Raw genomic sequence first — 57671 nt, forward strand, 5'->3', positions numbered from 1 at the left:
ACCACCAACGTATTGATTGTGATTGATTGAGTAAAAAACATGATTAAAAATTCCTCACCATCAAATCGTATACTGTCATTACTCATTTTATAATCATCTACAAGTTTACCATCCAATGACTCTTTGAACTGAATACAGCTATCCGTAGTTTCATAAAAATCTGCTCTTTCACCAATAAATATATATCCCATAGTCACAAGCCGGCAGGTCTATTAGTGAAAAGCAATAATTCCCGTGATATCTAATTCAAACATCTACCAGAACAAACAGAAACCATATTCGTAGAAGAATACTCTCCTTGCCACTTCAGAGATTTTGAACCACTTACTATTGATGCTTGAGTTCCCCCTCACATTTTTGTACATGAACTGTAAATTTCATGCAACTTCTAATACATACTGCAGTGGCAATTTATAGTATCGCACAATGCTCCTTTTACTTCATGTTGAACTGCATCACACAAACACAACCTTTAGTATTTTTATCATGGCTATTCAAAAGTGCATGAATATTTGGCATACTTATGCCAATCGATCTGCCACCGTATATCGTCATCAAATTCCTCATAATGAGCGTTCTTGACCAACCTGGCAAATACGCGGTCATTTATCATGCAACTACATAGCCAGAAAACATAAGCTAATTTCAACGCCCAGTATATCATTCTGGAAACGGCTTCGTCGCAGCATGAGAAAACCACTCTGCCTGGGAAAATAGTCGCCATCAAGCATTAAACTATCCCAAATAAAAACACTGCACTGGGTAGTTCCGGAAAAGTTATAAGCTACAAAGTGGCGTACTTTCAGAACCTGTACAAAAACCACATAGGGAAAGCACCTAAGTCGTCTATATTTTGAGTTGCGAATCAAAGCAGACACGGCCTGCAACCCGTGAGAAAAACATGAATGAAACTACTCGCGCCAAGTATCTTGCCATCGCCCTAGTTACTATAGGCTTGTTATATATCTTTGCCATGTATCCCTTGATGGTTTGGATATGGCCTTCTGGTTGGGGATGGATGCCTCCACAGCCAGAATACGAACAGCTTATTGTGGGTTTTTTTGCAACTCTGGGTATATTTCTGATTCTTGCCGCTAAAAATCTCTCTGCCAACCTCAATCTGATTTGGTTCACTATCTGGCTGAATATGATATATGCGACCATCATGTTATTGATGGTGTTAGCTGATCGAGCCGAGCATGCAAACTTGATCGGCAATATCCCTGTACAGTATTTAATTTCAGGGGTTCTCTGGTATCTACTGCCCAGGCACAAAAACGCCCGCTATTTGACGCGCTGATGATCTTGGTCGACACAGGATTTATAATTAAGCTATTGACCAAGGGACTTCATTCAAATTCCCCTGAGAAACTTGGCGACTTTACCACCTAAATTGGTGTCCGGGTTTAGTAGACCACTACACTGGTGACCATAGGATTTAAGCCACACCCTCTCCTCTAGATACAAACTTAAGGCACTATTTACTAATAACCGTATATGGCTGGAAATCACTACTGTCAAAACAGGCCAAATGGCTTTTCAAGCCATAAATTAAATCTGGCTGAGGCTCATGGTGAATACTGGTGACTATTAACTTAAATTCCTCCGCAGGAGGTCAACCCCCCATCCACCACCACGCACTCGCCGGTAGTATAACTGGAAGCTTCGGACACCAGGTAGAGGACAGTACCTGCCATTTCTTCAGGCTCTGCGTGTCGATGCATCGGGATATGGTCAATGGCCGCCTTATAAACCTCTTCGTGGGAAAAAAGTGCACCAGCAAATTTGGTTTTTGTCAGGCCCGGCAGCAGGGCATTCACCCGGATATTGAACTGTGCACACTCTTTGGCAAAGGCTTTGGTCATATTGACCACCGCAGCCTTGGTAATGGAATAGATACCCTGCCCCACCCCCGGTTGCAGCGCATTAATGGAAGCAATATTGACAATGGCACCACCGCCATGTTGTCGCATCAGCCTGCCTGCTTCCACCGACATAAAAAAGTAACCGCGAATATTCACTTCGATTGTTTTATCAACGGCACTCGGGTCTGTATCCAGAATATGACCGAAATAGGGATTGGTTGCGGCATTATTTACCAGAATATCCAGGCGGCCGAAGCGCTCACGGACACCAGCAAACACGTGCTGAATCTCCTCCAGATTGCCTATATGACAGGGAACAGGGTCTGCGCGACCACCGGCCCGAACAATATGATCAGCCATCGCCCGGCAGCCCTCGATTTTGCGGCTGGAAACCAGCACATGCGCGCCCTGTTGCGCCAGAAGCTTGGCGATAGCTGCACCGATCCCGCGGCTTGCCCCGGTTACCAAAGCGATTTTTCCTGTGAGATCAAAAAGGTTATTTGACATTGTCTATCCTTATTGTTCCTCTACACTCACTGCATTCTCCATCACGTATCTTGTCTCGGATAATATATCCTGAGCAGGCTATTGCTCGGACCAACTAATGACACTGGACTAGCCAGCCTGACTGGTGATATCCATGGCAGTTTGGGCCAGAGGTTCCACCAAGCGACCAAGCTTTGCCGCATCCCTGTTGGAAGCATTACCCTCAAGGGCACGTTTAGCCACGCCCTGTATAATGGCCGCTAAACGAAAAAAGCTGAAGGCCAGGTAAAAGGGCCAGTTTTCAATCCGGTCAATACCCATACGCACACAATATTTCGCCACATAATCTGCCTCGGTGGGGATACCCAAGGTTTCGATATCCAGGCCCAGCAAGCCGGACATCATGTCTCCGCCGGCAGGCATGCGCATTTGCATACACTGATAGGCAAGGTCGGCAAAAGGATGGCCAAGCGTAGACAATTCCCAATCCAGCAGGGCAATAATCCTGGGCGCCTCTGGGTGAAATATCATATTGTCCAAGCGATAATCACCGTGTACTAGCGCCACCCGACCATCGTCCGGGGGAAGTGCGTGGCCCAGCCACTCGATCAGCCGCTCCATCGCAATTATATGACGCGTCTCAGACGCACGGTATTGGTTGGTCCAGCGCTTTAACTGCCGCTCAAAATAGTTGCCCGCTCGGGCGTAGTCGGATAACCCGAGAGCCACGGGATCAAGGCTGTGCAAAGTGGTCAGTACCCGATTCATCTCATCATAAATGGCTGTGCGCTGTGCGGTTTCCACTGTCGGTATTGCCGCTTCCCAGAAAATCCTGCCCTCGCAATACTCCATTACGTAAAACATGGAACCTATCAGTGCCCGATCCTCGCATAGGTGTAAAACTTTGGGGACCGGCACATCAGTATTGGCCAGTACAGACATTACGCGATATTCACGATCCACTGCATGTGCAGACTTGAGCAGTTTACCCGGCGGTTGACGGCGCAACACATAGGTGGCCGAGGGTGTTTTCAGCTTAAAAGTGGGGTTGGATTGCCCACCGGGGAATTTACACACCTCCAGCGGGCCGGCATAACCGTCAATATTTGCACCCAGGTAGTCCTGCAGCTTTTCCAGCGGCAGGTCCTGTACCGCACTGCGCAGCGCCTTTGCGGTTTCAGGCATGTTCATGGGGATGCTCCGCTGCATAGCGGGCAGCGAGATTGCGCCCCAACTGCATCATATGCACCTGATCAGGCCCATCTGCTAAACGAATAGACCGTGCGTAAGCGTAATAGTGTGCAAGACTGTTGTCCTGACTTAAACCCACTGCACCATGAATCTGGATTGCACGGTCTATGACATTGCAGGCCATTCGTGGTGCAACGATTTTGATCATAGCAATCAGGTCCTTGGCCGCTTTATTACCCAGGCGATCCATATGTGCTGCCGCTTTCAGCGTCAACAGGCGGGCCTGCTCAATTTCACAGGCAGACTTGGCAATATCTTCACGCACCGAGCCCTGCTTACTCAAGGGGCGTCCAAATGCAACGCGCTGCTCCGACCGGAGTGCCATCATTTCCAGGGCCCGTTGCGCCTGGCCAATCAGGCGCATGCAGTGGTGAATCCGTCCAGGACCGAGACGGCCCTGGGCAATTTCAAACCCTCGCCCCTGGCCGAGAATCAGATTGGAAACGGGCACGCGCACATTGTCAAGAATCACTTCTGCGTGTCCCTCAGGGGCATCATCATAACCAAACACCTGCAGGGGGCGAAGTATTTTAACGCCCGGCGTATCGGTGGGCACCAGAATTTGCGATTGTTGCTGATGGCGGTCTGGATTGTGCGGGTCCGTCTTGCCCATCACAATCATCACCTTGCAGCGCGTATTCATCAGGCCACTGATATAAAATTTGTGACCGTTGATTACATACTCGTCTCCATCAAGCATAATAGATGTTTCAATATTCGTGGCATCGGAGGAGGCCACCTGCGGCTCAGTCATGGCAAATGCCGAACGTATACTGCCGTTGAGTAATGGCTTCAACCAGGTTTTGCGCTGGGATTCGGAACCGTATTGTGCCAGCACTTCCATATTACCGGTATCCGGCGCACTGCAGTTGAATACTTCCGAAGCGAACAGCACCTTGCCCATCTCTTCTGCCAGAGGGGCATACTCCAGGTTACTCAGGCCAGCACCGTAACGGGAGCCTGGTAAAAACAAATTCCACAATTGTGCTTCGCGGGCTTTGCTTTTCAGCTCCGCCATAACCGGTGGTTCACCCCAGCGATCCTGTTGTAATTGCTGCATATAAGTAGCTTCTGCGGGGTAGACATATTCCCGCATAAAACCTTTAAGCCGCTCCAGCAGGTCCTGTACTTTTTCCGAATATTCAAACTGCATGGTTTCCCACCTGTGGTTCAGCTGTATGTAATAAGTTTACGGCGCCCGTCTCTATCCAGATGCGGCACATGATTAAAACTGTGCAGGCTGATGCCCTGCGCACTAAAAAAAAATCGACTGGTTGCGGTGTTTTGAATCTGCATATTCAGATTGGCCACGGATTCGGGGGGACTGTCCAGAATCTGTCGGATCATCATGGCAATAGTTCCGCCAGAACTGACCACCAGGGTCCTACTGCCTTTAGCACTGTCACAAATCAGACCCAACACTTCACGGATACGGCGCTCGAAACTGCACCAGCTCTCCGCCGGCGTGATCTCCCCTGCCGCCCAGGCCAGCATGCCCTGCTTCAGGAAACGAAAGAAATCAGCACGGCTGGCATTGGGGCCGGGCGCACAACTAGGATTATGTGCTCCGTAGAGGCGCACCACATCGAGAAAATCGAATTCATCCAGCTGCGAAACAATTTCATAACTGCCCCGCCCCACCACTTGCAGGCCCTCGCAAATACCTTCGGTAGTCTGTCGATGTCGGTGCAGGCTGCCACAGAGAATCCGGTCAAACTGGAGGCCGGTTTGCCGCCAATAGTCCCCCAGCCAGCGGGACTGCTGCCAGCCATTCTCTGAAAGCTTGTCATAGTCCTCGCTGCCAAAGGACGCCTGTCCGTGACGCACCACAATACACTCTGCCAACTTGGGTATGCCTCTCTAAATCCATGTCCCTACCCTAACGGTCCCAATTGGATCATTAAAGTTTATTATGAGAATATATTATTATTCACATTGCTTATGATTGGAGAGGGGTTATGCAACTGCAAAAAATGGATACCAATCTGTTTGTGGTACTGGAGGCTATTTACAGTACACGCAACCTTACACGGGCCGCCGAACAGTTGCATATTACCCAACCGGCAGTCAGTAATGCCCTCGCGCGCCTGCGTCGTTCTCTGGATGATCCCCTGTTTATTCGCAGCCCTTCCGGCATGACCCCAACCCCCCTCACAGAGAGCATTATGCCGCGTGTGCAGCAGGCGCTGTCACTGCTCGCCAACAGCCTGAACGAGCACCGCCACTTCAATCCGGCTCAGGCCCACAAAACCCTGCGACTGTCTATGAATGACATGGTGGAAACGGTACTGTTGCCACGCCTGCTGGAGACACTGGAGCACCAGGCGCCCGGAGTGACTGTAGAGTCTTTTTATGTTCCCCGAGACCAGCTGGCCAAGGAGCTGGCTGCCAATACCCTGGATTTTGCCCTGGATATCCCCCTGGCCACAGCGGGCCAACTGAAACAGCAGCGCCTGATGCAAAACCGCTACCTGTGCATGTTGCGCAACGAGCACCCCCTGGCAAATGAGGCCAGCCTGACTCTGGAGCAGTATCTGCAGCTTGAGCATATCCACGTATCCAGCCGCCGCACCGGGCCCGGCCTGGCAGATATTGCCCTGAACAAACTGGGACGGCGGCGGACTATCAAATTGCGCGTGCAGCACTACCGGGTGGCCCCTCTGGTGGTATTGCGCACCGACCTGGCCCTGACGGTGCCAGCCAGTCTGGCGAGCCAGTACACTGCACGACTCTTTGAACTGCCTTTCCAGATACCCCAGATGGACTGGCACCTGCTATGGCATAAAAGCCTGCACGATGATCCTGCCAACCGCTGGTTCCGTCAGCAACTTCTGGAGGTATTGACAGAATAAAACGCTGGCAATAGTCCGGGCAAAACCGGCCCAATAGCCCAATACAGAAAGCTGGTACTGCGCAATCGCATGGAAAATGGCAATCCGGCACATGTTCACCAGCAGCCGGTATTTCCACTATGGCCATTCAGCAGACCATGAAAACCTGTTGGATGGCCGGCTGAGTCTCTGCGGGGAAAGAAAAAAACAGGACAGCACCGGTAAATAATCACCGATTTAGACTGGATAGGTCACTGTTTCTCACCAGCCCTCCTTGGTATGCTGATAGGCACCAATATGCAACTCTTTGCATATTCAACAACAGGCGACCAAAAGAGAGTTTTGCCATGTCCCATGCCTTCCCTAACATGCTGGCCCCTCTGGACCTGGGCTTTACCACCCTCCGCAACCGGGTACTGATGGGCTCCATGCACACCAATCTGGAAGAACACGCCGGGGGCTTTGCCCGGCTCGCGGCATTCTACGCTGAGCGCGCCCGGGGCGGGGTTGGCCTGATTGTAACCGGCGGTATTGCTCCCAATGAAGAGAGCGGTGTATTCAAGGGGGCCGCCAAAATGAACACCCCGCAAGAGGCGCAACAGCATCGGGAAGTGACAGAAGCTGTCCACGCTGAGGGGGGGAAAATCTGCATGCAGATTCTGCACACTGGCCGCTATGCCTACAATGAAAACCTGATCGCTCCTTCTGCCATTCAGGCGCCAATCAATCCGTTCACCCCCCGCGAGTTGACTGTTGAGGAAATTGAACATCAGATTGATGACTATGTGCGCTGTGCCACACTGGCCCGTGAAGCCGGTTACGACGGTGTGGAGATTATGGGCTCCGAGGGTTACTTTATTAACCAGTTCATCACAAAACGTACCAACAAACGCAACGATGAATGGGGTGGCAGCTTCGAAAACCGTATTCGCTTGCCAATCGAAATCGTGCGCCGTGTGCGCGAGGCCCTGGGCATTGAATTTATTATTATCTACCGCTTATCCATGCTTGATCTGGTTGAGGATGGCAGTGACTTTGAAGAGGTTATTGCTCTCGGCCAGGCTGTCGAAAAAGCTGGTGCCACTATTATCAATACCGGTATCGGCTGGCACGAATCCCGTGTGCCCACTATCGCCACCAATGTACCCCGCGCTGCGTTCACCGACATCACCGCAAAAGTAAAAAAGCACCTCACCGTGCCAGTGGTGGCCAGCAATCGGATCAACATGCCGGAGGTCGCCGAAGCGGTGCTCGCTTCCGGACAGGCAGACATGATTTCCATGGCCCGTCCCTTTCTCGCAGATGCGGATTTCGTTGCCAAGGCCGCTGCCGGCCGAGACGATGAAATCAATACCTGTATTGGCTGTAACCAAGCCTGTCTGGACCACACCTTTCAGTTAAAGCTCACTTCCTGCCTGGTCAACCCCCGTGCCTGCCACGAAACAGAATTAAATTATCTGCCCACTGAAACACCGAAAAAAGTGGCGGTGGTCGGCGCCGGTCCCGCTGGTCTCTCATCCGCTACTGTAGCCGCAGAGCGGGGACACAGGGTTACCCTGTTTGAAAGCAGTGACACAATCGGCGGCCAGTTCAATATCGCCAAACAGATTCCCGGCAAGGCCGAATTTCAAGAGACCCTGCGCTATTTCAAACGCCGCCTCGAGGTCACCGGTGTCAAGGTGAAAGTGCGGACCGTCGCGACCCCAGGGGATTTGCAGTCCTTTGACGAAGTGATCCTCGCCAACGGTATTGCGCCGCGCATGCCGGTAATTCCTGGAATCGAAAACCCAAAAGTACTCGGCTACCTGGATGTACTCAGGGACAAGATTACTGTGGGCGAAAAGGTTGCCATTATCGGTGCTGGTGGTATTGGCTTCGACGTAGCGGAATACCTCACACACAGTGATGATTACTCCGGCGAAGAATCACCGGCCACCAGTACCAAAGCAGCATTTTTCGACGAATGGGGAGTGGATATCGAACTGGAAAACCGCTCCGGCCTGAAGCCCCGCAAAGCGGTGAATTCCCCGCGGCAGGTTTTTCTGCTGCAACGCAAAACATCCAAAGTGGGCGCTGATCTCGGCAAGACCACCGGCTGGATTCACCGCAAGAGCCTGCAACATCGCCAAGTGCAAATGATCCCCGGTGCCACCTATGAAAAAATCGACAACCAGGGCTTACATATCCGCATTGGTGGCGAGCGGCAGCTAATAGAAGTAGACAACATCATCGTCTGTGCTGGCCAGGAGCCCGCCCGTGAGTTATACCAGGCACTGCTTGAGCGTGGTATCAAAGCCCACCTGATCGGCGGTGCCGACGAAGCCGCAGAACTGGATGCCAAACGCGCGATTGACCAGGGCGCGCGACTCGCTGCTGAGATCTAAAGCAATCCCCGGCATGTAATTTAGCAAAGGGGTTCCTGGCATTTTCCCACACGGGAATCCCCTTCTTACACCGGCTGGAGGATTCCCGTTTCATTTGTTGTTCCCCCTCAAGCTGCTGTAGTAGGCTTCAAGCATTTTCGCGCTTCAGCTCAACCCCTGCACCCACTTCTGCCCTGCGGGGTGTAACCGGTCAGCCTATCGAAAGGCCAGCGGTTGGCCATAAAACACCTCGCGGTGCCAACAATCAGCCACGGGCAAACCAAATGCATTTCTTACGTTGGCAGGATAATAGACAGGCCATATCACGACCCGCTTAATGTGATGTATCCGCCCCACAACCGATTGCATTGGCATTGTCAAAAAAACCGGCTCAATAAGCTGGCGCGGGCTGGTTTTAGGGTCACGCACCAGCCTTCAACCCAGTGATACCAGCCACCACCGCAAAAGTGCAGACATCTATCCTGTTGTTGGATAAATCATAAAATTTTCACCAAAAATTCACCCAAACGCCATCCACCAACCAGAGCAAACAGTAACGGTACACGGGTCTATACTCCTGCAAGAAAGTCGTTCGGCCGTAATCACAGGAATCATTACTGCCAGTTCTGAGAGTCAGAGTGAACAACAGCGATACCCCCCTATCCAGCCTGCTCACACGAGCCCGCAACAAGGTAGAACAGGCACTTCGCGAACTAAAGCCACCCTATACACTTTTTTTTTCGATCAGCGATGCCACACAGCGTGCGCAAGTAAAACATATCAACGCCCAAAGCTTTTCCCAGGCCTGGAAGAATCTTGCAGACGCCATTCAAATCGTGGCAGCACAAAACGCAATGGAGCCCTGCTGGTTGCGGGTGGATTGGGTCATCCAGAAGAGCATAACAACCTTGTGCGGCCTTCATAAACTGCTTGAGGATACAAAAAGATGCCACTTTCGCTATGGTATTGCCCTGGATATCGATTGCAACATTGCCTTTCTGGAACAGGAGCTCAATGGCAATGCCATGCTCGACGAGGGCGGTCGGATGGACCACGCCATCCTCAATGAAAAAGAATTTCGCTCCTACACAAATAGACGCTTTGGTCCCCAGGTAGATTTGGATTTTTCCGAAGAGAGAACCATTGTTCTGCTTTCCACAAAAGGACTGTTTTGTGAACACCACAGGGAACCGGTCTACCTTTATGGGCCGGGACCTGATGCCGGCCGGCGCACAATCAACACCCTGAATTGTGAAACTGTCACCCAGCTCATTGAGGATGGCAGCCGCTATTTAATCAGCCAGCTTAAACCCAATGGCAGTTTCTACAAAGGATGGTACGCCTGCTTTGACAGGGCAATGTCGCGTTGTACTGCCTTGGAGCACGCCAGTGCTGTCTATACGATGATTGAAACCTGGAAAATAACCAAATGCGCCTCCCAATTATCAGCCATTCAACACTCACTCGACTACATGACAAAAAAATTACTCCGGGTCGCTGTATTGGAATCCGGTAAAACCGGCGCATTTGTGGTGGAGCCCAATGGAGAAATCAGGCTGGGCAGCAATGCGGTATGTCTTCTCGCACTGGTGAATTATTCCCAGGTCCGGCAGACAAGCCAATATGCCGAATGGATGACAAGGCTCGCCAGAGGCATTGAATTGATGCAGGCTCCCACCAGCGGCCGATTTTTTCATGCTGTGGAATACCCCGCACTGACTGTCAAAGACTGCCATCGGGTGATTGATTACGACGGTCAGGCAGTGTTGGGGCTCCTGCGCCTGTATGGCTTTAGTAAGCACTCACGTTGGTTGGCAGTGGCAGACAAAGCATTCAATTATTTACTGACCGCAGGGCATTGGCGGGCACACAATGTTTGGCTGGGCTACTGCGTAAACGAACTGACCGCCTATCGGCCCGATGAGCGGTACTATCAGTTTGGCATTAGAAATTTTGCCGGACACCTCGGTGTAATGGAACAACGCATCATCCCCTCGCCCATCCTGTTACAATCAATGACGGCGGCAGATACGATGATTACGCGGCTGCGGCAGGAGGGACAGTTCCAATATTTGCTGGATCAGGTGGATCTGACCCATTTTTACCAGGCTCTACACAGGCACACCACCCATCTGCTCAATGGGTATTTCTGGCCTGAGTTCGCCCTGTTTTTTAAGAATCCGACAAAGATTCTTGGTAGCTTTTATACCCGGCATCACGCCTTCAGGATTCATATCGACGATGTGGGGCACTATTTGTGTGCCCTTGTCGCTTACCATAAATACCTTCACAGCCACGCAGGAGACCATCTGAAGGCACCCTGCCAACCCCGTACCAGCAACACACACTATCCCCATTGGAACAAGAAGCAAAACCCCTACTCGCCTGGGACGGAGATGTCAGCCAAGAGGTAAAACATGGCCAGAAACCCATGCTTAGAAAGAAAAATCCATGAAAATCCTACACCGATAGTGGAAACGCCTGCCGGTCCGATGATCGGTACCATTGACCAGGAAACGGGGACCTATCAATTCTTGGGCATCCCCTATGCGCAACCACCAGTGGGGGAATTGCGCTGGCTTTCTCCCCAGCCCCTACCCACCTGGGAAACACCACTGCATGCCAGCGCGTTCGGCATGCCTGCAGCCCAGAACCCATCAATACTGATGGAAGTAAGAGGGAGAAACGGTGCGCCGCCCGAGCGGGAGGAATGCCTTTATCTCAATATATTTTCGCCGCCAACTTCGAGCAACAATCGGCTGCCAGTCATGTTCTGGATTCATGGCGGTTCTTTTTATATGGGGTCTGGTTGTCAGGAAGTCTATAATGGGCGCTACCTGGCAGCCAGTGGCAGGGCGATCATTGTAACCTTCAATTACCGGCTGGGAGCATTCGGCTTTTTGCGCCTGAAGGACATTTGTGATATCCCATCCAGTGGCAATGAAGGGCTTATGGACCAGATTGCAGCACTCAAATGGGTAAAAAGAAATATTTCTGCATTTGGTGGCGATCCACAGAATATCACCTTGTTTGGCGAGTCCGCCGGTGCCATGAGTATTGCACTGCTTCAGAAGATCCCCGAATGCCAGGCACTTTTTCGCCGCGCCATAGTACAAAGCGGGCATCCCAAGGCCGTTCACTCCATTTCCCGTGCCAATCACCTGGCAGAAACATTTGTCAAACATCTGGATAGCATTGGTAACGGGAAGCCACCCCGGGACTGCACACCCAAAATGCTGCTTCAAACCCAGACTAAAATTCTGACAGACTGCCGCATGACACAATGCTGGGGACAACTTCCATTCAAACCCGTTATTGACCATGAGCTTTTAAAAGAGACCTCTGTAACCGGGCACACGGAAAGCACCCCCGCTGTAAAACCTCTGCTTCTTGGAAATAATTTAGAGGAATGGAACCTATTCAGTGTCACCAATTCAGAAATTTATACACTGGATTATCACAAAATCTGCAATCATCTCGACTGGTTACTCCCGGAAAAAAAAATAAAGCCATTACTCGGCCATTACTACCAATTGGCCTTATCCATTCAGGAGAGTCCCTGGCCCCAATGGAGCCAAGCCTGGAACTTGTTGTTAACCGATATGGTATTTACCTTACCCGGCTTGAGACATCTGGCAAACCACCAGGGTGAAGGGTTTCACTACCATTTTACCCAGCCCCTGGCAGCCCAACCCCTGCTCGGAGCCTGTCATGCTGTGGAGCTGGGTTATGTGTTTGGTACCCATGGTGAACAATCCCTGCATGCACTCTACGGTGCGGAAACAGGCGCGCATCTCTTGAGTGCCTCCATGCAGGAAGCCTGGCTGAGTTTTGCAGAGACCGGCTGCCCGGGAGAAGGCTGGCCCATCTTTTCAGGGAAACACAGTAAACGTTTTGGCAACCATCCATCCGCACGAACATTTAATACTTCGGAGCTTCTGGCCCTGTGGCAGGATATACCTGATGAAGTTCTATATGGATATCTATAAGCGTAGAGACTTAAGACTAAGGTTACACTTACGTGCCATTAAGATGCAATTTTCTATCGTTTTTTATCTTGATAAAATTGTTTTCGCATATCCAGCAATCACTGTGGAGGTAACGGATCAGTCCTACTGAAGTGGTCTGTTTTTAATGTTAGCGCCTAGTGCTGGTTTCATTTGTACAATAATTTCTGGGATCGGTAGATAGCAATCCAAAATACTGTATTGCCGCTTGGTATTGTGATGCTTCCTGTGCTCTTCACTGAGAACCCCCTCTCCTACAGCAAATAGAGTACTTCAAGGTTGTTGAAAATGTGTCTGCGGTCTTCGTCAGAACGCCCAACTGACAGTCGTCTTTGAGTAGAAAAATATGCCGGCCCAGAATACGATAGGCTCTGCGCTCAGAGCAATGAAACCGGCTTCACATAGGGTCTATACAGTCACGGCGAAGTAAAGGGCTCAGAAGCTTTTCTTGGCGGCCTCCAACTGAACCAACTTGTCCAGTATCAGGTCCAATACTGCCCGGAATGGAAGCAGGCGTGCCAGTTGTTCCCTCTTTGAATCACAGGTTGCAGAATGGCCTCGGGTCCAAGACGTGGTAATCTGCCATTCAAAAGTCCTTATTATTGATAGCCAGAGTGTAGTAGAGATTAGTTTTAGTTCGGAGGTAATTGACGTCAAAACGTTGATCTGACCCCACTCACTTTAATTATTGCTATTTTTCTTATCTGCATCTATAGGAGCCAGCAAAGAAGTAAAAGGAAGATGCCAGCTTGCGTATGCAGTTTGAGGCGTTGAGCGGGTTCAGCGCGGCAGAGAAGAAGGTCGCCAAGGAGCTGCTGGATCTGCTGATTCTCAAACATGCCGCAAACCGACTCTCCGCCGGCGACGCCGCGTAACAAGGTTACAGTAGAGCACGCCACCAAGTTGCTGGCTCAGAAGAGACAAATTCAGCGAAGAGAAAGGTTATCGGTTAAACATACAAGCTCCGGTGCGCGTGCGGGTGATGCCGGGATGCTTGGTGTTGACCGTCGATCAAGCCGAGCAGAAAAGCGACAAAAGCTGAGCAGATCAGAGCGGCAAAACCCCGGCTGGTTATCCCTGCCGGGGTTTTGCTGGTAGGTGCCAGGAAAAAGGAAGCGTCCCCCTTTTCTCCGTTAGCGGATAAGACCCGATTTCAAAACGAAATCCCTGTAAAAACTGTTATGTCAAGACGCGACCCCTACGCCCTTCACTCTTTATCAACAGAGAGTTTTTACTCTGACCCCAAATATCTTGGACTCCAAGACACAGACAAGTCGGAAAATTCTATGAGCCAACGATCACCGCTTCTCCACTCAATTTCATGGATAGCTTTACCGTAATCCTCCTCTGAGGCCCTAATTTCACCCCTATAGTAATCCCCATGGCCAGAGTGACACCCCATGTGTGAAAAACTATACCGAGTAACACCTAGATAGCTGACAACAATATAACCATCATGGTAGGCACCCAACATTTTTAGAGTTACATTCACACATCTCTCGTCCTTATTGATTCCCCTCTCTTCTATCGTGAAATCTTCTAACCAAGAATCATGAAGAGCCTTGTGGTCATTCGGGTCATTAGCCCAATGCTCCATTGCGAACTGATAAGCTGCATCTGAAAATCTAGACTTATTTTCTTCTAAGTATTTCCGATAGTTCTCATATGCTACCGATAGGCTACGTATATCCATCGGATCAGATTGAGTGAAGTCACCTGAAAGTACAAACAATTTTTATCCTCATTTATTAAAACTGTGGACCGTCAGGTTGAGGGTACAATGCACCATCCCCCATTGATGTTACACCAATTGACTCCGTAAATATCATATGGGCATTGTCCGGGCTCTGGTACATCTCATAACCAACTAGGGGTAAGCCTAGAAGGCCCATTGCTCTACCCAGCCCTCTATAAATGCTTTTAATGTTGGCTCTACCTTTAGCAGGTATACGACCCATACGCCTCTGCATATCGACATCTAGCCCATTTAATCGCTTAAGAGCATCATCTGAAATTGAGTCAGGTACACTCCCGTCAAAACCATGTTTTGCTATAAATTCTCCATTAGCATAAACCCCAATTTCTTTGCCTCCTTTATAAACATGAAACTCATGCCCTGACTCGCCCTTAGTATTGAACAAATCCAACGATGCTTCAGTATCTCCATCTAAGGTATAGAATGGCGCTCCTGTCTTCTTCCTTTTATTGTACCCTTCATGAGCTTCATCATTGAGCATTCGGCTAAATGCGCCTGTTACAGCTCCATTTGCGAACTTACCACCAGTGATTTTTGATACAGTCCCTCCTACCACGGCAGCTGCTGTAATACGCCCTAAGCTAAACCTAGACCCTTTATCAATCCCGTTTATTTTTCCCGCAAAAGCCTGTGTCACACCAGCTGCAGCAAAACCATGCCCGAACTTGCCATTTTGCAGCTTTGACATAATACCACCAGCAATACCATGAGACACGACCTTTCCTGCATAAGCAAGCCCATTCAGCCCACTTTCCGCAAAATTCCCCAAACATGATGTGCATGCTTCAAATGCTGACCCTATGCCGTAGAACGCAGCTGCACTAAATGCCCCCACTGCTATACCTTGTAGAATATTTCCACCATTGACCGCCGCACCAACACCTCCTGTGATAGCGCCTAATGTCGCAGCACCATACCAGCTTTGTAAAAACCAACTCGCCCCTACTCCACCCGTGAAGTAAACCAGTGCTGCGCCAACGATCAAGCCTGCAAATTGTTTCAGGTTATCAAAGAAACCATAGCCACTGGGATCCGTATAACGTAATGGGTTATTGTGAACGTAGGAATAGCGGTTATACGACTGGGTATCATTTGGGTACTGAACTTGGATGTCCGCCTGCATAAAGCGGCCCAGACGCGGATCATAAATCCGCCCATTCATATGGATCAGGCCTACCTCATCCAGCATCTCATGGCCGGTATAACCGCGGGTGGTGCGGCTGTGGTCAAAGCCGTAGAGGGCAGTAGGGGTCAGGGCGCTCCAGTTGGCGGTATTCCTGCGCTGGCCCCAGGCGTCGAAGGACATCTCCTGTACCACCTTGCCAGCCTTATCGGTAATCAGGTCCATGGAGCCCAGGTGGTCCTTGTACAGGAACAGCTTGTCGGTGGACTGCACCCCGTAGGCAAGATCGGTTTTTACTGTATACACAGCGGCGCCCAGGTGGCGCTTCCACTGGATCTCGTTGGGGGCGCTGGATTTCCGGATACGCTCAAGTCCGCCGATATACCAGATTTCGGTGACTTCATCGTTACTGCTATTGGTGTCCTTGCGGTAATAACGACTATGACCGGGCCCGTAAAGGAACTCGGTAGTGTGGTTGCCCTTTTCGATGCGCTCCGCTTTGTCAAAGGTGGTGTACTGGATAGTACGGCCACCATCGAAGCTGTCTGAGGTCATATTGCCGTTGGCGTCGTAGTGGTAGCTGACCCCACCGGCATTGGTCACGGCATGGGGACCGGCACCGTTCTGGCCATAGACATAGGTGCCCACACCGGCCTTGTAGGTGATATTACCAATGGCGTTGTAGCGGACATCCTGGTTGGCAGTGCTCAGGCTGTCACAGTTGATATTGCTGCTGCCGATATGGGTTTTGATCAACCGGTTAAGGTCGTCATAGCAGAAACTTTCGCGCAGGTTCTTGCTGCCACTCTGGTTGTGGCGGCTGGTGAGATTGCCCAGGGTATCCCACTGGTAACTGATGTTCTGGATACCAAAGGTACCCAGAACTGTGGAAGTCTGGTTGAGCAGACGACCTGTGGAGCCCTGGTAGTTAAAGGTGGTGGTTGCCCCATTGCCCAGCAGCTGTTCTTTTAGCTGGCCACGGGCGGTCTGCGCCTGGATTTCCTCGATCAGGTCTCCAGTGGCGAGGTCTGTAACCTTATAGAGATAACCATTGGCATTGTAGTAATTGCGAACCCCGGACTGTCCGCTATCGAGCAGGCTGTCGAGGGCGTCGTAGCTGCGCTCCACCCGGCCGTGGCCATCGAACACCGTGGTGATGACATAGGAGGGCTGGGAGCCATCGCCATCGAAGTCCATCGCTCTGGCATTGTTACGGCCAAACTGGTCGTACTGGTAGACCGCCTGGTAACCACTGACACTGTCGGTGATCATCTCCACCTGGCCGAGGCCGTTTACTGCGCTGTCGTAGTACCAGCCAACGTTGCTGGTGGTGGCGGTGCCGCCACGCTTTTCGATACGGGTCAACTGGCGGCCCAGTTGGTCGTAGGTTAAGGCAACCGTGTGACCGTTGGCATTGGTCTGCTGTTTCAGCTCGCCGTAGCCTGTGTAGGTATACTGCCAGGCACCCTTGTCCGGGTCGTCCATGTCCGTTTTACGGCCCAGGTGGTCGTAATTGATGGTGACCACAATGGGATAGCTGAGGCCGTCGCCCTCGTCGATATGGCTGCCGGCACTGTTGGTCTTGCCCCAGGATTTAGCTTTGTGCAGATTGCCCTGGCTGTCGTACTCGTAGGTAAGGCGCCCGTCAATGGCATCGACCACCTCGACCAGCTCACCCGCAACGTTCTTGGTCTCGACTTTACTCTGGCCCTTGTCATTGACGGTGGTGGTCTTCAGCCCCGTATAGGTCATTGTGGACTGTGACTTATCTGCAGCAATCACACGGGTCGGGCGACCGAGCAAGTCATACTTAGTCTCGGTCCACATACGGGCCTCATCGGAGAAATAAGGCTCGCTGACAAATTTGAGTCGACCGAGGTTATCGTACTCTTTGTCCGCATAGACTTTGTTATTAAAGCCCTTGGTTTCCGTGCGTATGGAACGGCCCAGTGCATCGAAGTATTCCCTGCTCCAGCTACCGGTACTGCTGCTGGTCGTCACCTTATAGTTGGCTCCAGAGGGGCATCCGATGACACAGCGTTCATACTTGGTCAGTTTGTCCGCGCCAGTGTTGCTGCGACTGATGGTTTCCCGTCCAAACTCATCGTAGGCAAAGACGGTTTTCAGGCCGTTCATACCTTCGACTTCCAAAGGTGCGCCGAAGTGATTTCGGAGGAGCACCCTTTCAGTCAGTTGATCAAGGGCATTGTAGCTCTCAGAGACATAGCGCCCGGAAAGATCATACACCGTACTGGCACTGCGGCTGATCTCGCCCGGTGCGCTCAGGGTCTTTTTAATGACATTACCAAAGTTATCGTACTCGTAAGCCGTTGTTTGCTTGTACTGTGGCTTCTTCGGCTCAATCACCTCGGTTTTCAGCAGGCCCTTATGTGCTCCAGAGGTATAGTAGGTAAAGGCAGACTCCCGTATATGTGCGGGCTGTCCGGGTCGGGTACTGGTCACTTTAGTGCTGCTTAGGCGACCCTTTTCCTTCTCCCAGGTGGTGGTGCCGTAGGTATTGACGGTATTTTTGACAAACTGGTCGCCAGTGGCCGGATCGGTTGTGGCAACATCGATGGTTAGGGCATTGCCGTAATTATCGTAACTGTTGGTGGTGGTGACCGTTTGCAGCATTTGCCCCTGTGTGTTGCCTTCGTTTTTAAGGTCATAGGTCTCTTCAACCGCACTGTAAATATACGGCTGGTAAGGTGGCACAGGTTTACCACTGCCATTCCACCCCTGGAGGCGCCAGTTGTTAGAAGCCCGGCTCAGAAGCTGACCGCCAGCTGTATGGGTCTCTGTTTGCAGCGGCATGCCCGTAAAAGGAAAATCCTGGCGATAGGTGGTTTCCGTCACCACACCAGTCTGATTATCGGTAGTGCTGATTTTCTGGAAACCCAGCATTCCGCGCCCAGCAGCCTGGAGCTTCATCTGATGATAGTGGTAGGACACTGAACTGAGTGCAGACTGATCCACAGAGCCAGGGTCAGCACCAGCTGCAGGCGCGGAACTCTCCACCCTGGCAACCAAATATACGGGGCTCAGGATATCCAGTACAGGCGCATCTTTACCCAGGGTTTGACTTCCTGCAGGAAGCGCCCAGTCACTGTTCAGTGCTGTATAGAAAGAATCAATATTGCCTGACGCAGCCATATCCAGACGAGAGTAGACGCCACTAAGCGCCATATTTCCATAAGTGACCTTGGTGATGTTACCAAGACCATTATCGATCTGATGGATTACATTGCGTGGGGTATTCTTATATTTAGCCTCGCCAGCATTATTTAGGCGGGTAAAGACCTTACCGCTTGAAATGTCATAACGGTGGTAGTCGGGCTCTCCGTCACCATCGGTATCTGCAAACCAGACAAAATCATTCTCATCCATGCCAGGAACGCCATAAAAAGACTTCCTCTCATCAGAACTAACAAATTTACCGGTATTTTGATCAAAAAATCGAACCCAAACACCACCAGCAATACCGTAGGATTCAGGCCACACAAAGTCCTGATAGCCATCTTTGTTCAAATCAACAAAAGTACCCTTACTGCTACCCACTATTCCCAGATCGACAAAGCCGGTTCCGGTGCTGAGTTGCACGTGCATGGCACCATAATTCCCGGTATAGGCAATATCTGTGAGGCCATCACTATTAATATCTATCGCAATTGGGCTTTTGGACTTTTGATCCGTGGAAAGCAGCCCCATGGAGTGAAATTCACCCGCGGCTTGATCAAATATGGCGACCTGGTATCCCGCAGATGTCTCCACCAGGATATCCATTGCTCCGTCACCATTAAAATCCCCCAAAGTATCCGGCATACGATTAGAGAGATTCGCACCGACAGTGCCTGGAACATTCAATGGATAGTTGGTGTATTGATCACTAAACTGATAGTAGCGACCGGAAGAAACCGGTTCTCCAGAAGGTTCCAGCAGGCGTACATGTACAAAGGCCCCTATAGTTCTGCTATAGCTGACTGCGATATAGTCTGCAAGGCCATCGCCATTGAAGTCGGCGAAAATCGCATTATTATTCAGTCTATTCGTGCCGATGGGCCTGGAATCCAACTTCCACTGTTTACTTCTTGTGTCGTAACGGCTTAGAAATATATGCCAATATCCACCAGGAATCCCATAAGCCGTGCGCGGATTATAAATTGCCAGGTCATGACGACCATCACCGTTGTAATCCAAGACCCGAATAGAAAATCCTTTACCCACATTTGCACCGGTAAAGTATTCAGAAGTGAATATACCACCAGTAAAGTTTTGTTTGACGAATTGTGATCCATAAGAGATGGCGTATTTAACACGAATATCGGTATCTTCCCCATCATCTTGATACCCTTCAATCCAGACTATATCCTGCTTGCCATCCCCATTGAAATCAGCATATTTATAATTACCAAGGAACCGATTCTTGGTTGGGGAAAAGTCTATCGCTTCGGATTCCGCTCCAAACTGACGCCATGGTGCCTGCAGCCATTCAAAACCCATAGCTGGAAGACACTTGGAACCCACACACTCCTGCAATGAAGTCAGTAGTGATGTTCTATCATCATATTTATTTTTGGGAATAAAAGGTAAAACCGCCTTATAGCCCAAATTATATTCACGAAGGACTCTGCCATTGGATTTAGAGGTGACTTTCTTCAGGCGCTTTGTAGTCTTAAATTCATAACCTGCAGTATAGCTCCGAAGGTACTCAGGACGGTTTTCATAAGAAAATTCAATTGTGGCTTCATAGGTGCCGGAGCCAAAAGCATAGCGAACAGCCCTGACACGGTGTCCGGTATTCACATCCCCTTCATATAGAAATTCAATCTGATTACCAACACTGTCTTCAAAACGATTTTGCGCCCAGGTTAGTGTATGACCGCCCGCCTGTTGTTTTGAGTCACTGCTATTCCCATAATAACTGGTGGAGCCGTCTTTACGCTCTACTTTAAAGTAAGCGGGCTTACCCAGGCTTCCGCCAAGGGAGCTGATCTTGGCAAAAGAGTCCATTTCGGTCTTATACACAGCGCCAACAGCGCCATATTGAGAGCCATTGACTGTTATCAGGCGCTGTCCGTCCAAACAAAACCGGTCAGAATCTGTCCAGGTAATTGGTGCTAGGCTACCATCGATTGCTAAAGTCTGGCGGCAACGGGAGACACCGGAAAGACCGCCAATAGCCCATCCTCTACCCAACAGGCCATTGCCAGCACCATTGTTATAGTTAAGAGAAATTTCGGGAGCAACACCAGCCGTACCCACAGCGGTAGCAATGGGAATAGAATAAGTTGCCGCGCCGGATTCATTAACACGGAACTGACCGCCAGAAGCTCCGGCCATATTGGGCGTTTGAACAACACTCGGGGCTGTATAATTACTAAAGGTACCAGACGTATCCGCCTGAAATGCAAAATCACCCGCAAAGATGTCATCTCTACCATCACCATTAACATCCCTCACCTTTACATCAGCAGGTGCGGTATTGGTAAGGATTGCCGCTATCGCTGACAGAGCGTCATTACTATCTGCAACAGACAATGTTTGCACAAGTTCCGGCAGGTCATCACCCTGGGCATGGAAAATAAGGGGCATGGCAACAAGTAACAGCAAATCAGAAGCACCATCTCCATTGAAGTCCCCTGTAAGAGAAAACTCATCACCCAGTGGTTGAAGCTTGGCAACCTCCAGCTGCGATAGCGTTTTCTCTATTGGGTCCCGATAACTTTCCCTATCGTGGTTTAAATACAGAACAAAGTTTGGCAACTGAGGCATCACCAAGGGAGTGACAATATCACCATGCAGAAGAATTACCGGGCGATGATACTCAAAGTACAAGTCTTCCCGTTGATCACCATTGACATCACCCAGATAGATTTTATAGCCACCATTCATGATGCCAGCAGATGCATTGACACCAATCGAAAAAATCAAGAGAGGCAAAAGACACAAAACAATGAAAATAGGACGCAGAGAGATCATTTCAAATGAAAATCCAAAATTTATTCTTGAAAATACAGAAAGGGAGAGTATCAATCAGAGAATCACGGCTACCCTGAAAGCTGTTTTCGCAGCCAACAACCCATCCATTCAAACTGCAAAGAGGTTCTAAAAAAACAGAAAAATTAAATTCAAAAAGGTGATTTTTGAACATTCATAGAATTTTATTCCGCCACGGTGTGTTTCATTTTTTGATGCAGCCAATACACTCTCAATAGAGGGGCGATTTATACACACACTAGAGGTTTTTAGCAATTATTTTTCAATCTTTAGGTCAGGATGAGGTTGTTGAGCCAAGTGTTAGACGCATAACCCGCTTATCTTTAGATGACAGAAAGATGGCTCAATGATTTTGTCATTTTTCTACCAAAATGCTGCAAAATCAGCTAGCGGGATTGCAAACCGTATACCGTTAGATTTTTCTCCATCCACAACATTCATCGCTCAAATGAAAAGGTTGTATTAGTCTGGCTTTATTAATTTACTGGCCGCCCCCTCCCAGAAAACGATTACTAAAGAAGCGTTACTACTAAACGGAAAGTCATCAGTGACAAATAGAAAAAGCACTACAGGTCCCTGATCAACCAACTAAAACCACCGCACTAAGAAAATCAAGATTCAACATGCATTCACATATTTGATAAGGTTGGTCAATACCTCAGGGTGAATGCTTAGATATTCTGGGCTATTCAAGTAATATATGACCCCTATCAATCAATTGGCGATCTCGATATCTTCAGTGCACAATCTCTATTGCCTGTTCCAATTTCTTGATTTAGATCATTATCAAAATACCAATAACCCATGCTTGGCGTGCCACACCTGGAGATAGCAGAGCAAGTAATAATAATCATGGACGTGTTTTTGAGCATAAAGCACAGACCAAAATCATATATTATCTGTTTAGTCGAACTTCATATCCAGCGGTTTCTTCATAGGTATAAACGTTATAGATAAATCGTCATTTATGGGGTATTCAATAGCGTTGCTGGCAATAAATCCGTGACGCTCGTAAAGCCTAAAGCCCGGCAGGGTTGCCATCAACTCTAAACTGCGGAAGCCCATTGCGCTTGCCGCTTCCTCACAATGCTGCATTATCAACGATCCAATGCCTTTGCGTGCGTAACAGGGTTTTACAAAAAATGCCCGGATTTTTGCTGAATTGATCTCTGGATTCAAAACATCAGGATTTCTATCTTTTTCACTATCATTTCCAAAGAGTGTTGCTCGGTAACTCCATCCACCACAACCAATCAAAAGATAGTTATTTTCCACTACAAAATAAGTTTTATCATTAATTAATTGTGTATCCAGACCCCAAGCAGATAATAGTGCCCCTTCAATTTGTTCTTGTGTATAATCATTAATTGACAAGCCCCGAACTGACTCCTCTATCAATGCTTGAATTTTTGGAATGTCAGAAGCCAAGGCTGTACGGGTTGTATATTTCATGTAATGAATTTCACCTGCTTGATAACTACTACGTTATTCTTACCCTGACCAATATTTTCCAGATAAAGTCACAGGTCAGGGACCCTTCATATCCCCAACTCAAACTCCAGGCAAGGGGTACCCTGATGATACTTCAACTGCCATTTTTCACCAGAAAATATCCAAATAGAGGAACGCTTTGCAAAATTACTTTTAATACCGTTATTATCCACCCAGGCAGACTTATACAAAAGTAAATACACCGATGCTTCCAGCTGGATGCTTTCAAAATCCTGGGAGTGGATATAACCATTTGACGAAAGCTCTGCGCTCATCATTTCCACAATGCTATCGAAATCGTAACTTCTGCCGGATGCACCAATCTCCTTGAAGCTTGTATGAATCAGGCTTGCGGCCTTCGCTTTATTCTGGCGAACCTCACATTGATGCAATGCCCTCTCCAAATCAATCAGAATATCCATGGTTAGTTTGTTATCTCAATCAGCCCAAGTCGCTTGAAACTTTAATCAAAGCATAGCGCACAGAAACCCGGATATAAAAAATAGCACTACTGAGTTTTTGGGCTAGGGTTTAATGTGTACGGAAATAGGTTTCATGTGCAGCCTTCTCAACCTTGTCTTGCTCTCCCGGATAATATTGCACGAATTTCTTATCGACCGAATTCAGGTATATCCAGCCCTCTTTAACCCTGAACCAGCAATCTCCGGAGATTGAGTATACATTGGGGAATGTACCCCATCCACTTTTTGAAACAGTAAATTCCGAAAAGCGATTGATCTTAAATTTATTGGCATCAAGCCCGGGGGCCTCATAAATTGAAATAACTCCGCCTCTAAGGTCGGAGTCATCCTTGTCTCCAAATTGGTAACAACTTATGAAATCCAGTGTTCTGTCAAACCACAGGTATTTTTCCGCACCCTCAAAATTGTATTCTGCACAATCATTAAATCGGATTGCCCAGGGCAGTCCATTGTGGAAGCCGATGTACCCAATGGGCTTTTCTGAAGCAAAGGCAGCGGTATTTAATCCAACCAAAACCAACAAAAGAACCAGGGGTATTAAGCGGATTTTTTCCAAGACATTTCCTCTAACATTACAAACAGATAAAATTAGCACTTGGTGTCGGACAGTATTTCCCGTATGCAGTCAAACTAAAGATACAATCACCCACACTGATTATCCATAACTATTAATCTGGCGTCATAATAATTGAGTTTATATTATTCGGTATTACGCTATAAGAATAAGGGACATACAAGGCAAACTGCAATGGTCCCACGCGAACCCATTGCACAGCCAGCCAGTGTCAATCAGCGCAGTTTCTTTCCCCTGTGGTTTGCGGGAAAAAACAAGGAGCGCGGTTGAAAAAACCTGGATATAACCCCCTGTCGTATTGCGAGGTACACACGTATCACATTGGGCCAGTGAAAATCTTGCGAATTCATTGCGCTACTGAACCAAGAGGCGCTGGATAACCAAGCACCGGAGGTATACGAAATCACTGACAAATCATGCAGTTTCAACACATTCGTTATGCGCTTGAGACGCACCCAGTATTTTTACCATAAACTCGGTGAGCAAACCGGCGGTAAAGCCCCAGATTTCATAGCCATCATACCGGTATGCCGGCAGGTGGATGGTGCAGTCATCCATAATGATATGGTCAGTGCGGATACGCGGATCGGCAAGAAAAAAAGACAGGGGCACACGGAATATGGCATCCAGTTCGCCCGGATTTGGGGTCAATGCGATATCCTTGGCAATCACTGCCACCCAGGGCGTAACAGACACTTTCCAACGGGTGGTGCGCGGCCACAGGGGGCCGAGCATACGCACAGCATCCATAGGCAGAGCGATCTCCTCCTCAGCTTCGCGCAGGGCTGTGTATTGCAGTGAAGGGTCAGTAACATCCCAGCGACCACCCGGCAGAGAGACTTCGCCTGAGTGGGTGGACAGATTGGCGGAGCGTTTGGTGAGAATAACATGGGGGTCCGGCTCATCAGTCAGTGCGATCAGCACCGCTGCATGCCCGTGCAGTGCACTGCCCTTGGGGACGCCCGCCTCAAGTTCAGCCAGTTGATGGGAAATGGATGCTTCAATCTTGTTCAACATAGCAATTTGCTCCACCCACACAGGGTGCATATTCCCTGGCACTTATCATACGGTTTTTTGCAGGCAAGACCGAGTCCTATGTCAAACTATTCGTTTGTGACTATTGGCCAGGTATTCAAACCAATGCCCCAAATCTGGCTGACAACCGGCCAGTCATGTCGACACAAAGGGGCCAATCCGCTCTACTTCTCAGCACAGTAACAAACACCTGGCGGCATCATTCACCTGCTGCGGGTTTTTGCAGGTTCTGGGGCTGGTAGCCCCCCTTCAGTTTTTCGCGCACCCCCTGCACCATTGCGTAATACACTGGCACCAGCAACGTGGCAAACAGGCTGGCAGCCAACATGCCGCCAAAAACCACCAGGCCCAGGGAAACGCGACTGACGGCACCGGCCCCGGTGGCTACCAGCAAAGGCACCACTCCGAGAATAAAAGATATAGCCGTCATTAACACCGCGCGAAAACGCAGTCGGGTAGCAGAAAGCGCTGCCTCGGCTATGGACTTGCCCTTATCCCTTTCCACACAGGCAAACTCGACAATCAAAATGGCACTCTTTGCCGCCATACCGATCAACAGTACCAGGCCAATCTGGGTGTAGAGATTGTTGATGGAACCTGCGAGCCAGACCATCAGCATGGCACCGCTGATGGCGATGGGCACACATAGCAAAACGGCGCAAGGAATGCTCCAGCTCTCGTACTGGGCCACCAGAAACAGATACACAAATATAATGGCCAGGCTGAAGAGAATCGGCACCAGGTTACCCGCGGTAACCTCCTGAAAACTGATACCGGTCCACTCGTAGCCGTAGCCTTCCGGCAGGTTCTGCGCCAACGCTTCCATAGCGTCCATGGCCTGGCCGCTGGAAAAGCCGGGGGCCGGGGCGCCGTTAATGGTGATACTGTTGTACAGGTTGTAGCGCGTGATGGTCTGGGGCGCCACAACGGGTGTGATAGTGGCCACGGAGGTCACCGGCACCAGGCCACCGCTGTTGGCGCGCACATAAAAGCCTGCCAGGTTTTCCTCTTCGTCGCGAAATTGTGCATCCGCCTGGGCAATCACCCGGAACACTTTGCCGTAGAGGTTAAAGTCATTGATGTAATAGCCCCCGAGCAGTGTCTGCAAGGTGAAATAGACTTGTGGCAGGGGCACACCGAGCACATGGGCTTTTTCCTTATCCAGAGTGAGTTCCAGCTGCGGGGTACTGGCCTGATAACTGGTAAATGCCTGGGCAATTTCCGCTCTCTGGTTGGCATTGCCGAGCAGATCGAACAGTACCTGGGACAACTCCAGAATACTGCGCCCCTGCAGATCTTCCAACACAAACTCGAAACCGCCCACCGTACCAATACCGGGCAGTGGTGGAATGGCGAAGGGCATAATCTGCGCATTGGGAATGGCCTCCAGCTTTTTTTGCAGGCGCTCCATAATGGCAAACTGGTGGTTCTCGCTGCTGGTGCGCTCTTCCCAGGGTTTGAGTACAGCAAACATCATCGCGGTATTGGAAGAGGCACTGCTGGTCAGTTGGTTGTATCCCGGCACGGCCACCACATGGGCCATGGCTGGTTCCTCCAGCAAAATATCCGTGACCTGGTTGACCACCGGGCCTGTTCTCTCCAGGGAGGAACCGTCCGGCAACTGCACGTGCAGAGTAAAGGTACCCTGATCCTCATCGGGGATAAAGCCGGTGGGAACATGGGCGAACAGCCAGTAAGTGAGGAGGAAAATCCCCAGGATTGAGGCGATCCCCACCAGTGGCAGCCCGACACAGGCCTTTACCAGACCTGCATAAAAATTGGTAGCGCGGTGCAGGAACTTGTTAAAAAAACCAAACAGCCCGGTTTCCCTGATCCCCGCCATCTCGCCTTTTTCTCCCGCCTTCAGGATGCTGGCACACAGTGCGGGGCTCAGGGTAAGCGCGTTGATGGAGGAAATCGCCACCGCCATGGAAATGGTGATGGCAAACTGCTGGTACATTTTTCCGGTAATTCCCGGCATCAGCATCACCGGCACAAACACCGCAAACAGCACCAGGGTGGTGGCAATCACCGGGCCGGTTACCTCACGCATGGATTCCAGCGCAGCCTCTTTCGGTGCCAACCCTTCTCCCATCAGGCGCTGGGTGTTTTCCACTACGATAATCGCATCATCCACCACTATGCCGATGGCGAGAATCAGAGCAAAAAGCGTGATGGTATTGATGGTCAAACCCAGGGCAAGCATCAGGGCAAAGGTGCCCACCAGGGAAACGGGTATTGCAATCGCAGGGATCAGGGTGGAGCGCCAGTCCTGTAAAAACAGAAACACCACCAGGATAACCAGGATCAGGGCAATAAAGAGCGTCTCCACAACCTCTTTGACAGAAGCCTCCACAAACAGCGTGGTATCGTAGAGCACTTCGGCGGTCAGTCCCTTCGGGAAACGCTGGGAAAGCTGTGCCACCTTCTCTTTGATGCCTTCGGCCACCTCCAGGGCATTGGCATCGGGCAACTGGTATACACCGATAACCGCAGAGGGCTGATTGTCCAACTGGCCGTAAGAGGCATAGGATTCACTGCCCAGCTCCACCCTGGCCACATCCTTCACTTTCACCATGGCACCATCAGGCTTGGCGCGGATGGTGATTTCCTCAAACTGCTTGGGATCGACCAGGCGCCCCTGTACGAGAATATTATACTGAAACTGCTGGTCTGTGCGGATCGGCGGCGAGCCGATCTGTCCTGCGGCCACCTGAATATTCTGCGCCTGTACCGCATCAACGACATCCTCCACAGTGACATCCAGTGAGGCCATGCGGTTCGGATTGAGCCACAGGCGCATGGCGTAGTTGCGCGAGCCAAAAATCACAACGCTGCTCACCCCCAGCACGCGGGCCAGCTCATCCTTTAAATAAATCTCGGCATAATTGGCCAAAAACAATTCATCAAATTTTTGTTCCGGGGAAAAGAGATTCACCACCAACAGCAGCGTGGTGCTCTGTTTGGAGACGACAACGCCATCCCGCTTTACATCCTCGGGCAATTGCGGCATGGCCTGCTCTACCCGGTTTTGCACATTCACCTGGGCGATATCATCGTCGTAGCCGGATTTAAATGTAACGGTGAGGCTGTAGGTGCCGTCGTTCCCACTTGTGGAGGACATATACTCCATGCCCTCTACCCCATTCACCTGGGATTCGATAGGCACAGCGACACTGTCGCGCATCACCTCGGCACTGGCACCCGCATAGGTAGTGGCGACATTGATGGTGGCGGGGGTAATTTCTGGAAACTGCGCTACAGGCAACAGGGGCAGAGACAGTATTCCTGCCAGGGCAATCAGAATCGAAATCACAAAGGCGAAACGGGGCCGCCGGATGCAAAACGCACTGATCATACAACAGCTAAGCGGCCCGCGGCCGTATCGGGCTACTTGTAATCATCGACCGCTCCTTCAGGCTGGGGATACTCGCTATCAATGCGGATGCCCGGCAGCATTTCAATCAACTCCTGGCTACCGGTACCTGAGTCCGTCGGCAACTCCCCCTTGCGGGCGGGTGCTGCGGGCTGCGTCCGGGCATCGTAGGGATCGCGCGGGGTGTTCTGCGGTGTCACCGGTTTATCCGCCACCACCCGCTGCAATCCGTTGACGATCACCGACTCTCCTGCAACCAGCCCCTGGTTCACGGCCCAGAGTTCCCCCTCCCGCTGCCCCAGAACCAAGTAGCGCTTGAGAGCAATATTCTTCTCGCCCAACACAAATACGTAGCGGCCCTGCATGTCCTCCTGTACCGCCGCTTGTGGCACCAGGGGTTTAAGGGCCTCGCTGCCGGTAAATACCCGGATGGACACCCGCGCGAACTGCCCCTGCACCAGCAATTGGCCCGGATTGGGAAAGAGTGCGCGCACCGCAACAGAGCCGGTAGTCTGGTCAATCTGGTTGTCGATAAATACGATCTCGCCCCGGTAGGGGTAAAAGTTGCCATCCGGCAGCTCAATACGGACATCCAGCCCTATCGGCGACAGCCCCGCCCGGCGCCGCCTTTGCGTATCCACCTGCACGGCATAAAGTTGGTTCTCCGGCACCTCGAACAGCACATAAATGGGATTCATCTTGACAATGGTGGTCAGCGGATCCGATTCTGGGCCCACCAGGGAGCCTTCGGTAAATTCGGTGCGCCCGATGCGCCCGGTCAGGGGGGCATAGATCTTGGTGTAGGAGAGGTCCAGCCGGGCGCTTTCCACCTTGGCCCGATCTGCATCGACCTGGGACTTTGTCTCTTCATACGTGCCCATCAACTCATCCATCTGTACCTGGCTGATGGCACCGGTGGCAATCAGGCTGCGCCCGCGGCGGAAATTGCGCTCGGCGACCCGCAGTGCGGCCCTGGACCGCTCCAGATTGGCGCTTTGGTTGTCCAGTTCCGCGATAAAGGGGCGAGGGTCTATCTCGAACAGCAACTGACCCTTAACAACGGTATCTCCCTCCTGAAAGTGCCGGCTTTGTATGTAACCCTGTACCCTTGGGCGCACTTTATATTCGTCGGTGGCTTCTACCCGACCGACAAACTCAAAGCGCGGAATGACCGGCTGCTCACGCACCACCAGTACCTCCACTGGAGGCGGCGGGGGCGGCTTTTGTTGCTTATCTCTGTCACCGCAGGCGCACAAGACAACTAACACAAGCCCAAAAAATACAATACGCGCCATGGCAGACTGGGGACCGCCTTTGTACACCAGGGTTTCTAACAACTATAGGCGTCAAAAAGTCGGCAGGCTGGCGTTGGAATCCCGCATGGGTATACTGACGTCATGAAATTTTGTAGCCGCTGCGGCAGCGATGCCGTCACATTTTCTATCCCCAAAGGCGACGACCGCCCCCGCCACCTGTGCAGCAACTGCGGCGCCATACACTACATCAACCCTCGGGTGATTGTGGGTGTACTGCCTTATCTCGGAGACCGGGTCATGCTGTGCCGACGCGCTATTGAACCCCGCCGCGGGCGCTGGACCCTGCCTGCCGGTTTCATGGAAAACGGCGAAACCAGTGAAGAGGGGGCACTACGGGAATCCTGGGAAGAAGCACGCGCCAACATCCGTATGGACGATCTCTACTCGGTCTACGATATTCCCCATATCAATCAGGTCTACCTGATGTACCGGGGTGAATTGACAGATACCAATTTTGGACCGGGACCGGAATCCTTGGAGGTGGCACTGTTTCGCAAGGGGGAGATTCCCTGGCCGGAGATCGCCTTCCCCATCATGCACAAAACGCTCGAGCATTATTTCGAGGACAGCCAACTGGGGCATTACCCGCTGCACCGGGGCGTCATCTCGCGAAAGCTGTAAATGATCCTCTCTGTGATAGGGCCACCATATGCCCCCCGGGAAGTTTGTGTGAAATAACACCCGACGCCTGGTGCCCTGACTGACAAAACCGCCAGAATCAGGCGCCGGCTGTCAGCGGCGCGGGCCACAGCGCGCATCCAGCGGCCACAGGTCAAAGGCCGGCTCCTCGTAGGGATGCGTCTCATACAGGGCCGCCAGCACCGCATCCACACAGGTTTCAGCACACACCATTTCCACCCGGTACTCCGCCACCTCCTCCACCTGCCCGGATTCACCCAAAAACGGCCGGCTACCTGGCTGTGGGCGGAACTGGCCGCTGCCCAGTACCTGCCAGCAACAGTGATCATAATCTCCCATACGCCCGGCACCTGCTGTAAACAGCGCTTGTTTTACTACGGCCAAATGCGTTTCGGGAATATAGAGGCAAAGCTTGTACATTGAATAATGCCACGTTGGAAACAGCACACTGCATCGCGGTATGCCAGTAAAAAACCGGGGCAGTGCAGACCCTGCTTCGCCCGGCCAAACGCTGTTTATAGGTACATTTAGAACATCATGGTCATCAGTTTGCGCTGGTACCGGGTGGCAACCGGATCACCGGCGCCGAGGCTTTTCACAATATCCAGAAATGTCTGCTTGGCAGCGCCGTCGGCAAAGTGCATATCCCGGCGCAGGATATCCAGCAGCAGCTCCAGGGCCTCCTGATGGCGATCTGCCTGGCTGTACTGCACCGCCAGTTGGTAGGCGGCGTCGCCGTTTTGGGGATTGTCCCGCAGTGTTTTCTGCAGGGCCTGGATTTCCGGCGTATCCGCCGCCTGCTGCTTTAATTCCAATTGCGCCATCAGTTGCTGGTATTCGGCATCCTGGTCGGCGAGCAGGATTTTCCCCAGTACCGTGTCAGCCTCCTGAGTGCGGTTCTGCTCGAGTAATAGCGCCGCCAGCTGCTTGGCAATATCCTCACGCTCGCTGGATTCCCTGTACGCCTCGCGCAATAGCGGCAGGGCCGCACCCTGTTTCCCCTCGGTGATCAACGCCTGGGCCTGCTGCAGTTTGATATCCCAGGGTTTGGGCAGGTACTTGTCGAGCATTTCGCGAATTTGTGATTCCGGCTGCACACCGGCGAAGCCATCCACCGGCTGGCCGTCTTTGAGTAACATCACGGTGGGCAGGCTGCGCACGCCCAATTGCCCCGCGAGCATCTGCTCGCTGTCCGCATTCACCTTGGCCAGCAGGAACTGGCCGGCGTACTCATTCGCCAGTTTTTCCAGCACCGGCATCAATTGCTTGCAGGGCTCACACCAGTCAGCCCAGAAATCCACCACCACCGGGCGCTGCATGGATTCCTCAATCAGTACTTGCTGGGCGCTCTCCGCTGTTACATCGACAATAAATTCGTTCACAACCGCTCCTGAGTTGGGTTTGTCCAGGTTTCATTTTACAGGGAATCTGTTGAATATCTGCCCGGCGATTAAGCCGGTTTTAAAGAATCTCTTCGATCGCCATCCTTGCATGGCAGGGCAAGTGCACGGAGCTGCCTGGAGTGTAATAGTCAGCACCAGTGTCCGCGACGGATTTGCCAGCAGCGCCACTAGCGGTACAGATTCTCCTCGCCGTAAGCCAGTTCCAGGGATTGCCGCTCCGCCTTGCGCAGGCCCGTCACCACCAGCCCGTAGGATCGGTCCGCCATCCGCTCGATTTCAAAATCCGGCACACTGCCATCCAGCAATACGGTATTCCAGTGTTTTTTGTTCATATGGTACCCCGGCAGTACACCGGAAAAGATATCCCGCAGGGCCTGGGCCTCACCCAGATCGCACTTTAAATTGGTGGCATCCACCCCGCGATAGTCACCGAGCGTGGCAAACATCCTACCCCGGATTTTAAACACCGCCACCGCCGGACCAAAGGGAAAGTCCTCCGTAGCCTCGGGGCGGGAAAGCAGGTAATCCCGCAATACCGCTCTCTGTATCATATTTTCTACCAGTTCAGGGAGGAGGGCAGACGCGGCGAGGACAGCAGCCTGGCAAATCGCTGCCACCGCTCATCGGCATCCATTGCGCCATTTTCCACATAATCCGCCACCAGTTTCTTGCCCCAGTTATAGTTGATCACATAAGCGCCATAGGCGTCGAGAAAGTCTTTGCGTTGCTTTGCCTTGGCCGGACTCATCAGGGTGTACTGCTCAAACAGCGGTGCCACTTGGTCGCCTTCGATCTCACCATCGATATACAGGCGCGCAATTTCATTGCCGGCAAAACCGAGTTTCTCCACCAGCGCCATCACCTGGTCGAATTTCCCAGCACTGTCCGGGTCCAGGCCCGCCAGAGGAAAGAGCACTTCCCTTTCAAAGCGGGTCTTCTCCCCGTCGGGAAAGGCCAGGTCGATGCCGTAATTGGCACTCCCTTCTGCAATCAGCGACTGTGGGCTGAATAGTGGATAGACACTGTATTCCACCCAGCCGCGCGCCTTCACCAGCGACTGCTCCAGCAGCGCATTGTAGGTGTGGTGACCGGGATAGCCTTCGTGGCAACCCAGGTCGATGGCGCGATCAATGGTGATCGGCAGGCCCCGATTGAGCTGAATCAGGCTCCGGGCGCCGCCCTGGTACCAGTTGTAGCCACTCCAGGGTTTGTCGCTGACATATTCCAGCACAAAGTGTTCGTTGCGCGGCAGGGAAATATGCGCTTTGGTACGCCGCCGGCACTCCTCAATGGCCGCCTCGAACACCGCCTGCAGTTTATCTGTGGGTATTTCAAATCCCCGCCGGAACGCCTGCACCCGCGTAGTCAGGGACTGGTCTCCCGGCAGCAGCCTGTCCAGTTCCCGCAGTAGGGGTTCGAAACTGGCAAGCTCCTGTTTGGGGGGCTCGGTATCGTAGAGTAGGCTTGCCTCATTGGCAAAACTGCGCGCATCCAGCCCGGCAAGGCTGCGCGCGTGGGCCACCAGGGCACGCAACTGGGTTTTCAAATAGTGCCGGCGCAGGTCATTACTAGACCCCTGTATTTCTGCCTGTGCCGGTAACTGCTGCTGCAGCTCCCGGCCACGCTCGGCAATCTGTGCCGGGCTCATCCCGTTGAGGGCCGCTTGCTCCCGCCATGCCGCCGGGCCGTAGTAGGCATCCACGTAGTGCTTGTCGTGGTTGCCCAGTGCCAATACCAACTGTACGTACTCCGTAGCGATGTTGTCCATGGCCGTGCCTGCATTTTCCCCATCTGCCACCTGCCCCACTGCGGCCTGCTCGGTGTCCATCCCCATTTCCCCGCTGCGTTTGCCACCGCAGGCGCTCAGGAAGAGTACCGCTATCAGCAAAAGCCACAGGCGCAACCCATTTACCACTCGCTTCATGATTATCGCTCTTCAGAGTTGTTTCGTTTTTGCTTTGACGCCAAAGTTATTTTCCGGGGACACACCCCAGCTTTAAAAGCCGCAAACCCAGTCAGCCCGGCCTGCGGGTGTGCCCATTGACACTATCGGCTTTTCACACCGCTCCGTCATCTGTCTCGCGCTGATCCTGTTCCAATCCCGGCTCAAATTCCTCGCTCACCGGCGCATTGCGTAGCACCAAAAACCCGGCAATGCCGGCAATCACCGAGGCCAGCAGGATGCCCGCCTTGGCCTGGATCAGCAGGTCGTACTGGCGGCTGAAAGCCAACTCGGCGATAAAAATGGACATGGTGAAACCGATACCACCGAGCAGCGCCACCCCGACAATATGCTGGAAGCTCGCCGACTTGGGCAGCCGGCCCCAACCCAGTTTCCAGCCGATCCAGGTGGCTCCCACAATGCCCACCAGTTTACCCAAAACCAATCCGGCAATAACCCCCAATGTCACTGGGTTGACGACTGCAGCGGAGCTGGTAAAGCTGTCGAAGGGGATGCCCGCATTGGCCAGGGCAAAAATGGGAATAATCAAAAAGCCCACCGGAATATGCAGACGGGTTTCCATGCGCTGCAGGGGCGACTGGGCCAGGTTTACCCCGTTGCCAAGGGCCATCACGCGTGCGCGCAAGGCGTCATTGGCAATGATTTTGTCACCGGGGCGAAAGCAGCGGTCGAAACTGCGGATAATATCTTTCACAAAAGTACTGAAGGCCACCGGATCATACTTCGGCTTGGCCGGTAACGCCATGGCGGTAATCACACCGGCAATGGTGGCATGCACTCCGGCCAGGTGAAACTCATACCAGAGTAATATCCCCACAAATACATAAGCCGGAGAGCGGCGTACGCCCGCCGCTTTCAACAGCCACATAATCACGATAAGGCTGCCCGCTGCAATCAGCGCCGCAATATTCACCTGTTCGGTATACCAGATCGCAATCACCAGAATTGCGCCCAGGTCATCCACAATCGCGAGGGCCACCAGAAAGGTCACCACTGCGCGGGGCACACGATTGCCCAGCAGCGCAATACAGCCCACAGCAAAAGCGATATCCGTGGCCATGGGGATGCCCCAACCGCGCTCTCCCGCGCCGCCGACATTAAAGGCGCCGTAAATCATGGCCGGCACCAGCATACCCCCAATCGCCGCCATTACCGGCAGGACCGCCTGGCGCAGATCGGACAGCTCGCCCACCATGAATTCACGCTTTAACTCCAGGCCCACGAGGAAGAAAAAGATGGCCATCAGACCATCGTTGATCCAGTGGTGCAGGGAAAGGGAGAACACCCAGTCCCCGGCATTGAGGCTGATCGGCATATACAGCAGGTGCTTGTAGCCCTCCTGCAGAGGGGAATTGGCGATAATCAGTGCCGCCAGCGCAGAAAGCATCAGTAAAATGCCACTGCTGCTTTGGCGATGGATAAATTCCTCAAAGGGGGTCACCAGGCGCCCAAAGGCCCCTTCCAGGGGCGCCTCAAAGACTTTTCCCTTGCGAATCTTGAACTTATCCAAAATGCTTTTTGCCATTGGCTGACATCCTCTTTTGCCAGGTTTGGCCCCACAAAAACCAGGGCTGCTCTTCTACCTACCGGTGCCAGAGGTTAGCATGCCCCCTTTATCCTTAACCATCCTGTCAGGATTTCACAACCAGCCATGACCCGCCTGGACCAACTCCTTGTACAGCGCAACCTCGCCAATTCCCGCACCCACGCCAAAAAGCTGGTGGATGCGGGCAGGGTTCTGATTTCGGAGGGTGGCTCTCTAACACCCGCCCGCAAAGCGGGACAGTCCGTCAGTGCGCTCTGCACGCTGGAAGTCAGCCCCCTGCCAGAGGACCGGTTCGTCTCCCGCGCCGGTTTGAAACTGGCCGCGATTCTCGACCACACCGGGCTGAATCCCAAAGGCTGGGAGGCGCTGGATGTGGGCTGCTCCACCGGTGGTTTCAGTGACTGCCTGTTGCAGCGTGGTGCCGCCTCGGTGGTAGGGGTGGATGTGGGACAGGGCCAGTTGGCGCAGAAACTGCTCGACGATCCACGCATGCATTTATTCGAGGGGGTTAACGCCCGCCAACTGGCAGCTTCCCAAATGGCACCTTACGCAGACAACGGCTTCGACGCCATCGTGGTAGATGTTTCCTTTATTTCCCAATTGCTGATCCTGCCGCAGCTACCCCCATTGTTGAAACCCTCCGGACAACTGATAAGTCTGGTCAAACCCCAGTTCGAAGTGGGCCCCGCGGGCATCGGAAAACGTGGTCTGGTGCGCGATGCCAAACTCTACCGCCCAGTGCGTGAACGAATAACCCGTTTGATTCTTTCGCTGGGACTCGAAATCAGGGAATATATCGAGAGCCCGATTCAGGGCGGCGATGGCAACCGGGAGTTTTTACTGTGGGCAGTGCCTGCTTGAAAAGGCAGCCGGTTTTGAAACTGCGGTTTTTCCTTTGATTCACGCTTTAAAAGCCGTATGCGGCCAAAGCACATAACCCGAATTTAAGTGGCCTTAAATTTAAAGCATGGGTGAGACACGAAGAGAGAGGTGACCAGTTCAGGCCGCATAATACTGAACTGCGACTTAGAGTGAAACTCAAAAAGTGCACAATTCCCACTTTGCTGCCAACTTCAATATCACAGAGAATTACGATACCTATTAAGCGGATAGCAATAAGCTTAAGCGGATAGCAATAAGCCATACCAGTTTTAAATTTCATGGAATATGCGTGAAGTCCATAAAAAAGCCTCAAACGGGCCTGATGGGTCTTTTTCCCTGTCACGAAAAGGTCTTTCTCGCAGTGAAATTCGTTCTACGCCTCCCCCCGGGGGGAGGCGTCGACAGGTTCCCGCGTTAGAGTGGAACAGCGATGAGAGGCAATTTGAGAGAACAGAATAATGAAAAAGCTGGTCAGCATGGTTGCCGCACTCTGTCTGGCAGGGTTGGGTGGTGCAGGGGCGACTGCCGCGGAAAAAGCGATGGCTGGGGCGCAGGTGGATCCTTTCTGGCGCAATGCGAGCATCTATTTCCTGTTGCCGGATCGCTTTGCCAACGGCGATCCGGGCAACGACCGCGCTTACGGGCGCAAAGACGATGCCGAGCTGCTGCGGGGTTTTGCCGGTGGCGATCTCCGGGGTCTGCTCGACAAGCTGGAAGCTGGTTATTTTCGCGACCTGGGTGTAACCGCCCTGTGGATGTCCCCAGTAGTGGAGCAGGTGCAGGGTTACGATGATGGCGATGGCCGAACCTACGCGTATCACGGCTACTGGCCCCGCGATTGGACAGCGGTGGACGCCAACTTCGGCAATGAAGCAGACCTGCGCCGGGTGATCGAAACCGCCCACCGCCAGGGCATCCGTGTATTACTGGATGTCATTTTGAACCATACGGGCCCGGTCACCAAGCGGGACCCCCTGTGGCCCGCGGCCTGGGTGCGCACCACACCGGTGTGCGACTGGAACAACTTTGCCGGTAATGTTCACTGTGCCCTCACCAGCAATCTGCCGGATATCCGCACAGACAGCGAGCAGCCGGTGGATCTGCCCCCGCACCTGGTGGCCAAATGGCGCAGAGAGGGGCGCCTGCAGCGGGAACAGCGCGAATTGGACGCATTCTTTGCGCGCACCGGTTACCCGCGCGCGCCCAAGTATTACATCGTCAAGTGGCTCACAGACTGGGTGCGGGAATACGGAGTGGACGGTTTCCGTGTGGACACGGCCAAGCATGTGGAACCGGAAATCTGGGCAGTACTGAAGAGAGAGGCCAGCCTGGCACTGGCACAGTGGAAAGCAGACAATCCGGATAAGAAGCTCGACGACCGCAGATTCTTTATGCTGGGGGAGGTCTACCATTTCGGCGTCGATGATTTCGGGCCCACCAAAGGCAGAGTGTACGACTTTGGCGACCGGCAAGTGGATTTCTTTGCCTATGGATTCGACAGCCTGATCAATATGGGCTTTGCCCAGCACGCTGCACAATCCCCGCAAGCTATATTTTCACGCTACTCTTCCGCCCTGCACGGAGGCGCCCTGGATGGACTGGGCGTACTCAACTACCTGGGCTCGCACGACGATCACCACTCTTTCGACCGCGAGCGCAAACAACCCAGGGCGGCGGCCCTCAAATTGATGCTGGCGCCGGGCGCTGCGCAGATCTATTACGGCGATGAAATTGCCCGGCCGATGATTGTGAAAAATGCCGGCGGCGATGCCTCTATGCGCAGTTTGATGAACTGGCAAGACCTGGAGCGCAAAACTACCCAGGCACTGCTCGACCACTGGCGCAAACTGGGGCAGTTCCGTCGCGCCAATCTGGCACTGGGGGCCGGCGAACACAGCAAGCTGGCGGATCAACCCTACACCTTCTCACGCACTCTGGAGGGGGAACCCCCGGTACTGGTCGCCCTCGGCGTTGAAACCGGCAAAAAATCCCTACCGGTGTACGGCCTGTTTGCCGATGGCACCCTGCTCAAGGACTACTACTCCGGCACTGAGAGCCCGGTGGTCCAGGGGCGCGTTCATTTCGACACGGACAGCGACCTGCTTCTGCTGGGCGTCACTCCGGAACGGGAATAATCCGGCCGCTTGAGTTCGGCAACCACCCAGGTTGCCGGGTGCCATGTCGCTGCAGTGCATTACCGGGGACAGATCGCCGTTGTTCCAGGCACGGATGTGCTGCAACCAGAAACCGGATTCTGCCTGAGTAGCCATTTGAATCCCCTGACCATTAAAAATCAGGAGAGTAAATAAATCCGATTGGTCTTTCAGGTGGGGGGGACTTGATCGCTTACATTTTAATCAAATGCTGCGAGGTGCCGGCCTTCCACCGGCTCGGGGCAATCGCCCTTGGCACCGTTTCCCCGCGAATCAGGCAGAGTGTGTCGCGGTCGTGTCGTGCCATTGGATACCCCCCGCAGGGTTACTCTGCCCCGCACTACGGGAGGCTGCACTTACTCAATGCCGGTCTCTCCCGGCTGTCACACCACTGGGCAGGTGTCTCCCCATCCCGTCATCTCAACCGAACCCGGACGGCAACCACGTAAAAACCGTTTGCCGCCCTGTATAGAGGACATGCCCATAAGCATTTCGCGCCTGCCTGGCCCCCTCAGACGGAGTGCCAACGCCCGGTCACTGAATCAGCCAATCCACACCTGCGGCGCGGTTTCTCACTGTGGCGTGGCCGGCTCTCGGGACAGTTGTTCCGACAGTCGCGCCAGGGTTCTCCAACGGGGGTTCTCGGTGGCACCGTTGGCGATTTTGATCAGGGTGAAGTAAGGCACGCCAGAGCGCTCGGAAATTTCTTTCCACTGGCCCCGGCGCTCCCGCAGTTGCGCCCTGACTTTTTCAAGCAAGTCACCACCTGTATCCATCGGAGTCCCCCATTTAAGGCTAAATTAGCCATATTGGGCTCAAATGTCAAGCCATACACGGTTAGCCATATATGGCAATATAGCGGTATGAAACACCAGCTCAGAAAACGCATCGCCGCAAGGCTCAACCTGGCCATGAGAAACAGCCCCAGCCTCTCTACCCAGGCGGCTTTGGGAAAACGCAGTGGCGTTGGCCAGACCACCATCGGTCGCATACTGCGGGCTGAAGTGGATGCCCGCGCGGAAACCCTGCAAGCACTCGCCAAAGCCCTGGGAAAATCCGTAGCGTATTTCACCGACAGCGGCAAACCAGCGCCGGGCAACCTTATTCAGGAAACCCCACTCACCTACACCAGTGATGCCGCAGTGCGTGCAGTCTACCGCCAGGTACCACTGATTTCGCCGGTGAAAGCCGTTACCTGGGCAGAGACTTTTGAAAACGGCATTGCCCAGGCAGACGGAGAGCAGATCCCCACCACCACCCGCGTCGGCCCGCGCGCCTTCGCCCTCAAAGTGGAAGGAGATGCCATGACCGCGCCCAACGGCCTCTCCATCCCGGAGGGATATATCGTGGTTGTGGACCCGGACTGCGACTACGAGAACGGCTCCATTGTGGCCGCCAGGCTGCCCGGTGACAAAAAAGTCACCCTTAAAAAGCTGGTCATAGACGGGCCCAATCAATATTTGAAATCCCTCAATCCCGCCTATGTACCCATTCAAATGAACCGCAGCGGCAAAATCATTGGCGTGGCCAAAAGTGTCCTGTACGACCTCTAGGGACAGCACTGGCCCCGAGGTCCCCACTGGCCCATCAGCCTGCTGGCTGTTGACCAGTCCAACTCCATAACCCCCAACCCCCTGTGCGGGCATTGGTGTTACCGTCAGTGCCGTTTTTGACTAGTCCCCACCCTGCCATCGCCATACACTGGGAGGCGGAAACGGGAGGGGTCGATGACACTCGATACAGCAATTTGCGCCAGAGCACGCCAGGCACGGGACCGGCGCTTCGATGGGCGCTTTTTCACTGCGGTAAAAACCACCGGGATTTTCTGCCGTCCCATCTGCCCGGCGCGTGCCCCGCTGGAACGCAACGTCACCTATTTTGCCACCGCAGCGGAAGCGGCAGATGCCGGCTTCAGGCCCTGCCTGCGCTGCCGGCCGGATTGTGCGCCGGGCAGCCCGGCCTGGGGGCTGGTTTCCACCACTGTGCAGCGGGCGCTGAGGCTAATGCGCAGTGAGCGCGAACCCCAGTCTGTGGAAAGGCTCGCAGAACGCCTCGGTATCAGCAGCCGCTACCTGCGCCGTTTATTCGCCGAACACCTGGGGATGCGCCCTCTGGCGGTATGGCAGACAGAGCGCGCGCTGTTTGCCTTCCGCTTATTGCGCGACACCCCTCTGACAATCGCCGAGATCGCCTATGCGTCGGGCTTTAACAGCCTGCGGCGTTTTAACGGGGTCTTTAAGCAGCTCTACCAGCGCACCCCCTCGGAGGTACGCAGAGCGGGCAGTGTCGATGGGGTGGCAAAGGGCACACCCGCACGGGTGCAGCTGTCTCTCGAATATCGCCCGCCACTGCACTGGCCACAGATGCTGGCCTTTCTCGGCACCCGCGCCCTGGCCGGAGTGGAGCATGTGGAAGACGGGGTTTACCAGCGCAGTTTTGAACTGGACCGCTTCCGCGGTGTTCTGCGCGTGACCCATGAGCCGAAACAGCACCGCCTGCTGGTGGAGATCAGCAGCCAGGGGGGCGCCACCAGTCTCTACCTGCTCAACCAGCGCCTGCGCCGCCTGTTTGACCTGGATGCGGACAGCGGTGCAATAGCAGCGGTCTTAAGACGCGATCCCCTCCTGGCCCGCCAGTTGGAAATGGCACCGGGGCTGCGCCTGCCCGGCGCCTGGGACCCCTTTGAGACTGCCCTGCGAGCGATTTTGGGGCAGCAAATCAGCGTGGCCGCAGCCACCACCATTGCCGGGCGCCTTGTAGCCCGCTATGGGACCGCTTTTGTGGATGAGACTGGCACCGAGCACAGTCTGTTTCCCACTCCAGAACAATTGGCGCAGGCGGACTTTGCCGGCCTGGGACTGACCCGCAGCCGCGCAAAAACACTGCGCGGGTTTGTGGCGGCGACACGCGAGGGGCGCATCGATTTTACCCAGCCCTCCCTCGACGCCTGGTGTAAGCAGGTCACTGCACTGCCGGGCATCGGCGACTGGACGGCGCAGTATATTGCCATGCGCAGCCTGTCCATGCCAGACGCCTTTCCCGCTTCGGATCTGGGTATCTTGCAGGCGCTGGGCAGTACCAATGAAAAAGCAACACCCAAAGCGGCTCTGGCAAGGGCCGAGCACTGGCGACCCTGGCGCGCCTACGGCGCCCTGTTGCTGTGGCAGTCATTGAAATCGGGAGAGCGAAGATGATCCATTACAAGCGTTACACTACCGACCTGGGAGAAGTAGACATCGCCGCCGGCAAAGACGGTGTTATCGCACTGCAATTCCACCACAAAACACGCCCCCTGCCCCTGGCAGCGGACTGGCAGCCCGGTGCCACAGCGCTGACCGACCGGGCCGCGCAACAGCTACGGGAGTACCTGGCGGCAAAGCGGCGGCACTTCCACCTGCCCCTGGCACCTCGCGGCACCGTATTCCAGCGCCGGGTGTGGGAGGCACTGCTGGCGATTCCCTACGGTGAAACCCGCAGCTATACCCAGCAGGCACAGCAGCTGGGGCAACCGCGGGCCATCCGCGCGGTAGCCCGCGCCAATGGCGCCAACCCTGTGGCGGTGGTGATTCCCTGCCACCGGGTAATCGGCGCCAATGGCACTCTCACAGGCTATGCCGGCGGCCTGCCACTGAAGGCACACCTGCTGACTCTGGAGGGAGCCGAATTTGCAGCTCCGTGCCCCTGATGCGGGCTTTGTCAGGCTTCGAAGGTAGCGGTGATAACCGGCCCTAAACTGATCCATAGGCTTGTAATAAATATGATTACTCTCCAATGGATTTATCAACATCAACATTTATTTCAACATCAATGGGTATCAGAAAATGGCTTTTACTGATAACCCTTTTAGTTTTGGGGACGGATAATTTTCCTTATTGAATTGGCTATTGCTGAGTTGCCAACTTTAACCATTGCTTTATTGAGAATTGCACTTGAGACAAGCATTTTTTAAGATGAGAAAATCACAAAAAACAAGTTAATTGGTGTGCTATTGGGGTTTTTAGTAGTGACCATCATAATGGGCCCTGCGATATTTGCAGACATGGGAGTCAATGTAATGGCCCAATTGGCAGTGCTGGGAGCAACTCTATCTTATGCGTTTGCCGGGGTTTTTGGTCGTCGATTCAAACCGCAGAACATAAATCCGATTGTCATTACTGCTGGCCAGGTAACTGCATCTGCACTATTTCTTGCCCCAATAGCAATGATTGCAGATAACCCTATGGACCTTGAAATACCAGGCAAACATGGCTATTGGTGCATTAGCCGTTTTCTCAACCGCAGTTGCGTACGTGGTGCACTTCATAATATTGGCATTAGCTGGCGCAATAGATCTACTGTTCGTCACATTTTTAATCCCTGTTTCCGCCATTTCACGGGGAACAATAGCACTTGGAGAAACACTGCACAGTATTCATATGGCTGGTATGGGGGTTGTCACAGCGGGGCTAATCACTATTGATGGTAGACTTTGGCAAAAGTGATGGCTATTATCAACTGTCTCATACAAGTTTGAACTATCAACCTCTTCAACCTGGGCGATTCATAAACACGGAATGCAGTATGAACAACAATAACCAAGCTGGCATCCTCTTTGCGGCATTTCTTTTGGCTACCGGAATCGCTGCCGCAGGGCACTTTGTCAGCCAGACCCTGTATAAATCGAAAGTTGCCTTAAATACTGCTGAAGTTAAAGGCCTTGCAGAGAGGCGAGTTGAAGCAGATACCGCTTATTGGTCAATACAATACACCGTGACCGGGAAAAGCAAATCGGAAATTCCTGCATTATATAAAGATTCAGAAGCCGACCAGAACAAAATCATCTCTTTACTGAAAAGTAGTGGATTTACCGATCATGAAATACAGCCGGGTATAATAAACTACCTGAAAAAAGAATTTCGGGATGAAGACCAGAAACTGGTTGAGGAGGAACATATACTGGTAGGTGAAATTACAGTTGAAACCCAAAAAGTCCGACTGGTTTCTGAGGTTAGATCCAACCTGAATACACTAATCGCACAAGGGCTTGATATCAAAAATAATCCTCCCGCCTACCACTTTACCCAATTAAATAAAATCAAACCTGCGATGTTGAAAGAGGCAACCACAAATGCCAGGATCGCAGCCAATGAATTCGCCATAAATGCCGGTGTTGAAGTCGGTGGGATAAGAAGCGCACGACAAGGGGGGTTTGTCATACGAGACGTTGGTGAAAACTATGGTGACACCAGAAAAATAGAAAAGGAGGTAAGGGTAGTGACCAATGTTACCTTTTTTCTGACTGATTAAGTGGGTTAGTTGAGTAACTCTGCTTAGCCTCCAACACTATTTTCCCATGAGAAATGGATGCTCAGTAGCACGATGCACAGAGCTTATTAGTGTTATATCATACGATCTGCACCAAGCACCTCTTCTGTACTAGATAAATTCACTAGCGGCCTGCATGCATCAAAACGAGCGCTGACTTAAATTCTCCCTTATCAAAACAGCCAAATAGCTTCGCCAGGTGTGCTCTGGACAAACCTGCCCTTTTTCAATCATAACGCACAGGCGAAGGGAATTTGCCCACACTGGCGATGCTGATTCCCCTTTACCCATGTTAGGGCTATCTTGCTCTCTCACGATGCAACGGCCAGGTATCCTGGCCCCTGGATATCCTGGCGCTATTATTGAATAACCACCCAGAGACCGATCTGGCTATTTTGTCGTATACCTTAACCCTAACCGGATATAGACCTCAGCAATCATCATACCTTTAACTGGCACTATCGTTTACTTAAACTCCTAGAGACTGCACATTTCAGGACAGTAAAGCCGTGTGAAAACTATCGGCGTGAAAATCAACGACAAACGCCGTATTGTTTTGACAAGCAAAAGAGTTTATGCAACTATTTGTACAATTATTTGTATATAAGTTTAATACTTGAATATGCCAAGCTCAAGCAAGCCATTTTTCTATGCCTCCAAATACCGCGCAGCCTTTTTAGCCAGTATGGCAGGGAGACTTAGAGATTTAATCTGTGAAGACGGATCAAAGCTACTCAAAGCCAAAGGGGTCACTGCACCGGTCACCGATGTGTCGTTTATGTTGTTTCTTAGTGAAAATGAACCATCCTTCACTGCCGATATAGCACGTGCACTTAATTTTTCTCATCAACGCGTTGCATCAAGAATCACCATTTTGGAGAAGCTGAAACTGGTGACCTGTGTTTCAGACAAGCAGGATCTACGCCGAAAACGAGTCACTTTAACCAAAAAAGGCAAATCGGAGGCCCTCGCCCAAGCAGAAATTTATAAAACGGTTGCACTGGCGATTGAAGACCTGTTTGAAGAGATAGGGGATGACCTTATGGATCGGTTACAACTAACCCTGGAAACCCTTGAACAGGAATCCCTGCCGGAGAGAATAGATAGATTGAAATAAACAAGCAGGGTTATTGATCAACCCATTGTGAGGAAAATATGAAAAAAATAATAAAAAATATTTTACTATTAATATCCTATCATTTAGCCGCCTGCCAAGTGGCACCCTTGCCAAAGGAAGACTTTACCAGTATCAACACACAATCAGAGGCTGAAGGGGTACTGAACGAGATTGCTGACCGCTACTACGATTTTTCTGTTAAAAAAAACCCGATCTCTGTTTATACACTCGATCTTGATTACGCAGATCACAGTTACCTGCCAGAGAATGACCGGAAAAGCCTCGAACAAGAATCAGAACTTCAAAACACCTTATACCAACAGTTAATGGCGCTGGATGCTGAGCTAATTAAATCCCACAACGCCCAAATAGTGTATACCATACTGCGTGAATCTCTTGAAACAGAGCTGGCATTGAAAGTATGTAGAAGAGAATTATGGCAAAGTATCTCAAGCAACCATGGTTGGCAGGGTGACTACCTACAACTGGCACAATTACAGCCTGTAAGCAGTCCCGAATTACAGGCCCAGGCTATTTCACGCTGGAAAAAAATACCGCAAACCATAAAAAATGAAGTTGACAACCTTAAAACGGGCTTGGCGTTAGGATACTCTATGCCAAAAGAGATTGCCCAGCAAACAGTTATGCAATTACGCGCAATGATCAATCTTGATCTATTCCAGCAGCCATTTATGTCTCCAGCCCAGCGCAGTACTGATAAGGCATTCCAGACAGAACTAGCGACTGTTGTCAAAGAGTTGATCAATCCAGCTATTGAGTACTATGTGCAATTTCTAGAACAGCAGTATATTCCATCTGCAAGAGAGAGCTATTCCCTGCTGGAACTGCCTAAAGGGCGCCAATGCTACGCCGCCTTTCTGAGAAGCTGGAATAATAAAGACATTCCCCCTGAAGAGATAAAAGCCTTAGGTAAAAATACAGTCAGAGAAAATACAAACAAAATTAAAAGTATCGGATTTGAACTCTACGATACTCGCGATTTCAATACCATTATTCAAAAAGTACTGCATGACAAAAACAACCTGTTCAAATCTGAAGATGAGATGAAAACAGTTTTATCAGAACACCTAAAAAATGCAAAGGAAAAATCTGCAATTTGGTTTACTACAGTGCCGAAAAATGAGCTTGCGATAACTCCATTGCCGCCTCAAGCGCCTGCCGGTGCGGCTCAGTATCAACCTGGAGAGCCAGGAAAGTTTTTGATCAGCTTTAAAGATCCCAAACAGCAAAGCAAAGGCAGGCTTGAAGTAGCTGCCTATCATGAAGGCTATCCTGGCCATCACTTGCAAATCTCAAGTTGGCAGTCAGGGCACAATATACACCCAATAACACGGTTTTCCTTTTTTGGTAGCTATATCGAGGGCTGGGGGCGTTATAGTGAACTCCTTGCTGAGGAAATGGGCTTATACCGGCACGAATACGCACTGATTAGTCGTAGGGCCTGGCCCGCCAGAGGCATTGTTTTGGACACAGGTCTCCATTTAGAGGGGTGGAGCAAACAAGAAGTGATTGATTATATTTTGCAATCCGGTGCTTTTAACCGGGAGTTCGCACAACAGATCTTTTACCGCAGTGTTGCAGAACCGGGGCAGTTAACCTCCTATGATGTAGGGGCGCATGAAATTCTGTCTCTGAGAAGGCTGGCCCAGCAGCAACAGGGAAACCGATTTGATATCAGGCTATTCCATGAAAAAATATTGGAAAATGGACCACTTCCCTGGGAGGCACTTAAAACAAACATTCTACAGTGGCTTTCAAATAGCTCAGGTTAATCAATAGGTTGATTTAGGCCTGACCTATTTCCAGGTAACCCGGATTGTTATTATTGACAGCTCGAAAAAAGACACCCCTTAAAAATGCCTTTATCGTGCATCCTAAACGAAACTCGAGAAGCCTGTAACGAGGGTTAACACTTCTGGGTTTCCCAACGCAATCGCCTGTGGTTGGTAACCGCCAAATGAGGACCATTGTTGAGTCCGTCAACTGGCCAGAGCCGATGCAATGATCCTGGGAGATCTTCAGCGCTCCAAATAGGCTGCAGTCGACATACCACCGGCCGTACATATCCCAATAACTGCGTGATGTAGCCCCCGTCGACCAAGTTCCAGCAAGGTGGAACCCAGATAACGGATACCTGACATGCCGTAGGGGTGCCCCAGGGCAATGGCCCCACCGTTTACATTGGTAATCTCCCAAGGTGTATCCAGCTCTGCCTGGTTATAAAGCGTGGTGACGGCAAAGGCCTCATGTAGCTCCCAGAGATCAACACCCGTCATGGAAATGCCGTGATGTCTCATCAATTTTTTTATTGCCGGCGTCACGGCAATACTCATTTCCTTGGGAGCGACTGCAGACAGTTGCATTCCGCGAAACAAACCCAAGATGGGCAGGTTTCTCTGCGCAGCCAGTTTGGCATCCATCATCACAACTGCGGCGGCACCATCCGAAAGCTGGGAGGCATTTCCCGCAGTTACTGTGCCACCGGGATTTACCGTTTCCAGTGCGGAGAGCCCTTCCAGCGTAGTATCGGGCCGCGGACCTTCGTCTTCAACTAAGATCACATTTTTGTCACTAACCTCGTCACTTTCTTTGTTTCTGACAGACATTACTGTTTGGAAAGGGACAATTTCCTCGGCAAACTTGCCCGCTTTGAGTGCAGCTGCGACTCTCCTTTGTGACTCAACAACGTATTTGTCCTGAGATTCGCGACTGATCTGATATTTGTCAGCTACAAAATCTGCAGTCTGGATCATGGTCCACCACACGGCAGGTATCTTTTGCTGAAGAGGCTCGTAGACAAAGTGGTTCAAATTCAAGTTGAACTGCACCAGGCTAATACTCTCAACCCCTCCGGCAACTCCGATCTGCATCTCGCCTGCGGCAATGCGGTTAGCGACAACGGAGGCCGCATTGAGGCCTGAGCCACAATAGCGGTTTATGGTAAAGCCAGGAACTTGCATCCCGAACGCCGCGTAAAGTGCTGCATTGCGGGCGATGTTATGCCCGGTGGCGCCCTCAGGGAGACCACAGCCCAACACCACATCCTCGACCTCCTGTGGCGCAATGTGCGCTCTGCTAATAGCCTCACTCATCACATGAGCCGCCATGGGGATGCCGTGGGTCTGGTTCAGGGCACCCCGGCGCGCTTTGGCAATGGCAGTGCGGCAATAGCTTACAACGGCGACATCTTTCATGGAGAGCACCAGAAACGGGGCTTAATGATTGGTATTCATTGAATCGCTGGTTCGAGCCCAGCAGACAGATCTAATAAAAAATCTTTAAATTCAATGAGTTGCAATGCTGATACAGGCGAGATTAAGAAATTGATATCGCCTTTTTTCGTTAAAGTGTCCACAAAATGTCCACTAAGTTTAAGCGCAAACTCTGGATAACACTTACCGACAGTGTCGATAATAAATAGAAAGAAAATAGAAAAATTGCCCACGGTAAAAAGCCCGGCAATGCCGGGCTTTGAGTAGTTAGGATTGATCAGTCTCAAGTTTGGCATGCAGATCACCCAACAGTTGGCTCAGGCTATTGCGGGCAGCGGGACTGAGTGTCAGGTAATCCTCACCATAGTGGCGAGAAAATCGAGCATCTCACAAACTTCGGCAACACGATCAGCGAGAGCTGCTTCCTCTGGAGTGGCACCGAGGCGGTGTGCGTTTTCATGCAAGAAGCAGACGGATTCACCAGTATCCGCATTCTTCATAAACAGTCCGTCACCGTTATCATAGTAGTGCAATAACTGCTGCTAGGTGACCCACAGGATATGGTCGTCGCGTTCGTTAAAGACGGGTCGGGAGTTTCGATTGGCCATAGTGGCTTCCTCTGGTTGTTTCTTAAGCAAGTCGTTAAGGCCTCGAGAGCTTAAGAACCTGCCAAAGGACCAGGTCCGGTTGATTTGCCCGAAGGGTATTGTATTCCCCGGCTTCTCGACATAACTGACAAATTTCGGGCACAAAAAAGCCACTGTAACAGCAGCGGTTCTTACACCGCCCGGAAAACCCCGTAGTTACTGGCTTTCAGTCATTTGGCCTGTGAAAAATCTCTTCATTTTTCTTCAATTTGTGAAATCCCGAAAATCGCTACAGCCCATGGCTGGCGGGGGTTTGCGGTGTTTTCCAATTTCACTGGCTAAGGAAAAGCGCAAAACCGGCAGGCGTGGGGAGGAGTGATCGCAGGTCCTTTTATCTGCTCAAAAAATATACAAATCAATACATGCCAGTTGATTAAGTGCCTGAATTATCTTGAGTTTGTCGCTGCCAAGGCAAAATGGGGTAACACTGCTGGCTTTGCTATGTGATGAAGAGAATTGAAAAGCCAGGATGGTAATTTAAGGACAGGATCTGGCAACTTTGTGGGCCGAATAATAGCGGGGGGTGTCTTACGAGGTTCAGGTCAGGAAAGCTCCTGCTGTTCACCAGAGTATTCCGTAGAGGTTGCCCTGACCACCGGTCTCACCGTCAGGGGATGCCCGGCATACTCGATATGCGGGTGCAGGTAGGGTTCAAAGAGGGCAGTGTTCTCTCCGCCACTTAACCAGTTGGCCACAAAATCCTTGCGGCTTCCAATTGTTGCCGTCACGCTCCAGATACAGGTGCCAGATTGCGGTTTCCACTTCCGGCTGCCCATGCCGGGCAGTGACAGTGGAAACATCCTGGGTGGGCCGCCTGCGGCGGCCATACAGCATGCGCTTCAGATGGTGCACTCCATACTCCTTTAGGAAGCGCTCCATGCCGGCGTGATTGACCACGTCGAATACACTACTCATGGTTCAGGTGTCAGGCTGGACTTTATCGAAAGAAATCCAGTACGGAACAATCCACTTGTGGGTAGAATCACGCCTATTTCAGTTACGGCTTACGAAGTTTATGCAAGGTTGATTGATGCGAAACCGTTAAGAATTATGTTTCCTGAAAAAGAGCTTATCAATTATTACTCATCACTAGATTTTGTATATGTTCCGGATTCTGGAACATCGCAAAACCCTAGTTACCTTTATAAAAATTTGGTAGGTGAACCAGCATGGTAAGCAAGACAAAAATTGGTCAGGTTAATACTGAACTCAAGAAAAACAAGCTGAAAGATAAAATGTTCATGGAACATGAACCACAAAAATCTGGCTGCCTAGACAAAGGCATCAATTCTACCACCAAAAAAGAGCTAAATTGTGAAAAAGGAAAAAAGCAAAGAAAAGGCTAAAGAAAAAGTTAAATCTTACCTAAAAAATCAGCCATGAAAACCAAGCCATACTTTATGCCACTCTGCCCTCAGGTTAAGCAGCGCGGTTAGCTTCGCATACTATTAGTATATGGCTAATTAGTTTCTCTGCACCTCCCAATTTCACTGTGTAAAGAAAAGTCTAAACCTGCGGGTGCTGAAATGAGTGGCGGTCAGCCTATTTTGCTATACAATCGAAAAACAGAAGGAAGCTAGTTCTGTAGTTGTTATACCCAGTTCAAAACAAATAATTGACTTTTGCACTCTCAAAAATGAAAACTTTTTAATCCACAATAAAAAAGACAATAGATAGGCACTTGGATATACATCAACGGTAAAGATATAAACAATGTTTGAGCATTTGAGAAAAATCCGCATACCCCCCCAAAAAAGAAACTCCTTCTTTGTTTAAAGATAGATTCCTGTTAAGCGTCTTAATTTTTGGCGCAATTATATTTAATGCAACTACCATCCCAATCTCAATATCCTTACTCTCACCATCCTATGAGATATGTGGTTCAGTCCAATGCGCATCAAACTTTTTCACATACTATGATCCAGCCATAAAGATTCTTGTTGGAACCCTGACGCTTGCGGGTATAACAATAGTAATATATCGCATACCCCAAACAAACTTACAAATTAAACACGAGCAGCAAAAGACAGAGTTCAGCCAACATATTGAGCATAGAAAAATTTTCGGCGATATCATAGAAAATCTAGAGACAGCACACAAAATAAAATTCGCCGGCAATAACACCTTATATCATCGCTGATTTTCGTGGATGGAAATAACAAATTTTAACATTTCGTTAGATACAAGCCCAGTACCACACGCTGCGGATTTATTAAACCGAATAGAGGATCAAAATATGGGTTGTCGCTGATAGATAAAAATATCCCAGCTTGATAATTTTAGTGCGTATTAAGTCCTAAATTGGGGAGTACGATCAAAATTAACTTGAAATTAACTTTTTTTAATGAAACAATGTGACATTCATCACAAAATTAAAGCTCTTCTAGTAACAAATACCATGAGATGCTCGACTGTTAACCGTGTTTTACTATCAAACTAATGAGTGGGGTGTGCGTGACCACAGTGAGTATGAGCCGAGTGATATCTTGGTATAAGATTGCCGGTAATATGATAAATCTCAGTTTTAAAGATGGCTTTCTACAAACTAATTAAAACTATCCAGAATATATTTTTTGAGAGGTTAATTTAACTATTTTCCAGATATATTGTTTGAATGCAGTGATTTATTGTGTGTGAGTTTTTAATTTTATATGTGCATAGTGAAAAATATGGATAACCCGCGGAATTTTAACTGTATTATAAAGATGGTTGCCGCGGTATACTTTATGGATGAATTTATTGATTTATGAAAGACCTTTATTATATGTTTGTGTATTCAGTGTATTTAAAAAAATTCCCGGGCCTTAAATAAAACTTGTATTTTTTAGGCCATTTGAACTAATGATTTAAATGCATCTATATATTTATTTTTATTAAGCTCGTTTATATGTAACATCCTTAGAATAAACTAAACTAATGAGGCTCAGGAACCTAAAATGACATCAATATTTCACCAACTGAAAAAGCAAGGACCACTTAAAGCTCTTTTCTTAAACTGTAGTTTAAAAAAGAGTCCGGAAGTATCAAATACTGATGCATTGATAGAGTTATTAATTACTCGACTTAAGCACTTTGAACCAACTATTGAAACTGAAGTTATCAGAGTCGCCGACTATGATGTCAAAGCAGGAATAAAGAATGACGAAGGAGATGGTGACGAGTGGCCCAAGATCCTAGAAAAGATCAAACAATGCAATATCATAGTACCTGCTATGCCGGTTTGGATGGGGGTTCGTTCATCGGTCATGCAGCGTGTTATAGAGCGGCTAGATGGAACAACAAAAACTGTTATGTGCGAAAAAACTGGCCAGTTCCCATTGTATGGATCTGTTTGTGGCTGTGTAGTTACTGGTAATGAAGATGGCAGCCACGACTGTGTTGCAAATACTTTTGCAAATCTACTACATTTTGGTGCGACTGTGCCACCGAATACTGATCTTTATTGGGTAGGGGACGCAGGCCCAGGTGCAAGCTTTATTGAAGCAGGTGGAGCATTGTCACCCTACGTTCGTCGAAATGCTGATTTGACAGCAACTAATTTGCTTTTTGTCGCTAAGCTTCTTCGGGATAATCCCTATGATATCAATATTGCTAAACACAATAAGCAGATGATGGAGCGGGGTAAGGTTAAAATGCAGGCAATGCAACAAGCTGTTGAATTCATGCGTGAGAATATGCCAGATTAAAGAAGAGATTCAAAACTTTTATCAGTTATATAGATAGCTCCATAGCTGGTGTATTTTTCGATGTAAGTGGGTGACTCATTTCTATAGGATTAACTTTGTCACCCCTTATCAGTTCCCTTGTTGCCTCCATGATATATATCTAAATTTAGTGTGAATTATAACCGAATCTGGGGTTTGAGGGTTTGCTAGAAAGCAGCGTATCTGGTTGATTTGTTGTCGCCAAACAGTCAACCAGCCAGGAATACGCCGCTATGGATAAGAATACCGCTGTTGAGTTAGCAGGTCGACAGGAGACAGTAGACCCGCTAACTGAGCTATTACGTCGAGGAGCACAAGAGCTGCTTCAGAAGGCAGTAGAGGCAGAGCTATCCACCTTCATGGAGGAGTTTCAAAGCCGTCGCCTGGGTGATGGCCGAGCGGCTGTAGTCCGCAATGGATACCTGCCAGAGCGTGATATACAGACCGGGATTAGCCCCGTGAAAGTGCCGAAGGTACCAAGCAAGGACGGCCAGTACAGTGGCTCGCCTAAAGGGGCAATGGAAGAGTGAATACGATACCTGGCGAGCCAAACGACTTGATAAAGATCGCTGGGTGTATATCTGGGCAGACGGCATATACAGTGGTATGCGTTCGGAAGAAAGTAAACTCTGCGCTCTGGTTGTCATTAGTGTGAATGAACGGGGAGAAAAGCATTTTCTGGCGATTGAAGATGAACAGCGGAAGTCGACGCTGAGCTGGAAAGGCGTGCTGGGGAAGCTGAAAGAACGTGGCATGAACGCCCCAGAGCTGGCCATTGGAGACGGTGCCATGGGGCTCTTGGATGGGGGCTGGAAGAGACTTACCCAGAGGCACGTTAGCAGCGCTGCTGGGTACACAAGACGGCCAATGTGCTCAACAAACTGCCCAAGTCGGGCCAGCCTAAAGCCAAGCGCTTCCTACACGACATCTGGCAGGCTGAGACAAGAGCCGGTGCGGAGAAGGCCTTCGACACGTTCATCCAGACATACGAAGCAAAATACCCGAAAGTTGCAGAGTGTCTTTTCAAGAATCACGAAGAGCTGATGCACTTCTACGATTTCCCGGCGAAACACTGGCAGAGCATCTGAACGACGAACCCGATCGAATCCACGTTCGGAACGATACGACACAGAACCTAGCGTTCCAAAGGCTGCCTGTCGAGAGACGGTATGCTGCACATGCTAATCAAGCTGGGAATATGTGCGGAAGGAAAGTGGAGGAAGCTCTGAGGCTTTGACTACCTCGCCAAAGTCATCACCGGAGTGAAGTTCAAAGATGGAGAAGAGGTGCCAACAGTCGATCAGAGTGCTGCTTGATCATGCCTGTTGAACACCAGAATTGACAATAACTCCCGGATGGAGATATGCCGTTTGCCGCTCACAGAAAACAAAAAAGCAGGGAAGGCCTGTTACAGCCTCCCCTGCTTTCTGTATCCGGCCTTACAACCAAAAAAACCGGTTATGCTGCCAGGGCTACTTTGGCTTTTTCAACTACAGCGGCAAAAGCGGCTTTGTCGTATACCGCCAGATCAGCCAGAACACGGCGATCCAGGGTAATATCCGCTTTCTTCAAACCGGCTATCAGACGGCTGTAACTCAAACCTTCGACACGGGACTGGGCGTTAATACGGGTAATCCACAGCGCGCGGAAGTTACGCTTCTTGACACGGCGGTCTCGATAGGCGTACTGACCAGCTTTAATCACTGCCTGCTTGGCAACGCGGAATACGCGCGAACGCGCACCGTAGTAACCTTTAGCCTGTTTCAGTATCTTCTTGTGGCGACGACGCGCCTCTACACCACGTTTAACACGGGCCATAATGCTCTCCTCTTAAACCTTTGCGATTTTGGGCCAATTACTTGGCGCGCAACATACGATCGACCAAGCCGGCATCAGACTTGTTCATGGTCTGGGTGCCACGCAGCTGGCGTTTGCGCTTGGTGGTCATCTTGGTGAGGATATGGCTCTTGTTGGCGTGCTTATGCTTGTAGCCCGCAGCCGTCTTTTTGAAGCGCTTGGCAGCGCCACTGTGTGTTTTTGCTTTCGGCATTTTGTACTCCAAAGTGAATCATGGCCTGCAAACAGGCCCCTTAGTAACTGCCAGCGGGAAACCCCTGGCACTGCGAGAGTGAGGAGGCAGCCGTCGCCCAATCACTTCTCATAAAGGAGGCAGCGGGGAAGTCATCCCCCAAAACCTCACTTTTTCTTTTTAACCGGTGCAATCACCATAATCATCTGGCGGCCTTCCAGTTTTGGTCGCTGTTCAACGGTACCCAGCTCCTCCAGGTCCTTTTCAATACGCTGCATCATTTCCATGCCCAGTTCCTGGTGGGCCATTTCGCGGCCGCGGAAGCGCAGGGACACTTTGGCCTTGTCACCCGCTTCAAGAAAACGGGTGAGGCTGCGCAGCTTGATCTGATAATCGCCGATGTCGGTGCCCGGGCGAAATTTCATTTCCTTGATCTGTTGCTGCTTCTGCTTCTTCTTGGCGGCATTCTTGGCCTTCTTGGCCTCGAATACGTGCTTGCCGTAGTCCATGATCTTGCAGACAATCGGCGTGGAGTCCGGGGCAATTTCAACGAGATCCAGGCTGGCCTGCTGCGCAACCTCCAGCGCCTCATTCAGTGAGACAATGCCCACCTGTTCACCATCTGCGCCGATCAGGCGGATTTCCGATGCCTCAATCTGATCGTTTATACGGGCCTTTTTGGACCGTCCCTTACTGTCTCGTTTAATAGTTATGGTCTCCAATTTGCTCAGATATCAAGTCTTTTCTTCAGGTATACGGCCACGGCGGTTCACATCCCGCGCAAGGATCTGTAAAAACGACTCATAAGTCATGCTGCCCAGGTCTTCTCCGTTGCGGGTGCGCACGGTGACAGCCTGGCTCTCAACTTCCTTATCTCCAATTACCAATAGATAAGGGACACGCTGGAGCGTGTGCTCGCGGATTTTAAAGCCGATCTTCTCGTTTCTCAAGTCGGCCTCGGCGCGATATTGCTGTGCCTCCAGGCGAGCCTTGAGTTTGCGACAGTAATCGGCCTGGCGATCGGTAATATTCATGATCACTACCTGCTGGGGCGCCAGCCAGGCAGGGAAAGCCCCTTCGTAATGTTCGATCAGGATACCAATAAAGCGCTCGAAAGAGCCCAGGGCTGCCCGGTGTAACATCACCGGAACCTGGCGCGAGCCATCTTCAGCCACATACTGGGCATCCAGACGGCCCGGCATTGAGAAATCCACCTGGATTGTGCCGCACTGCCAAACGCGCCCCAGGCAGTCTTTCAGGGAGAATTCAATCTTGGGGCCATAGAAAGCCCCCTCCCCAGGCAACTCCTCCCAGGGCAGGTCCGCGGCATCCAGAGCATCCGCCAGCGCCTTCTCGGCCTTGTCCCAGCTCTCATCGGAACCCACGCGCTTCTCAGGGCGGGTGGACAGACGATAGATCAGCTCCTCGAATCCAAAGTCCCTGTACACGGAGTGCAGAAGGTGCATAAAGTCCGACACTTCGGACTGGATCTGCTTTTCGGTACAGAAGATGTGACCATCGTCCTGCACAAATCCACGCACGCGCATCAGTCCATGCAGAGAGCCGGACGGTTCGCTGCGGTGGCAGGAACCAAATTCTGCCAGGCGCAGGGGGAGATCCCGGTAGCTGCGCAAACCCTGGTTGAAGACCTGCACATGACAGGGGCAGTTCATGGGTTTGATGGCAAACTGGCGCTCTTCACTGGTGAGAGTAAACATATCATCGCCGAATTTGTCCGCGTGACCGGACTTGCGCCACAAGCTGAAATCCACCAGTTGGGGGGTTTTGATCTCCTTATAGCCGTATTCTCGCTGACGGCGGCGCATATACTGCTCAACCGTGCTGTAAATAGACCAGCCATTGGGATGCCAGAACACCATGCCGGGCGCCTCTTCCTGAATGTGGAAAAGGTCAAATTTCTTGGCCAGCTTGCGGTGATCCCGCTTCTCCGCTTCTTCAATGCGATGCAGGTAAGCCTTCAATTCCCGCTTGCTGGCCCAGGCGGTGCCATAGATACGGGTCAGCATCTCATTGCTGGCGTCACCGCGCCAGTATGCGCCGGCCACTTTGGTCAGTTTGAAAGCTTTCAGCCGCCCCGTGGACGGCACATGGGGGCCGCGACACAAATCCTCAAAGTCCCCTTGACGGTAGAGGGAGATATCCTCATCGCTGGGAATACTGGCAATGATTTCCGCCTTGTATACCTCCCCCATGTCACGGAAGTACTCAACCGCCTTATTGCGTGGCATCAAGCGGCGACTGACAGGAATATCCTCTCTGGCCAGCACTTCCATACGTTGCTCGATCTTTTCCAGATCCTCCGGCGTAAACTGCCGATCGTAAGCAAAATCGTAATAGAAGCCATCCTCGATCACAGGACCGATCGTCACCTGAGCCGTGGGGTACAGTTGCTTGACCGCCTGGGCCAGCAGGTGCGCGGTGGAGTGGCGAATCACCGCCAAACCCTCAGGCTGACGATCAGTGATAATGGCCAGTGTGACATCGCGATCAATGATATAGCTGGTATCAACCTCTTTGCCATCAACCACACCTGCAAGCGCGGCCTTGGCCAGGCCCGGACCAATATCTTCGGCTACGTCATACACAGAAACCGGAGAGGAGAATACTCGACGGGAGCCGTCGGGGAGGGTAACAACGGGCATTGTTTGTCCTTATCTCTCAGTGGCGATCCACACCAAAGACCGCATGAAAACCCGATCTGCCATCCAAAGTGGGCAAAATCAGGAAAAACCACTATTAATCAAAGAGTTAGCATATCTTACCAGAAAGCTGCAAACCTATTCAAACCCAATTGGCAAACAACCTGTCTATACCGGGCAGGGCCTGGCAGTGCAAGGGAATACCCGCTTCGGAGCAGGAACACCGACAACAATCGCGCAGTGCGGCACGGATTCCGGGGCGAGCGCGCTCGCGGCCTTCCTTACAGAAACTTCGGCCCGGCACCTCTCCGGATTGCTCACAGGCCGGGGAAGGAGCAGGAAGATTCGAGGGGTGGAAGTTACTACACCCGGTACCGTAGAGGCAACAAAAACCCGTGCACCATTGGATACCGGCACAACCCGATCACGAAACTGTAT

At 51.3% G+C, this 57671-nt stretch carries 46 protein-coding genes and 1 pseudogene (1 of these 47 only partly in view); 20 read left to right on the forward strand and 27 right to left on the reverse strand.

The window, feature by feature from the left end:
- A protein-coding gene (locus M8T91_RS10835; protein ID WP_301414171.1) for a hypothetical protein crosses the window boundary here: on the reverse strand, positions 1-191 show its 5' portion. It extends 25 nt beyond the left edge of the window; 191 of the gene's 216 nt are visible here — the first part of the coding sequence; its start codon is at positions 189-191; its stop codon lies beyond the left edge, outside the window.
- A 710-nt stretch (positions 192-901) separates the two neighbouring features.
- Between M8T91_RS10835 and M8T91_RS10840 the strand changes: the two genes are divergently transcribed.
- Positions 902-1300 (forward strand): DUF6632 domain-containing protein, encoded by a 399-nt coding sequence (locus tag M8T91_RS10840; protein WP_301414172.1) that lies wholly within the window; start codon positions 902-904, stop codon positions 1298-1300.
- A 295-nt stretch (positions 1301-1595) separates the two neighbouring features.
- Here the strand turns inward: M8T91_RS10840 and M8T91_RS10845 are convergent, their stop codons facing one another.
- The 4 genes from M8T91_RS10845 to M8T91_RS10860 all read right to left on the reverse strand — a co-directional run bounded on the left by M8T91_RS10845 (position 1596) and on the right by M8T91_RS10860 (position 5432).
- Positions 1596-2372 (reverse strand): SDR family oxidoreductase, encoded by a 777-nt coding sequence (locus tag M8T91_RS10845; RefSeq protein WP_301414173.1) that lies wholly within the window; start codon positions 2370-2372, stop codon positions 1596-1598.
- A 108-nt stretch (positions 2373-2480) separates the two neighbouring features.
- Complete coding sequence (locus M8T91_RS10850; RefSeq protein WP_301419069.1) at positions 2481-3536, reverse strand: phosphotransferase; 1056 nt, start codon at positions 3534-3536, stop codon at positions 2481-2483.
- Positions 3529-4755 (reverse strand): acyl-CoA dehydrogenase family protein, encoded by a 1227-nt coding sequence (locus M8T91_RS10855; protein ID WP_301414174.1) that lies wholly within the window; start codon positions 4753-4755, stop codon positions 3529-3531. The genes M8T91_RS10850 and M8T91_RS10855 overlap by 8 nt, the downstream gene beginning before the upstream one ends.
- Positions 4756-4772: 17 nt before the next feature.
- Positions 4773-5432, reverse strand: a complete 660-nt coding sequence (locus tag M8T91_RS10860; protein ID WP_301414175.1) for a histidine phosphatase family protein — start codon at positions 5430-5432, stop codon at positions 4773-4775.
- 128 nt (positions 5433-5560) lie between these two features.
- Between M8T91_RS10860 and M8T91_RS10865 the strand changes: the two genes are divergently transcribed.
- The 5 genes from M8T91_RS10865 to M8T91_RS10885 all read left to right on the forward strand — a co-directional run bounded on the left by M8T91_RS10865 (position 5561) and on the right by M8T91_RS10885 (position 13678).
- On the forward strand, positions 5561-6454 hold the full coding sequence (locus M8T91_RS10865) for a LysR family transcriptional regulator (protein ID WP_301414177.1): 894 nt from the start codon (positions 5561-5563) through the stop codon (positions 6452-6454).
- 326 nt (positions 6455-6780) lie between these two features.
- Positions 6781-8817: an NADPH-dependent 2,4-dienoyl-CoA reductase gene (locus M8T91_RS10870; protein WP_301414178.1), complete on the forward strand. Its 2037-nt coding sequence runs from the start codon at positions 6781-6783 to the stop codon at positions 8815-8817.
- A gap of 617 nt (positions 8818-9434) precedes the next feature.
- Positions 9435-11210 carry a hypothetical protein gene (locus M8T91_RS10875; RefSeq protein ID WP_301414179.1) on the forward strand — a complete coding sequence of 592 codons (1776 nt, stop codon included), beginning with the start codon at positions 9435-9437 and terminating at the stop codon, positions 11208-11210.
- Positions 11211-11213: 3 nt separating this feature from the next.
- Positions 11214-12785, forward strand: a complete 1572-nt coding sequence (locus M8T91_RS10880; RefSeq protein ID WP_301414180.1) for a carboxylesterase/lipase family protein — start codon at positions 11214-11216, stop codon at positions 12783-12785.
- A 767-nt stretch (positions 12786-13552) separates the two neighbouring features.
- Positions 13553-13678 carry a hypothetical protein gene (locus M8T91_RS10885; RefSeq protein ID WP_301414182.1) on the forward strand — a complete coding sequence of 42 codons (126 nt, stop codon included), beginning with the start codon at positions 13553-13555 and terminating at the stop codon, positions 13676-13678.
- 356 nt (positions 13679-14034) lie between these two features.
- Here the strand turns inward: M8T91_RS10885 and M8T91_RS10890 are convergent, their stop codons facing one another.
- The 8 genes from M8T91_RS10890 to M8T91_RS10925 all read right to left on the reverse strand — a co-directional run bounded on the left by M8T91_RS10890 (position 14035) and on the right by M8T91_RS10925 (position 29959).
- On the reverse strand, positions 14035-14535 hold the full coding sequence (locus tag M8T91_RS10890) for a hypothetical protein (protein ID WP_301414183.1): 501 nt from the start codon (positions 14533-14535) through the stop codon (positions 14035-14037).
- A gap of 16 nt (positions 14536-14551) precedes the next feature.
- A complete protein-coding gene (locus M8T91_RS10895; protein WP_301414184.1) occupies positions 14552-21574 on the reverse strand; it encodes an FG-GAP-like repeat-containing protein in 7023 nt (2340 codons plus the stop codon).
- A gap of 1008 nt (positions 21575-22582) precedes the next feature.
- The gene (locus tag M8T91_RS10900) at positions 22583-23131 is read right to left on the reverse strand and encodes a GNAT family N-acetyltransferase (RefSeq protein WP_301414185.1); all 549 of its coding nucleotides are present in this window, start codon (positions 23129-23131) and stop codon (positions 22583-22585) included.
- A gap of 86 nt (positions 23132-23217) precedes the next feature.
- Positions 23218-23592, reverse strand: coding sequence for a nuclear transport factor 2 family protein (locus M8T91_RS10905; protein ID WP_301414186.1), 375 nt, complete (start codon positions 23590-23592; stop codon positions 23218-23220).
- Positions 23593-23701: 109 nt separating this feature from the next.
- On the reverse strand, positions 23702-24208 hold the full coding sequence (locus M8T91_RS10910) for a hypothetical protein (RefSeq protein ID WP_301414187.1): 507 nt from the start codon (positions 24206-24208) through the stop codon (positions 23702-23704).
- Positions 24209-24640: 432 nt separating this feature from the next.
- Positions 24641-25243, reverse strand: coding sequence for an NUDIX hydrolase (locus M8T91_RS10915; RefSeq protein ID WP_301414188.1), 603 nt, complete (start codon positions 25241-25243; stop codon positions 24641-24643).
- Positions 25244-25460: 217 nt separating this feature from the next.
- Positions 25461-28619, reverse strand: a complete 3159-nt coding sequence (locus M8T91_RS10920) for an efflux RND transporter permease subunit (RefSeq protein ID WP_301414189.1) — start codon at positions 28617-28619, stop codon at positions 25461-25463.
- A gap of 32 nt (positions 28620-28651) precedes the next feature.
- On the reverse strand, positions 28652-29959 hold the full coding sequence (locus tag M8T91_RS10925; protein WP_301414190.1) for an efflux RND transporter periplasmic adaptor subunit: 1308 nt from the start codon (positions 29957-29959) through the stop codon (positions 28652-28654).
- A 75-nt stretch (positions 29960-30034) separates the two neighbouring features.
- Here M8T91_RS10925 and M8T91_RS10930 point away from each other — a divergent pair, with 75 nt between their 5' ends.
- Positions 30035-30574, forward strand: a complete 540-nt coding sequence (locus tag M8T91_RS10930; protein ID WP_301414192.1) for an NUDIX hydrolase — start codon at positions 30035-30037, stop codon at positions 30572-30574.
- A 111-nt stretch (positions 30575-30685) separates the two neighbouring features.
- Here M8T91_RS10930 and M8T91_RS10935 read toward each other — a convergent pair whose 3' ends face one another.
- From M8T91_RS10935 to nhaA, 5 genes are all read right to left on the reverse strand, one after another.
- A complete protein-coding gene (locus M8T91_RS10935; protein WP_301414193.1) occupies positions 30686-31012 on the reverse strand; it encodes a YqfO family protein in 327 nt (108 codons plus the stop codon).
- 107 nt (positions 31013-31119) lie between these two features.
- Entirely contained in the window at positions 31120-31974 is an 855-nt protein-coding gene (gene trxA, locus M8T91_RS10940) for a thioredoxin (RefSeq protein ID WP_301414195.1), read from the reverse strand.
- Positions 31975-32162: 188 nt separating this feature from the next.
- Complete coding sequence (locus M8T91_RS10945) at positions 32163-32546, reverse strand: MmcQ/YjbR family DNA-binding protein (RefSeq protein ID WP_301414196.1); 384 nt, start codon at positions 32544-32546, stop codon at positions 32163-32165.
- Between the two features lie 5 nt (positions 32547-32551).
- Positions 32552-33919 carry a hypothetical protein gene (locus M8T91_RS10950; RefSeq protein WP_301414197.1) on the reverse strand — a complete coding sequence of 456 codons (1368 nt, stop codon included), beginning with the start codon at positions 33917-33919 and terminating at the stop codon, positions 32552-32554.
- Positions 33920-34052: 133 nt separating this feature from the next.
- The gene (gene nhaA / locus M8T91_RS10955) at positions 34053-35483 is read right to left on the reverse strand and encodes a Na+/H+ antiporter NhaA (RefSeq protein WP_301414198.1); all 1431 of its coding nucleotides are present in this window, start codon (positions 35481-35483) and stop codon (positions 34053-34055) included.
- 126 nt (positions 35484-35609) lie between these two features.
- Here nhaA and M8T91_RS10960 point away from each other — a divergent pair, with 126 nt between their 5' ends.
- Together M8T91_RS10960 and M8T91_RS10965 are read left to right on the forward strand one after the other, a co-directional pair.
- Positions 35610-36365 (forward strand): TlyA family RNA methyltransferase, encoded by a 756-nt coding sequence (locus M8T91_RS10960; RefSeq protein WP_301414199.1) that lies wholly within the window; start codon positions 35610-35612, stop codon positions 36363-36365.
- Between the two features lie 479 nt (positions 36366-36844).
- The gene (locus M8T91_RS10965) at positions 36845-38521 is read left to right on the forward strand and encodes an alpha-amylase family glycosyl hydrolase (RefSeq protein ID WP_301414200.1); all 1677 of its coding nucleotides are present in this window, start codon (positions 36845-36847) and stop codon (positions 38519-38521) included.
- A gap of 590 nt (positions 38522-39111) precedes the next feature.
- On the opposite strand, the gene M8T91_RS10970 is transcribed toward M8T91_RS10965, so the two are convergent.
- Entirely contained in the window at positions 39112-39315 is a 204-nt protein-coding gene (locus M8T91_RS10970; RefSeq protein WP_301414201.1) for a hypothetical protein, read from the reverse strand.
- Between the two features lie 87 nt (positions 39316-39402).
- Between M8T91_RS10970 and M8T91_RS10975 the strand changes: the two genes are divergently transcribed.
- The 7 genes from M8T91_RS10975 to M8T91_RS11005 all read left to right on the forward strand — a co-directional run bounded on the left by M8T91_RS10975 (position 39403) and on the right by M8T91_RS11005 (position 46753).
- Complete coding sequence (locus M8T91_RS10975) at positions 39403-40092, forward strand: LexA family protein (protein ID WP_301414203.1); 690 nt, start codon at positions 39403-39405, stop codon at positions 40090-40092.
- A 174-nt stretch (positions 40093-40266) separates the two neighbouring features.
- Positions 40267-41733: a DNA-3-methyladenine glycosylase 2 family protein gene (locus M8T91_RS10980; RefSeq protein WP_301414204.1), complete on the forward strand. Its 1467-nt coding sequence runs from the start codon at positions 40267-40269 to the stop codon at positions 41731-41733.
- Positions 41730-42224 (forward strand): methylated-DNA--[protein]-cysteine S-methyltransferase, encoded by a 495-nt coding sequence (locus M8T91_RS10985; protein WP_301414205.1) that lies wholly within the window; start codon positions 41730-41732, stop codon positions 42222-42224. Before M8T91_RS10980 ends, M8T91_RS10985 begins: the two co-directional genes overlap by 4 nt.
- A gap of 369 nt (positions 42225-42593) precedes the next feature.
- Positions 42594-42998 carry a hypothetical protein gene (locus M8T91_RS19030; protein ID WP_301414206.1) on the forward strand — a complete coding sequence of 135 codons (405 nt, stop codon included), beginning with the start codon at positions 42594-42596 and terminating at the stop codon, positions 42996-42998.
- A gap of 101 nt (positions 42999-43099) precedes the next feature.
- Positions 43100-43825 (forward strand): SIMPL domain-containing protein, encoded by a 726-nt coding sequence (locus M8T91_RS10995; RefSeq protein WP_301414207.1) that lies wholly within the window; start codon positions 43100-43102, stop codon positions 43823-43825.
- A gap of 640 nt (positions 43826-44465) precedes the next feature.
- Positions 44466-44960, forward strand: coding sequence for a MarR family winged helix-turn-helix transcriptional regulator (locus M8T91_RS11000; RefSeq protein ID WP_301419071.1), 495 nt, complete (start codon positions 44466-44468; stop codon positions 44958-44960).
- Between the two features lie 38 nt (positions 44961-44998).
- Entirely contained in the window at positions 44999-46753 is a 1755-nt protein-coding gene (locus M8T91_RS11005; RefSeq protein ID WP_301414208.1) for a DUF885 domain-containing protein, read from the forward strand.
- 246 nt (positions 46754-46999) lie between these two features.
- Here the strand turns inward: M8T91_RS11005 and M8T91_RS11010 are convergent, their stop codons facing one another.
- The 4 genes from M8T91_RS11010 to M8T91_RS11025 form a co-directional block, all read right to left on the reverse strand.
- A complete protein-coding gene (locus M8T91_RS11010) occupies positions 47000-48175 on the reverse strand; it encodes a thiolase family protein (protein ID WP_301414209.1) in 1176 nt (391 codons plus the stop codon).
- A 35-nt stretch (positions 48176-48210) separates the two neighbouring features.
- Positions 48211-48489, reverse strand: a complete 279-nt coding sequence (locus tag M8T91_RS11015; protein WP_301414211.1) for a hypothetical protein — start codon at positions 48487-48489, stop codon at positions 48211-48213.
- A gap of 51 nt (positions 48490-48540) precedes the next feature.
- Positions 48541-48726 carry a hypothetical protein gene (locus M8T91_RS11020; protein WP_301414212.1) on the reverse strand — a complete coding sequence of 62 codons (186 nt, stop codon included), beginning with the start codon at positions 48724-48726 and terminating at the stop codon, positions 48541-48543.
- Positions 48727-49491: 765 nt separating this feature from the next.
- Positions 49492-49755, reverse strand: a complete 264-nt coding sequence (locus M8T91_RS11025) for a hypothetical protein (protein WP_301414213.1) — start codon at positions 49753-49755, stop codon at positions 49492-49494.
- A 57-nt stretch (positions 49756-49812) separates the two neighbouring features.
- On the opposite strand from M8T91_RS11025, the gene M8T91_RS11030 reads away from it, so the two are divergent.
- The 4 genes and pseudogenes from M8T91_RS11030 to M8T91_RS11045 all read left to right on the forward strand — a co-directional run bounded on the left by M8T91_RS11030 (position 49813) and on the right by M8T91_RS11045 (position 53860).
- A complete protein-coding gene (locus M8T91_RS11030) occupies positions 49813-50016 on the forward strand; it encodes a hypothetical protein (protein WP_301414214.1) in 204 nt (67 codons plus the stop codon).
- On the forward strand, positions 50010-50186 hold the full coding sequence (locus tag M8T91_RS11035) for a hypothetical protein (protein ID WP_301414215.1): 177 nt from the start codon (positions 50010-50012) through the stop codon (positions 50184-50186). Before M8T91_RS11030 ends, M8T91_RS11035 begins: the two co-directional genes overlap by 7 nt.
- 1590 nt (positions 50187-51776) lie before the next feature.
- Positions 51777-52526: a flavodoxin family protein gene (locus M8T91_RS11040; RefSeq protein ID WP_301414216.1), complete on the forward strand. Its 750-nt coding sequence runs from the start codon at positions 51777-51779 to the stop codon at positions 52524-52526.
- A gap of 251 nt (positions 52527-52777) precedes the next feature.
- A pseudogene (locus M8T91_RS11045) lies at positions 52778-53860 on the forward strand (IS256 family transposase).
- 142 nt (positions 53861-54002) lie between these two features.
- Here the strand turns inward: M8T91_RS11045 and rplT are convergent.
- The 4 genes from rplT to thrS all read right to left on the reverse strand — a co-directional run bounded on the left by rplT (position 54003) and on the right by thrS (position 57236).
- Positions 54003-54362, reverse strand: a complete 360-nt coding sequence (gene rplT, locus M8T91_RS11050) for a 50S ribosomal protein L20 (RefSeq protein ID WP_301414217.1) — start codon at positions 54360-54362, stop codon at positions 54003-54005.
- Positions 54363-54399: 37 nt separating this feature from the next.
- Positions 54400-54594 (reverse strand): 50S ribosomal protein L35, encoded by a 195-nt coding sequence (rpmI, locus tag M8T91_RS11055; RefSeq protein WP_020413351.1) that lies wholly within the window; start codon positions 54592-54594, stop codon positions 54400-54402.
- 146 nt (positions 54595-54740) lie between these two features.
- On the reverse strand, positions 54741-55295 hold the full coding sequence (gene infC, locus M8T91_RS11060; protein WP_436970300.1) for a translation initiation factor IF-3: 555 nt from the start codon (positions 55293-55295) through the stop codon (positions 54741-54743).
- Positions 55296-55307: 12 nt separating this feature from the next.
- Positions 55308-57236 (reverse strand): threonine--tRNA ligase, encoded by a 1929-nt coding sequence (thrS, locus tag M8T91_RS11065; RefSeq protein ID WP_301414218.1) that lies wholly within the window; start codon positions 57234-57236, stop codon positions 55308-55310.
- Between the last annotated feature and the right edge of the window lie 435 nt (positions 57237-57671).

This window comes from Microbulbifer sp. MI-G (assembly GCF_030440425.1).
In the GTDB taxonomy this organism is placed as follows: Bacteria; Pseudomonadota; Gammaproteobacteria; order Pseudomonadales; family Cellvibrionaceae; genus Microbulbifer; species Microbulbifer spongiae.

Excerpts from the sequence above, each read along its gene's own strand:
- M8T91_RS10840 (WP_301414172.1), top strand. The coding sequence starts at position 902 with ATGAATGAAACTACTCGCGCCAAGTATCTTGCCATCGCCCTAGTTACT.
- M8T91_RS10845 (WP_301414173.1), bottom strand. The coding sequence starts at position 2,372 with ATGTCAAATAACCTTTTTGATCTCACAGGAAAAATCGCTTTGGTAACC.
- M8T91_RS10850 (WP_301419069.1), bottom strand. The coding sequence starts at position 3,536 with ATGCCTGAAACCGCAAAGGCGCTGCGCAGTGCGGTACAGGACCTGCCG.
- M8T91_RS10855 (WP_301414174.1), bottom strand. The coding sequence starts at position 4,755 with ATGCAGTTTGAATATTCGGAAAAAGTACAGGACCTGCTGGAGCGGCTT.
- M8T91_RS10865 (WP_301414177.1), top strand. The coding sequence starts at position 5,561 with ATGCAACTGCAAAAAATGGATACCAATCTGTTTGTGGTACTGGAGGCT.
- M8T91_RS10870 (WP_301414178.1), top strand. The coding sequence starts at position 6,781 with ATGTCCCATGCCTTCCCTAACATGCTGGCCCCTCTGGACCTGGGCTTT.
- M8T91_RS10880 (WP_301414180.1), top strand. The coding sequence starts at position 11,214 with ATGGCCAGAAACCCATGCTTAGAAAGAAAAATCCATGAAAATCCTACA.
- M8T91_RS10895 (WP_301414184.1), bottom strand. The coding sequence starts at position 21,574 with ATGAATGGTGGCTATAAAATCTATCTGGGTGATGTCAATGGTGATCAA.
- M8T91_RS10900 (WP_301414185.1), bottom strand. The coding sequence starts at position 23,131 with ATGAAATATACAACCCGTACAGCCTTGGCTTCTGACATTCCAAAAATT.
- M8T91_RS10905 (WP_301414186.1), bottom strand. The coding sequence starts at position 23,592 with ATGGATATTCTGATTGATTTGGAGAGGGCATTGCATCAATGTGAGGTT.
- M8T91_RS10915 (WP_301414188.1), bottom strand. The coding sequence starts at position 25,243 with ATGTTGAACAAGATTGAAGCATCCATTTCCCATCAACTGGCTGAACTT.
- M8T91_RS10920 (WP_301414189.1), bottom strand. The coding sequence starts at position 28,619 with ATGATCAGTGCGTTTTGCATCCGGCGGCCCCGTTTCGCCTTTGTGATT.
- M8T91_RS10930 (WP_301414192.1), top strand. The coding sequence starts at position 30,035 with ATGAAATTTTGTAGCCGCTGCGGCAGCGATGCCGTCACATTTTCTATC.
- M8T91_RS10935 (WP_301414193.1), bottom strand. The coding sequence starts at position 31,012 with ATGTACAAGCTTTGCCTCTATATTCCCGAAACGCATTTGGCCGTAGTA.
- M8T91_RS10945 (WP_301414196.1), bottom strand. The coding sequence starts at position 32,546 with ATGATACAGAGAGCGGTATTGCGGGATTACCTGCTTTCCCGCCCCGAG.
- M8T91_RS10950 (WP_301414197.1), bottom strand. The coding sequence starts at position 33,919 with ATGAAGCGAGTGGTAAATGGGTTGCGCCTGTGGCTTTTGCTGATAGCG.
- nhaA (WP_301414198.1), bottom strand. The coding sequence starts at position 35,483 with ATGGCAAAAAGCATTTTGGATAAGTTCAAGATTCGCAAGGGAAAAGTC.
- M8T91_RS10960 (WP_301414199.1), top strand. The coding sequence starts at position 35,610 with ATGACCCGCCTGGACCAACTCCTTGTACAGCGCAACCTCGCCAATTCC.
- M8T91_RS10965 (WP_301414200.1), top strand. The coding sequence starts at position 36,845 with ATGAAAAAGCTGGTCAGCATGGTTGCCGCACTCTGTCTGGCAGGGTTG.
- M8T91_RS10970 (WP_301414201.1), bottom strand. The coding sequence starts at position 39,315 with ATGGATACAGGTGGTGACTTGCTTGAAAAAGTCAGGGCGCAACTGCGG.
- M8T91_RS10975 (WP_301414203.1), top strand. The coding sequence starts at position 39,403 with ATGAAACACCAGCTCAGAAAACGCATCGCCGCAAGGCTCAACCTGGCC.
- M8T91_RS10980 (WP_301414204.1), top strand. The coding sequence starts at position 40,267 with ATGACACTCGATACAGCAATTTGCGCCAGAGCACGCCAGGCACGGGAC.
- M8T91_RS10985 (WP_301414205.1), top strand. The coding sequence starts at position 41,730 with ATGATCCATTACAAGCGTTACACTACCGACCTGGGAGAAGTAGACATC.
- M8T91_RS19030 (WP_301414206.1), top strand. The coding sequence starts at position 42,594 with ATGGCCCAATTGGCAGTGCTGGGAGCAACTCTATCTTATGCGTTTGCC.
- M8T91_RS10995 (WP_301414207.1), top strand. The coding sequence starts at position 43,100 with ATGAACAACAATAACCAAGCTGGCATCCTCTTTGCGGCATTTCTTTTG.
- M8T91_RS11000 (WP_301419071.1), top strand. The coding sequence starts at position 44,466 with ATGCCAAGCTCAAGCAAGCCATTTTTCTATGCCTCCAAATACCGCGCA.
- M8T91_RS11005 (WP_301414208.1), top strand. The coding sequence starts at position 44,999 with ATGAAAAAAATAATAAAAAATATTTTACTATTAATATCCTATCATTTA.
- M8T91_RS11010 (WP_301414209.1), bottom strand. The coding sequence starts at position 48,175 with ATGAAAGATGTCGCCGTTGTAAGCTATTGCCGCACTGCCATTGCCAAA.
- M8T91_RS11015 (WP_301414211.1), bottom strand. The coding sequence starts at position 48,489 with ATGCCAAACTTGAGACTGATCAATCCTAACTACTCAAAGCCCGGCATT.
- M8T91_RS11025 (WP_301414213.1), bottom strand. The coding sequence starts at position 49,755 with ATGAGTAGTGTATTCGACGTGGTCAATCACGCCGGCATGGAGCGCTTC.
- M8T91_RS11035 (WP_301414215.1), top strand. The coding sequence starts at position 50,010 with ATGGTAAGCAAGACAAAAATTGGTCAGGTTAATACTGAACTCAAGAAA.
- M8T91_RS11040 (WP_301414216.1), top strand. The coding sequence starts at position 51,777 with ATGACATCAATATTTCACCAACTGAAAAAGCAAGGACCACTTAAAGCT.
- rplT (WP_301414217.1), bottom strand. The coding sequence starts at position 54,362 with ATGGCCCGTGTTAAACGTGGTGTAGAGGCGCGTCGTCGCCACAAGAAG.
- rpmI (WP_020413351.1), bottom strand. The coding sequence starts at position 54,594 with ATGCCGAAAGCAAAAACACACAGTGGCGCTGCCAAGCGCTTCAAAAAG.
- thrS (WP_301414218.1), bottom strand. The coding sequence starts at position 57,236 with ATGCCCGTTGTTACCCTCCCCGACGGCTCCCGTCGAGTATTCTCCTCT.